Origin of the sequence: Actinomadura sp. 6N118 (assembly GCF_044326415.1) — a bacterium.
In the GTDB taxonomy this organism is placed as follows: Bacteria; Actinomycetota; Actinomycetes; order Streptosporangiales; family Streptosporangiaceae; genus Spirillospora.
In genome coordinates, this window is sequence record NZ_JBIRAZ010000011.1 from 57024 (window position 1) to 114412 (window position 57389).

The window sequence follows — 57389 nt, forward strand, 5'->3', positions numbered from 1 at the left end:
AAGGTGACCTCGGCGAGCACGCCACGGCTCACCGTGATCGCCGAAGGCTCCGGCCGCCTGGCGTACGAGACGGTCGTCGAAGGCCTCCAGAAGAAGGCGCCGACCAAGCTGCACGTCTTCGTGGACGCGAAGACCGGCAAGGTGGCCCAGACCTGGGACGAGGTGGCGGACGTCGCCGACGACGTGAGCAACTACCACGGCACCGTCGACGTCAGCACCGCGGCCACGGAGATGTCGGACCCGACCCGTTCCGGCATCCGCTGCGGCGGCCAGAACGGCGCCACGTTCACCGGTCCCGACAGCGCGTGGGGCAACGGAAGCGGCACCGACCTGGAGACCGCCTGCGTTGACGCCCTCTACGCCGTGCAGAAGGAATGGGACATGCTGAGCGCCTGGCTGGGGCGCAACGGCATCAACGGCACCGGCGGCGGCTTCCCCGCGCGCGTCGGGCTCAACCAGGCGAACGCGTTCTGGAACGGCAGCTACACCAGCTTCGGCCGCAACCAGGCCGGCACCAAGCAGGTCACCCCGACCGACGTCGTCGCGCACGAGTTCGGTCACGCCATCTTCCAGACCACCCCTGGCGGCTCCAGCGGCGGTAACGGGAACGAGAAGGGCGGCATCAACGAGTCGGCCGGCGACATCTTCGGCGCGCTGACCGAGTTCTACATGAACGAGCCCGCCAGCCTCGACCCGCCGGACTACCTGGTCGGCGAGGAGGTCGACCTGGTCGGCAGCGGCGAGATCCGCAACATGTACGACCCGTCCGCCGAGGGCGACCCCAACTGCTACTCCTCCTCGATCCCGAGCACCGAGGTGCACGCGGCCGCCGGTCCGCAGAACCACTGGTTCTACCTCCTGGCCGAGGGCTCGAACCCGGGCGGCGGCAAGCCGAACAGCCCGACCTGCAACGGCTCGACCGTCACCGGCATCGGCGTGCAGAAGGCCGGCGCCATCTTCATGGGCGGCCTGAACCGCAAGGTCACGGCATGGAGCCACGCGCGGGCACGGGTCGAGACGATCAACGCCGCGCTGCAGCTCTACCCGGGTTCCGCGACCGAGTGCAACGCGGTCAAGGCGGCGTGGGCAGCGGTCAGCGTCCCCGCGCAGTCCGGCGAGGCCGCGTGCGGTACGCAGCAGAACGACTTCTCGATCTCGCTGAATCCCACTTCCGGCAGCGCGCAGGCCGGTGGCTCGGCGACCGCGACGGTCAGCACGACCACGACCGCGGGCAGCGGCCAGACCGTGGCGCTGTCGGGCACGAGCAGCCCGGGCGGCCCGGCCGTCTCGTTCTCGCCCGCCTCGGTGACCTCGGGGCAGTCGTCCACGATGACGGTCACCGTGCCCGCCGGCACCGCGAACGGCACGTACACGATCACGGTCCTCGGTGACGGCGCGAGCGCCGACCGTACGGCCACGTACACGCTCACCGTCGGCACGGGCGGACCGGCCACGGTCTACTCGGACGACTTCGAGAGCAGCTCCGGCTGGGCGGCCAACCCGTCCAGCTCGGACACCGCCACCGCCGGCCAGTGGGCGCGCGGCGCCGCGCAGGCCACGACCTACTCGGGCACGAACCTGCAGCTCGCCCCCGCCGGTGGCAGCAACTCCCTGGCCACCGGTCTCCAGGCCGGAACGGCCGCGGGCACCAACGACCTCGACGGCGGCGCCTCCAGCATCCAATCAGGGGCGATCACGCTGCCGACGGGGACGCTGAGCCTGTCGTTCTCGTGGTACCTGGGACACCTCAACAACGCCTCCAGCGCCGACTACGTACGCGTACGGATCGTCGGCTCCAGCGGCTCGACCACCGTCCTCAACACCACGGGCGCGGCATCCAACCGTGCCGCCACGTGGGCGACCGCGACGGCCGACATCTCCGCGTACGCGGGCCAGACCGTCCGCATCCTCGTCGACGCCGCTGACGCCAGCGGTGCAAGCCTCGTCGAGGCGGGTATCGACAACGTGAAGATCACCAAGTCCTGATCGCCCCATGACCGCCGGCTCGTGGCGGGTCGTACGCCCATGGCCCCCCTTCCAGGCGCACCACCTCCCCAGGTGGCTCCGCCACGAGCCGGCACCCTCTCGGACCTCTCGGAGGAACGCATGAGATCGCGCGTACTAGCGACTGCGGGGGCGGTCACGCTGACCCTCGCCACCCTCTTCAGCGGCGGCGCCGCAGCGACCACGTCCGCACCGTCCACTTCGTCCGCTCAGTCGGCGCAAGCCGCATCCGCCAAGGCGGCGGCCGCGCCGGACATCCCGCTCGCGAACGTCAAGGCCCACCTGACCCAGTTCCAGACGATCGCGACCAACAACGGCGGCAACCGAGCCCACGGGCGGCCTGGCTACCGGGCGTCGCTCGACTACGTGAAGGCCAAGCTGGACGCGGCCGGCTACACGACCACCATCCAGTCGTTCACCTCCAGCGGCGCCACCGGCTACAACCTCATCGCCGACTGGCCCGGTGGCGACCCCAACCAGGTGCTGATGTCCGGTTCCCACTTGGACAGCGTGAGCGCCGGCCCTGGCATCAACGACAACGGCTCCGGCTCGGCCGCCGTTCTCGAAGTCGCCCTCGCGGTGGCCCGGGAGAACTTCCAGCCCACCAAGCACCTGCGGTTCGGCTGGTGGGGCGCCGAGGAGCTGGGCCTCATCGGGTCCAACTACTACACCAACAACCTGGGCGCCACGGAGCGCGCGAAGATCAAGGGCTATGTGAACTACGACATGGTCGGGTCGCCCAACCCGGGCTACTTCGCCTACGACGGCGACGGGTCGAGCGGCAGCGGCGGCCCGGCCGGCTCCGCCGAGATCGAGAACACGCTCCGCGCGTACTTCACCTCGATCAACGTGCCGGTACGGGACACCGCGTTCGATGGTCGTTCCGACTACGGCGGCTTCATCCGCTACGGGATCGCGGCCGGCGGCATGTTCACCGGAGCCGAAGGGATCAAGAGCTCGGCGCAGGCCCAGCTGTGGGGCGGCACCGCCGGGCAGGCGTTCGACCGCTGCTACCACCGGTCCTGCGACACCAGCGCGAACATCAACGACACCGCCCTCGACCGCCACGGCGACGCGCTCGCGTACGCGGTGTGGAACCTCGCCGGAACGGGCCAGCCGCCCGGCGAGACCGTCTACACCGATGATCTGGAGACCGACAAGGCCTGGACCGCCAACCCCTCCAGCTCCGACACCGCGACCGCCGGCCGGTTCGAGCGCGGTGCCGCGCAGGCCACCAGCAGCTCCGGCACCAGCCTCCAGTTGGCCGCCGCGGGCGGCAGCAACAGCCTCGTCACCGGCGCCTCAGCCGGTACGGCCGCGGGCACCAACGACCTGGACGGCGGCGCCTCCAGCGTCCAGTCGGGAGCGATCACGCTGCCAACCGGAACACTGAACCTCTCGTTCTCCTGGTACCTGGGACACCTCAACAACGCCTCCAGCGCCGACTACGTACGCGTACGAGTCGTCGGCTCCAGCGGCTCAAGCACCGTGCTCAACACCACGGGCGCGGCGTCCAACCGTTCCGCCTCCTGGCAAACGGCCACCGCCGATATCTCCGCCTACGCAGGCCAGACCGTCCGCATCCTCGTCGACGCCGCCGACGCCAGCGGCGCCAGCCTCGTCGAGGCAGGCATCGACAACATCAAGATCACCAAGTCCTGACGGTCATCGAGCCGAGGACGGCCCGTCTCCCGCGCTGCGCCGGGGACGGGCCGTTCTAGTGGTCATCGCTGGGGACGGGCCGTTCTCGAGAAGCGTCCGGTGCAAGCACAGGCGCGACGTGCGTCAGTGGGACCAGACGGCGCTGACGTCGCGGCGGCCGGTCGCACCGTCGTAGGAGATGTTCGCCCAGATCCGGGCTTTGTCCAGGGATCGTGGACATCTGGATAATTGGACGTCGCCGAACACGCAGATGGATCACCCAGGGGGGACAATGGGTGGCATGTGCCGCAGCATCAAGACGCTTCGCCCGCCGTTCACCGAGGACGTCACCGAGGAGGACATGCGGGCCGCCGCGCTCCAGTACGTCCGCAAGATCTCGGGCTTCCGCGCCCCGGCCGCCCACAACGCCGAGGCGTTCGAACGCGCCGTTCAGGAGATCGCGGAAAGCACCGCCCGCCTCCTGGACACCCTCCAGGTAAGAGGCAGCCGCTCCGCCTGACCGCCCGGCGGGCAGCGCCAGCCGCCAGGTCTCGATGCCGCCGGACGTAACCGGGCGGCGCTCAGCTGGGGATCAGGCGGTGGCGAGTTCGGCGGCGATCAGCTCGGCGATCTGGACGGCGTTGAGGGCCGCGCCCTTGCGCAGGTTGTCGCCGGAGCAGAAGAGCGCCAGGCCGTTATCCACCGTCTCGTCGCGCCGGATGCGGCCCACGAAGGTGGGGTCCTGGCCGGCGGCCTGGAGCGGCGTCGGGATGTCCGACAGGACCACCCCGGGGGCGGTGGAGAGCAGTTCGGTCGCCCGCTCGGGGCTGATCGGCTGGCTGAAGCGCGCGTTGATCTGGAGCGAGTGGCCGCTGAAGACCGGCACGCGGACGCAGGTCCCCGACACCTTGAGGCCGGGAACACCGAGGATCTTGCGGCTCTCGTTGCGGAGCTTCTGCTCCTCATCCGTCTCGTTCAGCCCGTCGTCCACGATCGAGCCCGCCATCGGCAGGACGTTGAACGCGATCGGGCGTACGTACACCTGCGGGTCCGGGAAGTCGACCGCGGCGCCGTCGTGGGTGAGCCGGTCGGCGCCCTCCACGACCTTGCGGGTCTGCTCGTGCAGCTCGGCGACACCGCTCAGGCCGCTGCCGGAGACCGCCTGGTACGAGGCGATGACGAGCGCCTCAAGCCCGGCCTCCTCGTGCAGCGGGCGCAACACCGGCATGGCCGCCATGGTGGTGCAGTTGGGGTTGGCGATGATCCCCTTGGGCCGTACGGCCGCCGCGTGCGGGTTGACCTCCGAGACGACCAGCGGCACGTCGGGGTCCATCCGCCACCCGGACGAGTTGTCGATCACCACGGCACCGGCTGCGGCCACCTTGGGCGCCAGTGCCTTGGAGCTGGTCTTGCCGGCGGAGAAGAGCACGATGTCGAGGCCGGCGTAGTCGGCGGTCGCCGCCTCCTCGACCGTCACCTCGCCGCCCTGCCACGGGATGGTCTTTCCGGCCGAACGTGCGGAGGCGAAAAGCCGCAGCTCGTCCGCCGGGAAGTTGCGCTCGGCCAGAATCCTGAGCATGACGCCACCCACCTGGCCGGTGGCCCCGACGATCCCGATTCTCATGCCGCTCCCTCACTGATTCGCGTGACCTGCGGCAACGAGTCTGCCCAGGCCCGCGCCGGGCGTCCAATCAATACTCCTACGGAGGATACTTAAGGAACGCTTCAGCGTGAGCCGCCCCGCTGCGCCGCCTCCGAAAAGATCTTTGTGCGTACGGCCTGCCAACTCAACGGCACAGAGCCGCGTCCTCTCTTTGTCGATCTTCCTTTCCCTCCCCTTTGGAGCCTTAGTGAAGCGTCTCCTGACCGCCGTCCTCGCCCCGGCCACAGCCGCGGGCCTGGTCCTGGTGGCCCCGACGACCTCCCACGCCGCGGCGGCGCCCACCATCACGGCGATCAACGTCAAGCCGGCGCTCGCTGTCCAGACCGGCCTCAACCGGCAGAAGATCACTGTGCAGATCCACACCGACGCCGCCGACGTCGACGCGCTGGCGATCCCCACCCGCGGCGGCGGCGGAATCGTCTTCAGCCCCAAGAAGATCCGTGATGGCCTCTGGGAGGCGTCCAACTACCTCTACAACTGGGAGTCGGCGGGCGCCTGGACGGTGGATGTCACCGCCTGGGACGCCGATTTCAACGACACGAAGAAGAGCAAGACCTTCCAGGTCCGGCGGGCCACGTACTTCGCCGGCTTTAACGCCTCCCCCTCCAAGGTGCGCCGCGGCAAGGCGATCAGCGTGGCCGGCCAGCTCCGCGGCCTCAACAACTACGGCGAGTACGTTCCGTTCAAGGGCCAGAAGGTCACGATCTTCTTCAAGAAGAAGGGCACCCAGAAGTGGGTGCGCTACGCAGTGGTCACCACCGCCAAGAACGGCAAGTTCGCCAAGCGCTTCAGTGCCAAGGCCAGCGGCTGGTGGATCGCCGACTACGCGGGCAGCGCCAGCTGGTACAAGTCGTTCTCCAAGAACGACGGCGTAGTCGTCCGCTGACAACCCTGGCCTCTGTCCTGCCGCACCCTCCGGCAGGACAGGGGCGACCTCAGGGTCGAATCAGGGCGAATCCCGATGTGGCAAAGTCCCAGCATCGGGAAACATCGAAGCATGGACATGGAGAAGAGCACTAACTCGAAGCAGCTACGCCGCACCGGTCAGGGCCGGATGATCGCCGGAGTCTGCTCCGGCACCGCCAGATACCTGGGCGTGGACGCCAACATCATCCGCCTCGGCCTGGTCGCCTTCAGCATCTTCGGCGGCGCCGGCGTCCTGATCTACGCGGTCGCGTGGGTCTTGATCCCCGAAGAGGGCGCCCCTTCCTCGATCGCGGAGGACCTGGTCCAGAAGGGCAAGGAAAACCCCAAGGTCCAGGAGGTCTTCCAGGACGTCACCCAGAAGACCAAGAACGCGATGAACAAGACCCGCACGCCGAAGTAACCGAGCCCACGGGCCCACGCCTCATAATCCAGCAGCGAGGGCCCGTAAAGACACAGCACCAAACAACACAGGCGTTCAGGGCAACCCAAGGCCCGCGCCGCCTACCGCCACGCCAGCCCACTCCCGAACCCGGCCCGTAGAGGCGCAAGCCACGTGAGGGCCGCCCAGAACGCACCCCACCTCGTCGCCCTCGTCCGGCCCGGAGCCCGCTTCGAACGCGGCCAGCTCGTCGAGCGGTCTGAGGCCCTCGCCGCCTGACCGTGCTCGACTGCTCCACCTGCCGGTGATCCAGCAGTGGCCGCGGCCGTTCCCGGTCTCCATGAACGATCACGTTGTGGAAAATGAGTTCCGCTGTCTGATCGGCATGCCTACGCTCACTGGCCATTGGACAGACTTGAGATGAAAGCTGGGGTGGGCGTGAACGGCAGTCGTGGGTTTCCGTCTCCCGACCTTCCAGCCGGCTTTGGCTTCCGGCCGTATCACGGCGGCGAAGACCACGCTGCCATGGCCGCAGTGCGGCTGGGCTGTGCAGAGCATGACCAGGTCGATGCCCACTCGGTGGTGGAAGGACTCCCGACAGCGGCCGAGATCACCGAAGCCTCCGCAAAGTTGGAGGACCCCTCCAAGAACCAGATCCTGGTGGTGCACGACGGGGACGTCGCCGGCTACGCGACGATCCGCTGGTGGCAGGAGCGCGACGATACGTGGCTGTACCTGCACCGCGGCTACCTCCTGCCAGAGCATCGCGGCCAGGGCATCGGCTCAGCCATGCTGAGCTGGGCCGAAGAACGGGTCCGCCAGCTCGTCAGGCAGCATGGAACGGCGCGAACGGCAATAATCGGCGCCAACGCCATGGCCTCCGAACGGGACGCCACGGCACTTCTGCAAGAAGCCGGCTATCGACAGGTCTTCAGTTTGGTCGAGCTGGAGCTGGGCAATCTGCGGCAGCTTCCCGAGCGAAGCAGCGAGTTGCCGACCGGGATACGGACGGGGCCTGTTCGCACAAGCCATTACCGTGCAGCCTGGCGAACGGTCGTTGATTCGTACGCGAGCACCAGCTTGACCCCGAAGTGGACCTTCCGGGACTTCTGCGACACGGCCGACCCGGCATGCTGGAGGGCCGCGTGGGACGGGGAGAACATGGTCGGCGTCGCCCTCTGCTCCATCCGCCGCGACCGCACCATGGGCGAGGTCGAAGAGCTGAGCGTCCGCGCGGACCGCAGGCGTCTCGGAATCGGCCGGGCCCTGCTGCTGGAGGCGCTGCGCAGCCTCCGAAAGGAGGGCGCAACGACCGCCCGACTGCACACGGGCACGGCAAATCCGCATCGGTCTTACGATCTTTACGAGAGCGTGGGGTTCCGGCGGCAGAACGAGTACGTCCGTTACCGCAAACCACTTGCTTGATCGACGGCCCGGCCAGTCCACAGGATTCGACAATGCCTCCTTGGCCCGCCCCGCCTGACTCACGAATTTGATCAAGCCGGATGTGTGGACGGTCGTGATCTTCTAGATTCACCCGGGTTCATGACCGTTCAACCGAAGGATTCACCCCATATGAAGACCCGTCTCATCACCGCCGCCGCGTTCGCGGTGGCCGGCGGTGCGCTGGCAGTCATCCCGGCGACCGCCAACGCCGACACCGGCGCGGGCGCCGCACAGATCACCGTCGAGCAGGCCTCGGCGAGCGCCGCCAAGGTCAGGCGGTTCGATTTCCGCCGGGGTTGGGGAGTCGCCTGGGGCACCTCGTCCAACAAGGTGGTCAAGGGCCGCATGTCGGACCAGAGGAACGACGGCACGTGCATCCAGGCCCGCGTTGCGTGGGCCGTCAAGAGAGGCAACAAGGTCCGAATCTTCGACCGTGACACCAAGACCGTGTGCGGCGCACTGGTCGTGGAGTTCAAGGCCACGCCGGGCGACCGGGGCCGGACGCGCAAAGCCGACCGGGTGCACGTCGCGTTCGCTCCCGTCAAGGGCAACCTCGGCTGACTCAGAGCAGCACCGATGACAGGCGGGTCCCAGATTCCGGGACCCGCCTTCTCGTCGCTGCGGCCAGTACGTGCGGGCGGGATGTGTCAGCCCCAGGCGCGTCGCTCCAGTCCACGACCTTCTACGCGAAGATCACCCCGACCACGCCGAACAAGGCCTCCGACGACGCCGGCTACTTCGTCCGCACCATTGAGGTCCTCCTCGACCGGGACGCCGTCGCCTCCGGCCAGGCAGCAGCCGGCCAGCCGTGGCAGCACTACGACCTCGGTCACGGCCTGTGCTCCTACACCTTCTTCGAGCAGTGCCAGCACCGGATGGCCTGCGCCAAGTGCGACTTCTATACTCCTAAGGACTCGACGAAGGCCCAGCTGCTTGAGGCCAAGGACAACCTGCAGCGCATGCTGGTGAGCATCCCGCTCACCGACGACGAACGCGCCGCCGTGGACGACGGCCTAACCGCCCTCGACCAGCTCCTCGAACGCCTCGCAGACATCGCCCCCCCGCCGGCCCGACTCCCCGCGAGCTCCGCGCCGAACCCGGCAGACCACTGCCGCTCCTCATCGAGTCGCCCACCGGCCGACCCGAACGAGAGTGCTGCTGACATGCGCCCCACCCTCTACACCCTCGACCAGCCTGGCCCGGGATGGTTGAGCACCATGGCCAAACCCCGCGGCGGAGACTGGCTGCACGACGAGATGACCGCCCTGAAAGCCGAAGGCGTCGACGTTCTGGTCTGCGCGCTCACCCCGCCCGAACTCAACGAAACCGGCCTCGAAGCCGAGGCCCAGGAAGCCCTCAATGCGGGTCTGCGCTTCGTCGCGATTCCCATCCCGGACCGCCACGTCCCCGACCTGGCCACGGTCCTACCCACTCTCCGGCAGCTCGCCGAGCAACTGCATGGCGGCGCGCACATCGTCACGCACTGCCGCTTCGGCATCGGACGCGCATCCCTACTCGCCGCAGCCCTTCTGATCCTCAACGGTAACGACCCGGACGCGGTCTGGAACCAGCTCGAGCAGGTCAGAGGGCTCACCGTCCCCGACACCACCGAGCAACGCGAGTGGACCAACATACTGGTCAAGCACCGCCAGGCTTGACAGATCAGATTCCACACAATGATGCGGTTGACGCGACCTTCGACGGTGGGCACGCATGGCCCTACGGACATGCTTGTCACCGGGATTCCCCGTTGAAGCCATCAATCCTGTGGCGATCAGCTCGCCTCTGTGAGGTACCAGACGCGGTCGTCATCGAGTTGCATCCAGAGTCGATGGTCACGTCCCGTGACTCGATGAAGGCGTGTCGGCCTCGACTCGTCAGGGAGGATCAGGACTCGCCTCTCGGTGATGTCGACGACGCCCTCGGACCGGTGACAGCCGACGAGTGTGACGCCATCGAAATCCCTGTCCTGGTAGGGATTGATGAAGATGACTCTGTCGTCTGAGACTGCGAGCCCCAGCGCTCCTTGAACCGGGTTGCGGTTGACGGTCCTGATGCCGGCGTCATCGATGGTGACCAGTGGAAAGCTCGTGTAGGGGCAGGCCCAGGCCCGGTCGGTTCCGACGTTCAGCGCATAGCAATCCATCCAGCTCAGCCTGACCGGGTCGTCGTCGGCGCTCCAGGCGGGCGTTCCGTCTACCGACCAGCGGATCAGGCCGGGGAGTGAAACCAGGGCCCTCTTTCCTTGGAGTTGCGGTTGATGTCGTACGCGGTCCGGGGCCGGCGTCCAGACGGAGGCCTCATCGAAGTAGCTGATCCAGATGCCTCCCCTTCGATCCGTCTGGAGGGCCTCGATGGCGTCGCCGACGTGGAAAGCCGAGGTCGGCGACCCGTTAGCGTCGAAGACGGTTGCGTTCAATGGCAGGAGAAGGTCTGTGTCGTCGAGCCACGCGGTCTCCCAGGGCTTGAGACCCTTGGGTCTGCTCGGGAGCGTGCACCGGCTGTTCACGACGATCAGGCCGTCGCCGAAGCCGTCGATCTTGGGCCACCGGTAGTCGAGGTTCTTGAGCTCGATCACCTGATGACCGTGGTCTTCGACGATGACGGCGAACGCGTCGAAGGGCAGGCGCACCTTCGCCGTCCGATCTCGCCTGGCCTGGCCGAATCCGTATTCCGGCGACGCAAGCAGGGCGATCATCCTGCCGTGCGCGTCGATGGTCGTGGTGACGACGTCGAGACGGTCATAACGCTCCGGCAGCGCCTTCCATCGACGGACCTGCGTCTCGCGCGAGATCGGCTCCGGCGTTGGTCTCATCGGCTCCATAGCAGGCGGTGCCACCAGGGCATGTCCGGGGCGGCGAACGGATCGTTCAGCGTTCTGGACCGGATGAGGTCGTCCACCGGACGGATCTTCGCCTGAAGGTGACGGCGGGCCGTCGGCGACATGGCGCGCAAGGCTTGTTCAAGGGTGTCGCGTGCGTCGAACGGGCCGCAGCAAGGACAGCAGGGGATCTGCGAGAACGCGGGCCAAGGCGACTGGTGGGCGAGGGACGCCCATGTCCTGAACGCGGAGGAGACTGCCCCGGGCCAAAGATGAGTGCGTTCCACACGAACGATCTCGTGGACGACCTTCAGCGGTACGCCGTCGATAACAGAAGTCTTCCCGCGGCGGCGGTCAGTCGTCGCCCGGAGGGCGGAGGGGCGCTTACGCGGCATTGCCCTTTCGGCTGATCAACATGAGCCGATCCTGGGCGCATCGGGACAAGACTGTCAACCAAGAAACCCAACGCGGGCTCCCGGAACGCGGTGCGCGGGAACACAGGAGCCCGGAACGCGAGTGCGCGGGAACGCGGGAACGCGAATGTGTGCTGGCGGGGCATTCGGGCGTAGGTAAGCGGGCTTACGGGTGGTCGCCGGAGTGAGGGTGGGTGGTTCAGGGGGCGGGGGCTGAAGGGCGGAGGCCGGTGGGGTGGCCGTTCGTTCCGTTCAGGGAATGACCGTTGAGGTGTGACCGGCTCGGCTCCTCGGTCGGCTCGCGGGGGGCGACGACGAGGTCGGGTGAGGCGCCTTCGGCGATGGCGAGAGTCTCGGGCTCGGGGGCTCGCATGTCGGGGCGGTCGCGCATGTCGGCGATCACGCCGGCGCGTACCTTGTTCCAGAGCAGGGTCAGCGTGGCGGCGGCCGACAGGCCCAGGGCGCCGGCGAGGGCGACCACGGCCTCGACGCCGAGTAGTTGCACGGCCGCGCCGGCGATCAGGATGCCGAGGCCCTGTCCGGCGAGGATCCCGGATTGCGCGAGGCCGAACGCCTGGCCTCGGCCTGAGGGCGGCACCGCGGCCACGAACGCCGCGTTCGCCGCGAGCTGGTAGGCGCTGCCGACGCCTGACAATGCCCACAGCGCCATCACGCCCCAGAGTGGCGGGTGTGTCGCGGCACCGATGAGCGGCGCGCAGGCGAGCATCGACATCCAGCCCATGGCGCGGATGCGGTTGGTGGGCCGGACGAAGCGGCTGAACAGGAACGCGCCGATCACCATGCCCGTCGGCATGGCCGACATCAGCAGCCCCACGGTCAGCGCCCCGCCTCCGAAGGTGGCCGCATAAGGCGCGGCCAGCCCCTCAGGGATCACGTAGAACCCGCACAGCCAGGCGAACGAGACCAGCGAGCGCAGCGTCGGGTCGCCGAAAACCAGGCGGGCGCCATCCCGCGTCCCGCGCCAGAGGCCCAGCGCGTCCTTCTCCCGTTCCTTGGTCGCGGGACGCCGCCGCAGCCCCACCACCAGCACCAGCGCGGAGGCCCCGAAGGTCAACGAGTTGATCGCCAACGCCTCGTATGTTCCGACGACGGCCACGACCGCGCCGCCCGCCAGGAAGCCGAACATCTGCGTCGCCTGGTGGGTGATGTTGTTGATCGCCGTGCCCGCCACGTACTTGTCACCGTCGAGTACGTCCGGCAACAGCGCCGCACGCGCCGCCGTGAACGGCGCACCGAGCAGCACAGTCAGGAAGACCGCCGCGCACAACCCCCAGAACGGCATCGCGTGGAGCGCAATGAGGCCCATCAGCCCCATGCGCAAAACGTCACAGACCACCATGACCGTGCGCCGGGGAAAGAGATCCGCCAGCCCGGACAGCACAGGCCCGCCCACGATCGGCGGAATGTAGGTCAGCGCGTACGTCAGCGCCGTCAGCATCGCCGAGTCGGTCGCCCGGTAGACCAGGACCGCCAAGGCGACCTGGGCCAGCTGGTCCCCCACGTACGAGAGAGCCTGCGCAAGCCACAGGGCACGGAACTCACCTACCGCGAAGACCTCGCGGTAGGTGGCCTGTGCCTCCGGGGGACGCCGATGCCGGCCCATCTGCCTCGCGCTCCGTTCGTCCACCCGCCTCCGGGTGGTCTCCCTATTAACTCACGCTGCGTGGCAGTTATGTAACCTACCGTGCCCAATTGATGAAACCCTTTGCCCCCGTAGCCCCACCTAACCCTTGAGTCAGTAACCGTGCTTGTGGAGCCAGTCGTCGTCGATCCCGAAATGGTGAGCGATCTCGTGGACGACTGTGATCCTCACCTCATCCACCACATCCGCATCGGTCTCGCAGATTGCGAGGATCTCGTGGCGGTAGATCGAAATGTGATCGGGCAGGACGCCGCCGTACCAGTCGCCGCGCTCAGTGAGGGGTATCCCCTGGTAAAGGCCGAGCAGACCGGGCTCGGGGGACTCGTCCTCGACGACGATGACGATGTTCCGCATCGCCCGGGCCAGCTCGGGCGGGACGGTGTCGAGGGCCTCGGCGACCAGGTCCTCGAAGCGCTCACGCGACATCTCGATCACGAAATCATTCTGCTCGACGGAAGGAGGCACCGTGACCCGCATCCGGGCCACGGTCCGTCGCTTGTCGACGTTCCCCGCCAAGATCGGCCCCAAGCTCAACCGTCTCAAGGCCCGCCGTACGACCCAAGTCCTCCTGGTCACCTCCGTAGGCCTCCTGGGAGGCCTCCTAGGTCTGACCCTGGGTGGTCACGTAGTCACCCCCGTCGGCCCGACCGATGTCTCCCTGGCCCTGCGACCGTCCTGGACCGGCGGCACCACGATCCAGATTCCGCCCCTGGGGGCTCTGCAGCTCGACACTCACTGGGGCCCGATCGCCCTAGAGGCAAGCGTCACCAACCTTCGCCCCGAAGAAGCCCGCAAGCTGATCGAGTCCAACAACGAAGTAGACCAACTCACTAACCAAGTAGGCGCAGAACTCCGTCACGGCGTAGTAGTCATGCTGCTCCGTGCTCTAGCCCTCACCCTGGCCTTCGCCTTCCTGGCATCCCTGATCGTCTTCCGCTCCCTCCGCAAGGCCCTCGCATCCCTAGCCGTCAATCTCACAGCCCTCGTAGCCCTAACACTCCTCACCTGGGCCACGTTCAACCCCCAAGCCCTAGCCGAGCCCCGCTACACCGGCCTCCTGGCCAACGCGCCCCAGGTGGTAGGCGATGCCCGCAGCATCGTCGAACGCTTCTCCGCCTACCGCGCCCAGCTGGCTCGCCTAGTGGGGAACGTCTCTCGCCTGTATGCAGCCACCTCAACCCTCCCCACCTACGAACCAGACCCCTCCACCCTCCGCGTCCTCCACGTGTCCGACATCCACCTCAACCCCGCTGCCTGGTCGGTCATCCGCTCGGTCAGCGTCCAGTTCCAGGTCGACCTGATCATCGACAGCGGCGACCTGACCGACCACGGCAGCAAGCCCGAGGACCGCTTCGCCGCTGACATCGCGGGCCTCAAGGTCCCCTACGTCTTCGTACGCGGCAACCACGACTCCAAATCAACCCAGAACGCCGTAGCCGCCCAAAAGAACGCAGTCGTCCTGGACGACAAGCTTCAAGAGGTAGAGGGCCTCCGCATCTACGGCGTAGGCGATCCCCGCTTCACGCCGGACAAGTCGACCCGAGACGACAACGTAGGCGCCGACCAACTCCGCGCCCTCGGCACCGCCCAAGCTCAGAAGCTCCGCGCCACCGGCACAACCCCCGACATAGCCGTCATCCACGACCCCAATCAGGCCGAAGGCTTCTCAGGCCTGACGCCCCTAGCCCTCTCCGGTCACGCTCACGAACGCACCACCAAACTCCTCCCCACCGGCACCCGCCTCTTCATCCAAGGCTCCACGGGCGGCGCCGGCCTCCGCGGCCTAGAACACGAAGAGCCCACCCCCATCGAGCTCTCCGTCCTCTACTTCAGCCGCGCCACCCACCGTCTCCAAGGCTGGGACGACCTGCGCCTAGGCGGCCTTGGCCTAACGTCCGCCCAGATAGAACGCCACCTAGAACCCAAGCCTGACCGCGCAATAACCCCACCCACGACACCGCCAACGCCTCCCCCAACCAGCCCGACCTTCCCCTCCCAATGGCCGAGCTCAACACCCCCGCGATCCCCCTCCCCCTGACAACCCGATAACCGCTTATGCGTCCGGCCTGGTTGTCCCCTATGCTGGGCATGGTCAAGTGGCAGCACGCCTGCCACGCCAGGCCCCCTTCGTCTAGCGGCCTAGGACGCCGCCCTTTCAAGGCGGTAGCGCCGGTTCGAATCCGGTAGGGGGTACACAAAACATGGGAACAAGTCCCACGCGGCGAATGGCCGTTGGATGCTCTCCCCGGCACTCCCGGCACTCCCGGCACTCCCGGCACTTCTGGCACTCCCATACTCGCGGTCTGCAGGGTCATCACCGCTGAGCTGGTGATCTTCGAGCCGGGCGAGCAGAGCGTTCAACCAGCGAAAACAGCCGCCCGGCGCAGACTGCCCCGGGACAGCCACGGGCTAGGCCCGGACGGCCACGGGTTGGCCCGGGCGAGCGCGGACTGCCCGGGCGGGCAGGCATTCACGCGGGATCTGGCAACCAGGGCCGGGATGAAGTGTCGGCCATGACGCACGAGCGGCGCGTGGCGATCAGCCGGAGCAGGCGCCCGTTTCCGCCGAGGCGCGCGGGCGATCAGCCGGAGCAGGCGCCGTTTCCGCCGAGGCGGAGCATGGCGCGGTAGAGCTGGTCTGGGGTGAGGGGCGGCACGGGCAGCGGGTGGGCGTGTTCGGCGCGGAAGCCGTCGAGCATCAGGTGAAGGTGGCGGCGCCACGCATCGGGAGCGATGCCGTGGGTGGCCTCAGTGATGCGGCTGTGCGCCCAGATCACAAAGGCCAGGTCCTCTGGGGTGAGGTCGGCGCGGAGACTGCCCTGTTCGTGCGCGCGTTCAACGACGCGTACGCCGAGCTGGTGGATGCGGGTTTGGGCGCCGGCCAGGCAGGCGGTCTCCGGAAGCCGCATGGAAGCCAGGTCGTTGAATCCTCGGTCGGAGGCCTGGAGTTCGCACATCGTCTCCAGGAACAGGCACAGCCCTTCCCAGGCGTCGGGCATGGTCACGGCCTTCTCGGCAGCCCGCAGCCAGGCGGCCAGTTTCTCGGCGAAGATCGCCTGGACCAGGTCCAGGCGGGTCGGGAAGTGCCGGTAGAGCGTTCCGATCGCCACCCCGGCGCGCTTGGCCACCTGTTCGAGCGGAGCCTCCAGGCCGTGCTCGGCGAAGCAGTCACGGGCCGCGGCGAGCAGAGCATCGCGGTTGCGCTGCGCGTCGCGCCGCAGCGGGCGGGCGGGGGCCGCTTGCCCGGCGTTCGGCTGATCGGTGGCCATGGCCTTCAGACTACCAACCGGAGGCATGCCTCATATTTACTGCTATCCTCGATGAATATGAGGCACCCCTCCGGTTTGCTGTGGGGTGTGCTGCCGCCTGAACGAACGGGAGTCTGCGATGAATGTGTCGCTGTGGGTGCTGCAGGTCCTCCTGGCGGCGATGTTCGCCATGGCGGGGGTGATGAAGTCGACCCAGCCCATCCCGAAACTGGCAGGGTCCCTGCCGTATGTGAAGGATCTGCCTGTGGGCACGGTGCGGCTCATCGGCGTGGCCGAGTTGGCCGCCGCGCTGGGGCTGATCCTGCCCGCCGCCACCGGCATCGCGACCATCCTCACCCCACTGGCCGCCACCGGACTGGTGGTGACGATGGTCCTGGCCGCCGGATTCCACGCCCGCCGAGGCGAGTACAGCGCCATCGCCTTCAACGCCGTGCTGCTGCTCCTGGCTGCCGTGGTGGCCTGGGGCCGGTTCGGTCCCCACTCCCTGTGACGCCTGCTCGAAATCCGCTGCCCGCCATCAGTACGACCTCATCCGTGCGGCAGGAGCGAATCCGATGACCGAGAGCAAGTGGACAGCCAACCGGACCCAGATCTGACCGTTTTCTCGAAAGGACGTTTCATGCCCACCATCGCCATTGTCGGTGCCGGCCCCGGGATGGGCCTGTCGATCGCCAAGGTCTTCGGCCGCAACGGTTTCTCCGTGGCGCTCGTGGCGCGGACCCAGGAGAAGCTGGACGGTCTCGCCACGGAACTGGCCGAGTCAGGGATCGACGCCGCCGGTTTCGCCGCCGACGTCACCGACCGGCCGTCCCTGGCCGCAGCGTTCACCCGCATCAAGGAGCGGTTCGGCCGCATCGACGTGCTCGAATACTCGCCCGCGCCGAAGCTGTCCACCGAGAACATGATCGCTCCGTTGGAGGCAACGGTGGCCAACATCCAGCCAGAGCTGGACTACTACCTTTACGGCGGTCTCACCGCGGCACAGCAGGTGCTCCCCGACATGATCGAACGCGACGCCGGCACACTGCTGTTCACCACCGGCGGGTCCTCTTTGGACCCGCTGGCCGGGCCGCCGGAATTCGGCAACATCGCCATCGCCACGGCCGCCCTGCGGGCCTGGGTGCTCAAACTCAACCAGGTGCTCACTGGCACGGGCGTGTACGCGGCGCACGTGCCGATCTTCGCCTGGATCGGCTCCGGTGGCCCGGAAACCCAGGCCGACACCATCGCCGAACGCTACTGGGACATCTACACCAAGCGCGACGGCGCCGAGCACCCCTACGACGTCCGGTGACAGTCGCAGTGCGGAATGTGTCCGGCGGATCGAGGAGTCGACGCTGAGGAATCCGCGCAGGTCGACATCGCCCTCGAGTCCAGGTGCAGGCTCTTGAGTTCGATGCCCTGCGCGGCCGCCAGGCCGCTCACCACTAGACCCGCACCTAGCTCTACATTTCGTCAGAAGCCCTGTGGCGTAGGCTTTTTCGCATTTTGGACGACTGCGCGAAGCTACGATGCGGAGGGAGATCTCCCTGAGTGTTGAGGTGCACATGGACGAGTCGTCCCCGCAAATCCCCACCGGCGTTCCGACCGCAGCACGCGTCTATGACGTGATGCTCGGCGGCAAGGACAACTACGCGGTGGACCGGGCCGTGGCCGAGGCCAGCCTCGGAATCATGCCGGAACTGCGGGATATCGCCCTGCACAACCGCGCGATTCTGCACCGCGTCGTCCGCTATCTCGCCGCAGAGGAGGGGATCACCCAGTTCCTCGACCTGGGATCGGGATTGCCGACCGTCCGCAACACGCACGAGGTCGCCCAGGAGATCAACCCACAGGCTCACGTGGTGTACGTCGACATCGACCCGATCGTGCTGGCACACGGCCGCGCGATCCTGGCCGACAACGCCAACACCACCGTGGTGACCGCCGACATCCGCGAGCCCGGCGACCTCCTCGGCCGTCCGGAGGTCCGCGCGCTCATCGACTTCGACCAGCCGGTCTGCGTGATGCTCGTCGGCATCCTGCACCACCTCGCCGACGACGAGAAACCCGGCCAGATCGTCCAGGTGCTGCGAGACGCGATGCCCAGCGGCTCTTTCTTCTTCATCACCAACTTCACCCGCCTGGGCGACGCCCCCGAGTCCATCGCGTTGGAGAGGCAGCTCCTGGAGCAGCTCGGCACCGGCCGCGTCCGCACCCCTGCCGAGCTGGCCACCTTCTTCGACGGCCTCGAGATCCTGCCGCCCGGCCTGGTCCCGCTCCCGCTGTGGCGCCCCGACGAGCCCGTCCTGGACGCCAGCACCATCGACGTCCGCTTCATGACAGGCGGCGTCGGCCGCAAGCCCTGATTCCCTTCGTGGTGATGCCTGCGGACGAGCCCGGGGCAAGCGAGCACGAGGGCACGAAGGCTCGGAGGCGCTGCTAGGCCCTAGGGCCTGCCTTCGGTGCTGCGAGCGTCCCGGAGATCGGACCAACCGTGCGGGCGCCCCATGTCCCACGCGCGAGAGGCCCTCGATGACAACCTCGGCGAACGTGTTCGGGCGCCAGACCTTGCTGGACGCCTACCTGGATGTCCAACGGGATCAGCTCACGCGGAGATTCACTTCTGAGCGACCCGAGACCGAACACCAGGTCGCTCGCCGCGCGTTCCTCACCGGGCTGGAGCACCTGTTCGGCATCACGTTGAACCCGCAAGACCCGGACGGGCAGGTGGTGATCGGAGAGGGGAGGGAGCATCTCGAACGGCGAGTGCTGATGATGTTCTTCCGAAGTACGGCCAACTCCTACCTCTCGATACGTACGCCCTGGTCCAACTACCTTGAGGCCAGCCTGTTGTACAAGGTGATGGACGAGGCAGGCCTCTGGGATACCGTTCGTGAGACAAGTGACGACATCCGCAAGTCCAGTGAGGAGCTGAAAAAGCAACATCGGGTGCTCCTCAACCTCATCCTCAGCCGCCTTCTAGGCGACCGTGCGGCGAACACCTTCACAGAAGCGGATCTCGCCGCAATCGGTGTGAGCGTCCCCGGCTCAGACCTTGAGGACGACTGGCAGTAGCTGCGACAGCGAGAGTAGAAGAGTGTCCAGAGTCACTCTGTTCGTGCGCTTCATACGCGTTAGACCGGAGGAGGATGAGCGGGCTCTGTACCCCCCATTTCGGACAGGTGATCCCGGCATGAGTGACTTCAATCGGCGTGAGTTGCTGCTGAAGGGAATGGGAGTAGCAGCAGCGGCGGCCGCTACGTACGGGCTGCGTGAACCGGCGGGGACGCTGCTGCACGACAGCGCGCATGCGGCGACGACGCCGCCGCCGTGGAATCACGATCCCAGCGCATTGATCGGGCCATCGCGCTGGACCGGGATCGACCCTGGATTCAGTACATGCGGGACGGGCGTGCATCAATCGCCGGTCAACATCGAGACCGCGCAGGTCGGCGTTTTTCGCGGTCCTGCGCTGCAGCTCAAATACGACGCGTCCGAGCTGGCCATCGGGAACACCGGCCACGTGATCGAGGTGAAAGTCCCACCCGGCGCCGAGGACGTCATGCAGATCGGCGGGGACACCTACCGGCTGACCCAGTACCACTTTCACACCCCCTCAGAGCACACCATCAACGGGCGGCACGCGGACGTGGAGGGGCATTTCGTCCACACCAACGCGGCGGGTGAGACGGCCGTCGTCGGAGTGCGCTATCGCATCGGCCCCAGGCCGAACCGGCTACTGGAGACGATCCTCCGCATGGCCCCGGAGACTTCAGGCGCGGAGGGACGCCCCATCGGCGAAGCCAACCCGGCGGACCTGTTCAGAGGTCTGGACGGGACGCGCGCCAAGCGCGGGCAGGTTCAGGTCAACAGGTTCTACACCTACGACGGTTCCCTCACTACCCCCGGCTGCACCGAGAACGTCCATTGGTACATGACCTATGGCAGCGGGCACGTCTCTCGCGCAGCCGTGAAACATTTCCACGCCGTCGTCGCGAAGTTCGCCAACTACAGGGGCTACGCGAACGACAATCGCCCTGTGCAGCCGCTCAACGGACGCGTCGTCCAGCTCCGCGTCGGCCCGAAACGCCATAGCTGAGCGTTGGCCGGGCCCCAGCGCGCCGTGCGCAGCATGGGGAGTCGGCGGGCTCCCTTGGCTCGACATGTCCAGCGGGGAGCGAGGCGTAACCGTCCATGTAGAAGGAGGCTGCCTCGCTTTAGGTTCGGTTCTCCGCCCGCCCTGTTTCTGGGTCGACGCGAGGAGCGATCAGCTCGCGGCTATTTCCCGGTTGGCTAGTCTCCAGCCCAGTAGGGTCGGACGAATGCGTGCGCGTTCAACGACCATTCCGCCGGTCAGGATCCCCAAGGGGCCCAAGCTTCCCAAGACACTGACCTCGGCGACCGACGCCGACACCGAGCTGACGCACGACGGCAAGTACCTGTCGTTGGAGTACGGGCAGGTGGCGGTAACCGGCGACGAGGCTGAGGACGTCGAGTTTGAACGCTGCCTGTTCGACCAGACCCGCTTCTCCGGAGTGACCGCTCATCGAGCAGGCTTCGGTGACGTCGTCTTCCAGGGCTGTGACCTGGCGAACGCGCGCCTGTTCAATTCAAGGATCGTCAACGCGACCGTCACCAACTGCCGCATGACCGGCCTACACATGCCTGAGGGCGGCATGCGGGACGTGGTCTTCGATGGCTGCCGGATAGACCTGGCCAACTTCCGGTTCACCCACCTGAGGGATGTCGTCTTCCAGGACTGCAACCTGGCGGAGACCAACTTCCAACAGGCCGAGCTACACAACGTCCGGTTCGAGCGCTGCAAGCTCGTCGCCACGCAGTTCAGCAACGTCTCGATGAGCGGCGTACGATTCGCCGGCTGCGACCTGAACGGCGTGCAAGGCATCACCAGCTTCAGCGGCGCCATTGTGTCCAGCGCCGACGCCATGAGCCTGCTGGATGCTCTGGCATCGGCGCTGGGCATCACGATCGAGGACTAGAAAGCGCGCCCCTCACAGCCCCTCTTGAAGACGGATGCAGCGAACGGGAAATCCTGCACCGCATAGCGAACGACGCCGTGGGCACGTCCTCCGTGGAAGCAGTCCAGGGATCCTCCCGCCAGGCACCCTCGCGCCGCAGCGGCACGCCGCTACGCTCTTGGACGGGGAGATGGACGAATCAGAGGCGAACGACGACGTGACCAGGCGTAGAGCCTTCGATCCCGGAGGGGTTCCGGAGGCGTTTTGGCGTCGCCACGACGTTCAACAAGCCCTCGAACGCCGCGACATCGGGCTCGTAATCCGTCTATTCCTGAACGAATTCGACGACTGCACCCAAATCGACCTGGCATTGCTCACCAAGCACGATCGCTCCGACATCTCCAACTGGGTGAGCGGCGCCCGCCCAGGCCAAGTTTCAGACATCGAAGAACTCAGCCGCATTGCCGACGGCTTGCAGGTCCCCGACCAGGCCCGACTGCTGCTCGGCCTGATCCCCGCCGGCCCTGTGGACATCGACGTCGATCTCGCAGGCCCTTGGCCAGACCCAGCGGAATAAGACGACACCAACGCCGCCTCTACCGTCACGTCCAAACTGGTACACGGCGCCATCTCCGGCAGCCGTAACCAGCACGAGCGCGCCAAATGCCCGTCCGGCGCCCCAACTGGCCCATCAAGAGCAAGCCATACATGCCAGCCATGGCCTGATCGCCCTAGGAATCAAGGGACGCCTTAAACCCCCAATTAATAGTGCCCCGCCTGGCCGGTGGTCGTCAGCGCCTACGGGCGAGGGTCAGCCCGTCGCCGATCGGGAGGATCACCTGCTCGACCCGTTCATCCGAAGCGACGTGATCGTTGAACGCGCGGATCGTGCGCACCACGTCGTCCTGCCGGCCCGGGTCTGCGACCGCGCCCGACCACAAGGTGTTGTCGACCAGCAGGACCCCGCCGGGACGGATCCTCGGCACGAGTTCCTCCCAGTAGGCCACGTACGACTGCTTGTCGGCGTCGATGAACGCCAGATCGAACACCACGTCCGGCGAAAGCTCGCGCAACGTGTCCAGCGCCGGCGCCAACCGCAGCTCGATGCGGCCGCTCACTCCGGCCTTATCCCAGTAGCGCCGCGCGACCGACGTCCACTCCTCGCTGACGTCACAGCACAACAGCCGACCGTCCTTGCCGAGCCCGCGGGCGAGGCAGAGCGATGAGTACCCCGTGAAGGTCCCCACCTCCACGGCGCTCCGCGCGCCGATCACCTGTGGGAGCAGGGTCATGAACGTTCCTTGCTCCGGCGCGATCTGCATGGTCGCGGAGCCAGGGAACCGTTCGAGCGTCTCCGCCGCCAGTTCCTCCAACAGCGTGTCCGGGCCAGTGCTGTGTGCGATGACGTAGTCATGGAGTTCGGGGCTCAACTGTCCGCTGCTCAGTGCCATGCACCCAGCCTTCCCAAGATCGCCCCGAATGCCAAGGACCTGGCGTAGCGCATCAAGCTCCCGGAGCGACACAGCAAGGAGCAATGCTCAAGACCTGTGGATCGGCCTTGGGTTGGACGCGAAGGGCGTACCTTCCCGAGTGATCGACCTTTGGTCATCGAGTAGGCCGACGTTGCACCGTCGGTTGGGAAGGCACGCCCATGCTCAGCGTAGTTAACAACGACGGCTCCACGCCGGACGGCTCCTTGATCGACGAAATCGTGCGGGAGGGTGCGATGCGGATGCTGGCCGCGGCTCTGGAGGCCGAGGTCGACACCTACATAGCCGAGCTCGCCAGCGAGAGGGACAAGCGGGGGCGCCGGCTGGTGGTCCGCAACGGGCACCACCAGCCGCGGAAGGTCACCACCGCCGCGGGGACGGTCGAGGTGACCGCGCCGCGGGTCAACGACCGCCGGGTCGATGCGGCCACTGGCGAGCGCAAGCGGTTCTCTTCGGCGATCCTGCCGCCTTGGGCCCGTAAGTCACCGAAGATCAGCGAGGTGCTGCCGCTGCTCTACCTGCACGGACTGTCGTCCGGGGACTTCGTGCCCGCGCTGGAGCAGTTTCTCGGCTCTTCGGCCGGACTCTCCCCGGCCACCGTCACGAGGCTGACCACGCAATGGCAGGCCGACCACAAAGCCTTCGGCGAGCGCGACCTGTCGAGCACCGACTACGTCTACGTCTGGGCCGACGGCATCCACCTCAAGATCCGCCTCGCCGAGGCGAAGTCCTGCGTGTTGGTCGTGATGGGCGTGCGCGCGGACGGCACCAAGGAACTCGTCGCCATGGCCGACGGCTACCGTGAGTCCACCGAATCGTGGGCCGACCTGCTGCGCGACTGCGCCCGCCGGGGCATGCGCGGCCCTGAGCTGGCCGTCGGCGACGGCGCCCTGGGGTTTTTGGAACGCGCTCGCGGAGGTCTTCCCCGGAACCCGCCCTCAGCGGTGCTGGGTGCACAAGACCGCGAACGTACTGGACAGCATGCCCAAGTCCGCGCAGCCCGGGGCGAAGAAGGCCCTGCAGGATATCTACAACGCCGAGGACCGCGACCACGCCGCAAAGGCGATCACGGTGTTCGCCATGACCTACGGCGCGAAGTTCCCCAAGGCGGTCAAGAAGATCACCGACGACGAGGACGAGCTGCTGGCGTTCTACGACTATCCCGCCGAGCACTGGATTCACCTGCGCACGACCAATCCGATCGAGTCGACCTTCGCGACCGTGCGGCTCCGGACCAAGGTCACTAAGGGTGCGGGCAGTGCAGCTGCCGCCCTCGCGATGGTCTTCAAACTCGTCGAGTCCGCCTAGGACCACTGGCGAGCGGTCAACGCACCCCATCTCGTCGCCCTCGTCAGGGCCGGCGCCCGCTTCGAACGCGGCCAACTCGTCGAGCGCCCCGAGCGCAGCGCAGCGTGAGCCACCGGTCAGGCAGGCCGAGTGCTGTCCGGGGTCAACAGCGTCTCGTAGTGGGCGGCCCGCTGGTCGAACCGGGCCAGGACGGCCCTTGCTTCGGCCGGCACGTGAGCTACTTCGTAGTCCGGGCCGGCGAGTTCCCGGATGGGATCGATCGAGTCGAACAGCATGACCGTGGAGAACTCGACCTCGCCGTCGGCGAGGGGGCGGCGAAGCAGGTAGGCACCGTGGTACCCGTCAAGCCTGAGGTCAGCGATGGCCGGCAAGACCCGCGTGCTGACGATCGACTGGTATGTGTCGGCGTTCTCGGGCGTCGTCCAGCCCCGCCATATACGGACGATCATCCGTGCACTCTACTGGTCCTGGTCAGGCAGCGGGAGGTCACCGCTGCACGGGCCACGACATCTACATCATCCACAGGTATTGACAATTACTCCACAGCAAGTCGTCGGCTTGATTCCGACATCCCTTGGTGAAGCAGAACCCTGAAGCTCGGTGAGATCGGCTGCGCTGGAGCCCTCCTCATGTCCACACCACGCCGGAGCGGATCGGCGCACCAGCAGCCCCGCCACAACACTGGCTGCCCCGTAGACGAGCACGCAGATGCGCTGGCGTCTGAGTTGACGCTGTGGCCATGGGAATGAAAGGAGCAAGTTGCAGTCGGCCTTGACCCGAGGGAGTCACATGGCAGACGGATTCAACCCTTCAGATGTCTGGGCACCGAACGGGAGAGCGTTCTCGCAGGGTGTCATCCAGGGCACCGGAGAGGTTGTCCACATCACCGGACAGGTCGCCTGGGACAAGCACGGCGAGGTGGTCGGCGCGGGTGATATCGAGGCGCAGATGGAAAAGAGCATCGACAACGTTCGCCTGATCCTCGCCGCCGTAGGCGGTCGGCTGGACGACATTGTCTCGATGACGATCTACTTCTTGCACCGCGAGGATCTGCCCACGATCCAGCGGGTTCGATCCCGGCATTTCTCACCCGATTCCGCCCCGGCCAGCGTGTTGATCCAGGTGCCCGGGCTGGTCCTGCCGGAGTTCCTGGTGGAGGTCGTACCGATCGCCGTGGTACCACCGGAGCGGTTCGTCCGCCCGGTCTCGTAGGGCTGCGACCGGAAGAGATCCTGGGCTGGGAATGGTCAGGCGTAGGCGTATCGTCGGGACGTTTATTGGTAAGCGGGCTTGAGAGCCTTGAGGCGCACCCAGCCTTTGCCGTCTCGCGTCTCAGCAGACTGCACCATCACACATTAGAGTTCGGGGCTCAGCCGTCCGCTGCTCGGTGCCATGCACCCAGCCTTCCCAAGATCGCCCAAAGCCAAGAACCCAGCTCCGTGGACAAGATCTGGCACCGCCCGGTGATGCGAACACGCATGTTCGCGAACGTCTGCGACAAGGTCACCGGCCGGTACATGCCCCAACTCCCGATCATGGACACCGACATCCAGAGCGGAATGGCCACCGAACGCGGCCTCATGGCGATGCTCAACACCGGTTACCGGGTGGACCTGGAATGGTGGACGGACGCCCGCTCCTGCTGCCCGGAGAACTGCGGCACCATCGGCGACTAGCACCTTCCAAAGGAAGATCCATGCGCATCGACTGGACCGAACTGCCCGCAGAAATCCGGGTCGCCATCGAGGATCACACAGGCACGATCACCGATGTCCGCCCGGCTTCCGAGGGCAATCACGCGAACATCGCCTCCACCGTGAGCGGGCCTCACGGAAGTGTGTTCGTCAAGGCCGCCCGCAAGGTCGCCACCGACCAGAACGGCCCGGAAGTCCGGTCGCTGCGCTGGGAGAGCGCAATCAACCCCCACGTCAGCGAGTTCACCCCCCAGCTTGTCGGGACGGCCGAAGCCGGGGGGTGGCTTGCTCTCATCTTCGAGCAGGTCGACGGCCGCCACGCTGATTTCTCCCCGGAGTCTCCCGACCTGGCGGTGCTGACCGAAGTCGTGAACGCGCTCCAACGCACACCCGCCCCCGATGCCCTGAAGAAGTACGTCGAACGGCGCTGGGAGTCTGTGGTCCAGGACGTCTCACCCATCGCCGGAGACTGCCTGATTCACGCCGACCTCAACCCGGCGAACTTCCTCATCACCCCCGGCCGCGTCTACCTGGTGGACTGGGCGTTCGTAGCGCGCGGCACCGCCTGGGTCGAGCCCGCCCTGCTAATGCCCTGGCTGCTGCGGGCCGGGCACGAGCCCGCCGAGGCCGAGAAGTGGCTACTGCGCTTCGCGTCATGGGCCGACGCCGAACCCGACCACCTCGACCTGTTCGCCGGAGCCTTCGCTGCCAAATGGAAGATCAACCTGAAGACCAGCTCAGAGCCCTGGGCCGTGCAGCATGCTCGGGCAGCACAGACCTGGGCCGACTACCGATTGGGATGAACCCGTGGCGGCTTGGACCCAGGTCCGCCCCACCGTCGACGCGCCATCACCATCCGGGAATCCCGTCGCCCTCGACGTCGAGATCGCACCCCTAATCCAACAACTCTGGAGACTCGGCTACCAGACGCGGGCGAGTTGCCAAGACATGGAAGAAGCGATCCGCACTGGCGGCTTTGTCTGCCTGAGCCCCGCGACCGCGAGTGGCAGGCGGGACTGGCCCCTCGGACGAGCAGCGTCCAGCCGACACCAAATCGTCAACTGCCTGCGAGCCCCTGGCGCTTCGGTTCCCTTCCGGCCACCGGCAGGTTGCGACATTGTCAACGCTCCAGCACAGGTCGGCCGGGAGCCGCACCGCCGACTCGCAGCGGCAGACTCAGCGGTGCTCGTGAACGCGGTTCTCCGAGGGTTAGCAGCCCTCCGGGCCGCACGCTTCCGCGCCCTCTGTGCCCTCGACGGTGATCAGGGAACGGCGGGGGCGGTCCGACCAGGCTTGGTCGAGCGCCTGAGAGAAGACCTCGGTCGGCTGGGCGCCGGAGATCCCGTACTTACGGTCGAGCACGAAGAACGGCACGCCGCGCGCCCCAAGCTGGGCCGCCTCCCGTTCGTCGGCCCGCACCTCGGCGGCGTAAGCGGTCGGGTCGTCGAGCACCTTGCGGACCTCCGCCGGCTCGAGCCCGACCTCCGTAGCGGCCTCCACGACGAACTCGCGGTCGGCGAAGACCGACCGTTCCTCGGCGAAGTTAGCCTTGTAGAGCCGATTGAACAGCTCGCGCTGCTTGCCCTGCTCCTTGGCGTAATGGGTGAGCCGGTGCAGGTCGAAGCTGTTGCCGCTGTCCCGGCCGCGGGTGCGGTAATCCAGGCCCAGCTCGCCGGCCATCGCCCCGATCCGGTCCTCGTTGGCCTCGATCTGCTCAACCGTCGTCCCGTACTTCTCGGCGACGACCTCGACCACTGGCCGAGTAACGTCCTTGGGCGCCTCGGGGTTCAGCTCGAACGACCGGTAGACGACCTCAACCTCGTCGCGGTTCGGGAACGCCTCCAGCGCCTGCTCCAGCCGCCCTTCACCCACGTAGCAGAAGGGGCAGTTGATGTCGGTCCATACCTCGACGGTCAGCTTGTCACTCATTCAAACACCCTTCAATTTTCAACCTTCCCCCGCCACAACATCCCAGACACCGGAACGATTCCGCCCCGGCGCGTCGCGTACAGACCTTGGCAATGCGAGGCCGCGGGGCGACGAGCGCGAGGGTTCCCTTGTCTATCTGGGGCGCGTCTGTATGCCGTGGTCAGCGCCGTGAGACCGGTGGAGTTCGGCCATGCGGCAGTGGGCGGTTTCGGTGGCGGCGAAGGCGCCGTGCTCGAAAGCCAGTTCCGACGTGGCCGCCTCGGCATGAGTACTTGACAGGGCTTCGAGGTCGGGCGTGAAGGTGTCTCCGACACCCATGAAGGCGCAATCTCATGAAAAGCTCCGACGCTGGCAGCGCCCTGATCGCCACGTTTCTGCATGGACCCAGGCTCGAACGACGACCCTGACTGCCCGGCCTTTTTAGAGGTCCTAACGCAATCAGCCGTTCCGGCCCCCGGTCGTCCATGTCGGCTCCGCGCGGCCCGCCTTTGACCGTCGGGCAACCTAGCCCTTCAAGTCGGGCTTCCAGTCCTGGACGAGGAGCCCGAGCAGCACCTCGTCCAGAAACTTGCCCATCACCCAGGCCGAGGAGCGCAACACGCCCTCGCGGACGAAGCCGTTACGCTCGGCGGAGCGCAGCATCGCGGCGTTGTCCGACAGCGTCTCGATCTGCAGCCGCTGCAGGCCACGCACGACAAAACCGTAATGGCACAGCACCGCGACCACGTCGGTGCCGTAACCCTTGCCGCGGGAGGACGGCAGCAGCCCCAGCCCGATGTGCGCGGACCGGTTGTGGTTATCGATGCCCCATAGCGTCGCAGTGCCGACCAGCGCGCCGCCGTCCAGCTCCACCACCGAGAACGGGACGTGCCCCTGCTCCTTGTCGTCCACCACGAACTGTGAGTCTTTCGAGCCGGGCATGATCGGCCGCCACGGCCGGTCGTTGGACCGCGAGTAGTTGACCACGTCGTCGTAGAGCTCGGCCTGCAGGATCGGAATGTCGTCCTCACGCCGGGCCCTGAGCCCGACCTTGCTGCCCGTTAGCATCCAGGCTTCCTATCCAACCGGGCTGACTGGCGGCAAACCAATAAGAACTCCCCATCTGCTGGCGACGCCTCCAACGTTCATTGCGTTAGGACCTCTTACTCCACCAACCGCGGCCGTTGGCTCGTCCAGGGCAAGCGTCGAGGCACCGAGGTCGCTGCACAGCTCCGTGATCTGGGTGACGACGAAACGTTCGTCGAGATCCCCGGGCCGCTGGTCGAGCTCTTCGTCCGCAAATACCTTGAGGAGAGGGATCGATGGAGCTGATCTCGGTTGAGAGGCGCAACGCGCTGCACACCCAGGCACGACGCTTCCTCAAGGTCGAACTGCGGGATCACTACGCCGTGGATGACAAGACGCTCACCGCTTGGCGTGCGGGCGGGTTCGAGGCGATCCGGGCATCCGCGGAGGCATACCGCGACAGGACACTGGCGCGAGGGCTGGAGGAGTACCGGCGCATCAAGGTCGTCTCCGAGCCATTCAGACGATCGCGTCCGGCTGGGACTTCTACTCCTTTCCCGGCCGAGCCCCGATGGACGTTCACTGGCCTGGACGTGCTGGAACGCACCACAAATGCCGTGGGACGGGACTTTCCTTTTCCTCGCTGAGCTGCACCGGGACGGCACCCTCGGCGAGCCGCGTCACATCGCCGGCGGGACCAATGAATCGATCTTCCAGCCCGATTGGAGCCCGGACGGAGTCTTGCATTTCATCTCCGACCGCAGCGGATGGTGGAACCTGCACCGCTGGACCGGCAACGCCGCCAGGCCAGTCCGTCCAGCAGAAGAAGAGCACGCCGTCGCCCAGTGGGAGTTCGGCTACAGCACTTACTCTCAACTCGCCACCGACACGATCACGCTTCTCGCCCAGAACGGCGGCCGGACTGTGGTGCGTCTCCTGCACCGAGGCGAGCTCCAGCCGCTGCCCGATCTCCCTTTCACGTCGATCAAGCCGTACCTCACCGGGCAAGACGGACAGCTAGCGATCATCGGCTCTAGCCCCGATACGCTTCCCGGCATCCAGCTGGTCAACCTGACGGATGGCTCTCACACCACGCTCGCCGCCGCCGGGCCAAAGCAGGAAGCGGCCACCCGCCGCAGCAGATCGCAGTGAGGGCACCGGACAAATCCCCGATCCACGCCCTTCTCCACATCCCGGCTGATGCCGAAGGCCGGCTGCCGGTCATCGTCAAGGCCCACCCCGGCCCGACCAGCCACTTCCCGTTCCGCCTCGACCTGCACACTCAGTTCTTCGTCAGCCGCGGATATGCGGTCGCCGAGGTCGACTACCGGGGCAGTATTGGCTACGGCCGCGCCTACCGTCAGGCCCTCCACGCCCGTTGGGGACACTCGACCCGAACGACTGCGCCGACCTCGCCCGCCACCTCATCGAAACCGGAATCGCGGACCCGTCCACGGTCGTGATCTGGGGGGCGAGCGCGGGAGGGTACACCGCCCTACGAGCCCTGCAACTGACCGACCTCTTCACCGCCGGCATCGCCCGCAGCCCCATCATCAATCCGAACACCTGGAAGGACGCCGCCCCCAAGTTCCAGGCCCACCACGCCGCCCTCCTGCCCGGGGACCAGCCTGGCCAGGTGAACCCGCAGCAAATCAACACACCGGTCCTGCTTCTCCACGGTGACGCCGACGTCATCACCCCGGCTGAGGAGACCATCCGCCTCGCTGCCGAGCTCAAAACCGTTCATCGCCTGGTCGTCTTCCCTGGTGAAGGCCACAACCTGAGCAAGAAGGACACGATCCTGCGGTCCCTCGGGGAAGAACTGGCATTCCTACAAGACCTCACCACCACCGGACACCCAGCAACGGGCTGAGATCCTGAAGCACAGCGGGCACTGTCGCTGCTGCTCGGCCGGGGTCACCATCGGTCCTCCTCATAGGGAGCGGCCTCAGGGATCCGATAGCCCAGCTCCGTGAGCCGGTTCAGATCCATCGGCTCCTGATCGTGCGCCCAATACCAGTTGAATGTGCAATGGCAATTCTGGCTTTGCCCTGTGACGTCCTTCTCGTAGTGGTAAGGGTCATCACACGTGAACGGCTCACCGGTATGGCATCGGAATTCCGGGCAGTCGATGACCACGACATCGTCGTTATGAGCGGCGGCCAGTAGATCCAGGTCAGGGCGCTCCAGAATGGTTCCGTCCGCGGCTACCTGGCCGCACTCCGACACGATGTTCCACACGAACCACAGCCACGCGGCGCGTTTGGCCTGCGTCATGGAGTCAGCGTCCACGACCACCGTGTACGGCTTTTCCCCATCGTACCGCTCAGAGCCGGATACATTGATTGTGAACGGTGTCATTGTCGTTCTTTCCTTTCGGGCTCCCTCCTGATCGCACCGTTCAACCGCCTGCGGTGGCATTGGATGCGAGCGCCCTCAGGGGTTTCCTCGCATTGGCTGCCCATGGCGCTGCTGGGTTAGCGTCGACCTTGGCCAACCTAAAGCGGCCCCGGGAGCTCCCACACAGCGAAGTCACCAGCATCTCTCCCGCGAGAGTCACCCCCGACCTGGGTTCCTAACCAGTTGCGTTGAAGTCGCTGGCCTTCGCTGCTGCGATGAATGCGGCCCATTCTGAGCTGTTGAAGGTGAGCACTGGACCGCTGGGGTCCTTCGAGTCTCGGACCAGGATGTTGGCCGCCCGAGCGTTGGCCACCTCAACGCAATCGCCGCTTCCGGCTTGACTGTGACTGGACTTGCGCCAGACGGCGAGCCGCTGGACTGCGGGGATCGGCTTCACGTGGGAACCTTCTCTACTTGAGCCGGTCAGCCATCTCTGCCAAGTACGCGATCGTCGCGTCCGGGCTGAGCGCGGATGCGCTCAGATGCTGGAATATCACGCTATAGCGCCTGATCTCCTCGCGCTCCTCCAGGTAGAGGCTGTTGTGCTGGGTCTCGGCGTACACCAGGCTCGGGTCGTCATCGGGAAAGTCGAGGATGACGAAGGAACCGGCCATGGCTGGATGCGGTCCGACCTCAAGCGGCAACACCTGGACCGTGACGTGCCCGCGCGGCCCTGTGTCGATCAGACGCCGTAGCTGTTCGCGCCGATCAGCCTGCGTGCCGAACGGCCGGAGGAGCACGGCCTCGTCGATGACTGCCCAGAAATGGGGAGGATCCTCATGTTCGAGAAGTTCCTGTCGCTCCATGCGTAGCTGGACCAGGCGCTCGATTTCCGCCGGGTCGCGAATGAGACCGCCCCGGTTGATGGCCGCCGCGTACGCGGGCGTTTGGAGCAGGCCGGGAATCGTCGTGAGCTGGAAGGTCTGGATCTTCTCCGCGCCGGCCTCGAACTCGACGAACGAGTCGTCGAGTACGTCCTTGTATGAACTCCACCAACCTCGCTGACGAGCTTGCCTGGTAAGAGTGAGCAGTGCCTCGTAGCGAGGGTCATCCTTTGCGACGCCGTAGAGGTCAAGAAGCAGACGAGTGTCGACGACCATCGGCTTGACCGCCTGAGCCTTCTCCAAGCGGGTGACCTTGCCAGGTGACCACTCGAGCTCCTTGGTCACCTCCTGGGCGGTCTTGCCGGCCATTTCGCGCAATTTCCGCAATTCGATGCCAAGCCGACGCCGACGGACCGTGGAACTGCGCCTCGGGTCGGCCACCTGTTCCTCCTCGCTGGTCTCGTACTTCGAGACGATCGTAGGGGAGATCAAAGAATCGGACATCCAAACACCAATTGGTCGAGTTTGAATTTCTGCATTGCGAATTCCAATCTAGCGCGCGACGATTGAGGCGGTCCTGAGGTCAACCTCCTCGTGGGTCGCGGTGATGCGACCCGACGATCCCCCCGCCGGAGGCGAGTCATGATGAGTGGCGATCCCACAGCTATCCCCAACGGAGGAGCCTGCGCGTGGCTGCTGCCCGCGGACGCCCGCTGCGCATCGCAGGCTCGCTCGGCGCTCCGTTCCGTGCTGGGCTTCCTTGGATTCACTCGCCCAGTGATCGACGACGGCGTACTGGCCGTCAGTGAACTGGCAACCAACGCCCATCAGCACGCGAGGGGTGACCTGGCCTCTGGTCCACACATCGCGCCCGAGCTGTGGCTATGGGCTCGAACGCATCCTCATCCATGCTTGGCTGTCACGGTCTTCGACGGTCGTCGCGGTTCGGCGCCAGAAGAAACGCAAGCTGATCTGTTGGACGAACGCGGCAAGGGCATCGCCCTCATGGCTGCAGTATCCGCCTCCTGGGGTAGTCACCCTTCGCGCTCACGCCTTGCCGGCTGGCCCGCGCGGGGGAAGGCGGTTTGGTTCACCCTGCCTATGCCTCACCCAATGCCGGGACCAGGCCAAGGCGCGAACCCCGCCTACATCGCCGAACAACTGCACTCCTTGCTCACCCACCGCGGTATCGACGGCGTCATTCGCAAGAGCGAGCGAGGTGTCTCTCTTGTCTCCGTGCCCTGCGGCCTCAACATCCGCGTCGAACCCCACGCGCTCGCACTGAACGACTTCGATGGCACGTCGATGCGGCGCCAACCGCTCGACCTTCACGACTTGGCGGAGTTCGTGGTCCAGCGAACGGAGGAGGCCTTCTCCAGAGAGCACGCCTATCTCCCGGGCACTCGCGAGCTGAAGCCGAACGGAAGCCGCCGATCAGTCGGCTGAGAACGCGGGAGTCCGGTCCGTAACCCCCGACTGCCGCCACAGGCCGTTCCGACCAGTACGGCACTACCGGCTGCCTGGCATGCGGAACACTCCAAACGAGCTTTGCCGGACGGTTGACCGCGTCGCGGACGTGCTCGCCCTCTACAGGACCAACCGCTGCGCAACCATCGATTCCGCGGAGACATGGGCTGGCGAGTGCCCGAAGCCGGTTGGCAGCGGAAACGCTCCGGATCTGGATCAGGGTTCGAGTCTGTTCGGGCCGCGGAAGAGGAAGGTCGCTTCGCGGATCGTGGACAGGCCGAGCATGACCATGATGAGGCGGGTGAGGCCGAGTCCGAGGCCGCCGTGGGGTGGGCATCCGTAGCGGAAGCAGTTGAGGTAGCCGGCGAGCGGTTCCAGGTCCATGCCCTTTTCGCGGGCCTGGGCTGTTAGTACGTCGTATCGGTGTTCGCGCTGAGCTCCGGTGGTGATTTCGATGCCGTTCCAGAGCAGGTCGAAGCTTTCGGTCACGGTCGGGTCGTCGGAAGGTCTCAGGTGGTAGAAGGGCCGGACTGAGGCGGGGAACCGCGTGACGAAGACGAACTCGTGCCCGGTCTCCTCGGCGATCAGGGCAGAGAGCGCGCGTTCTCCTTCGGGGTCGAGGTCCTCCTTGGTCCCGTCGGAGTCCCAGCCGGTCGCGCGGAGCTCGGCCAGGGCGTCAGCCATGGTGATGCGTGGGAAAGGCAGCCCGGGGACGGCCACTTCGGTGTCGAAGTGCTCGCTGATAGCGGCGCCGTGTGCCTCGGCTACGTCGGCCAGCACGCGGTGCAGCATCCGTTCCTCGAATGCCATGACGTCTTCAACCGAGTCGATCCAGGCCAGCTCGGCGTCGACGCCGGTGAACTCGGTGGCGTGTCGGCTGGTGAAGGAGGGTTCCGCACGGAAGACAGGGCCGATTTCGAAGACGCGGTCGATGCCGCCGGCGATGGCCATTTGCTTGTAGAACTGGGGTGACTGGGCCAGGTATGCGGTGCGGTCGAAGTATTCGACCTTGAAGACTTCTGCTCCTGACTCTGAGGCTGTGCCCATGAGCTTGGGTGTGTGCAGCTCGGTGAAGCCTTCTTTGGCGGCGACATCTCTCATGGCCTGTTCGACGGTGGTCTGCACGTCGAAGACCAGGTGTTGCGATGGTCTGCGCAGGTCCAGAAATCGCCAGTCCAGGCGTTGGTCGAGGTTGGTGTGTTCGTCGATCGGCAGCGGCGTCTCGGCCTGGGAGACGATCTCCACTCGTTCGGGAACGATTTCCAGGGAGCCGAGCTTGACCTGGGCGTTGTCGACCACCTTGCCGGTGACCTTGACGGCGGACTCAGCACTGACCCGTTCGAAGCTGTCCTCAACGACATCGCCTTCACCGCCGCGGCGGTGGGTGACCTGGACAGTGCCGGTGTGATCGCGGACCAGAACGAACTGGATGCGGCGCTGCAGCCTCAGAGTGTTGATCCACCCGTAAATGGTGACGGTCTCGTCGATGTGTCGGCGGAGGTCACGTACGAGGGTGCGCGTCATGACGGCAACTCCCTTGGTTGCGGGCGCGTTGTTCGCGCCGGGTGACAGAGCGGTAGACGGCCGCCTGTGGGGACACCTCAGGCTAGCCGAGCCATGGTGCCGGGTCGCATGGTTTTCCAGGCGCGGGCGTGTTCGCCGTCGTCACCGCAGAATGTGCAGGAGCGCTCTCTCGAAGAGAACCAGAACCGCGAGGCTCACAATTGACCCGCCCTGGCTGCTTCCACTCAACGCGCGCGGCGCAGTTCCTTGATCGCATCGTCAAAAGCGACTCTCGGGGAATGTGATCCCAATCTGACGGCCCGTTGCTACGCGGACGCAGGCGAGCACACGACCGCCGCTACGGTGGGAGCCTGTGGCGCCTTCACCCGCAACACGGCTCACCCCCCTGCGGTGTGGGTGGGTTGGTCATAGAGTGCCCGCATGGATGAGCTGGCTCCTGGGGTCTATGAGTCGCTGGTGACTGCTGCGCTTGAGGAGCGGTTGCGGAATATCGAGCCTGATCTCGTTCAGCGGGATGGGCTTGCGGCGGTAGATGCCGAGGAGATGCTCGTCCGGCATGCAGCGGCGCTTGTTAAGCGGGCCCTGAAGATTGCCGGCGGCGGCAAGGGTGGGCTGAAGGACCAGGTCAAGGTGGTCAATCAGATTGGGGAGGCCATCGCTGCTGTGGTCCCCGAGTCTGTCTTGGCTGAGGACTTGCTTACGGATGGCGTGCTGCTCGGGATTGCGGCAGGGCGGTCGCCTGATGGGGGTGTCACGTTTCCCGTGCGGCCTGACATCCCGTTGTCCTCGAGCGCGTTGCTGGTCAACGGGCGGGAGCAGCCGCAGATCGGCCGGGAGGTGGCCAAGGAACTGGCCACCGCGGATCGGGTCGACTTGCTGATTGCGTTTGTGAAGTGGCATGGGTTGCGGCTCATCGAGGATGAGTTGCAAGCCTTTGTTGAGCGTGGTGGGCGGCTTCGGGTGATCACCACTACCTATATGGGGGCGACCGAGGCTCGGGCTGTCGAACGGCTCGTGGAGCTCGGCGCGAAGGTGGCCATTTCATTTGATACGCGCCGAACGCGGTTGCATGCCAAGGCCTGGCTATTTCGACGAAAGTCGGGATTGGACACGGCGTACATCGGGTCATCCAATCTGTCACGAGCGGCGCTGCTGGATGGTGTCGAGTGGAACGTTCGGTTGGCTCAGGCAGAGCAAGGGCACCTGATCGACACGTTCGCGGCGACGTTTGAGGAGTACTGGAACGAGCCCTCGTTCGAGAAGTACGAGCCGGAACGGGATCGCGAGCGGCTGAACGCGGCGCTACGAGCGGAGAAGGGGTCTGCCGAGCTACCGCTGCAGATCGCCAACATCGATGTTCAGCCGTACCCGTACCAGCAGGAGATCCTGGAGGAGCTCGACGCCGTACGCGAAGTGCACGGGCACTATCGCAATCTTGTGGTCATGGCTACGGGCACGGGGAAGACGATCGTTGCCGCGCTCGACTATGAGCGACTGCGTCGGCTGGGCAAGGTCGACTCACTTCTATTTGTGGCGCACCGGAAGGAAATCCTTCAGCAGAGCCTGTCTACGTTCCGGACAGTGTTGAAGGACGGAGCCTTTGGCGAATTGCTCGTTGACGGCAACCGTCCGGGTGATTGGAAGCACGTCTTCGCCTCGATCCAGTCATTGCAGCGGTTGCCTGAGCTAGGCCCCGACTCGTTCAGCATGGTCATTGTGGACGAGTTCCACCACGCGGCTGCCGACAGCTATGGCGCGTTGCTCGATCGGGTCACACCGACGGTGCTACTTGGGTTGACCGCGACGCCTGAGCGGACCGACGGCGAGGACATCCTGCACTGGTTTGACGGGCGCAAGCCAGATGTCGAGCTGCGGTTGTGGGAAGCGCTCGAACGTGGGCTGCTGGTGCCGTTCCACTACTTTGGCATCCACGACGACACCGACCTGAGCCGGGTGAAGTGGCGGCGTGGGCGCGGCTACGACGTGGCAGAACTGACCGAGTTCTACACCAACGCGCGTACTCGCGTGGACATGATCGTACAGGCGCTGGTCGAGAAGCTTGGCAGCGTCACGGCGATGAAGGCCGTGGGCTTCTGCGTGAGCATTCAGCACGCGCAGTTCATGGCCGATCAGTTCGACTATCGCGGAATCCCTGCACGAGCTGTCACCTCGGCGATGTCCAGTGAGGAACGTGCTACAGCGTTGAGGGAGTTGCGCGAGGGGTCGGTCAAAGCGGTGTTCACCGTGGACTTGTTCAACGAGGGTGTGGACGTCCCCGACATCGACACGGTGCTCTTTCTACGGCCAACAGACAGCGCGACGGTCTTCCTTCAGCAGCTTGGGCGTGGACTGCGACTCACGCCGGACAAGCCAGTGCTCACCGTCCTGGACTTCGTTGGCCACCAGCACAAGGACTTCCGGTTTGACCGGCGGTTTACGGCGTTGACGGGTATCCCGCGCGGACGTCTTCCGCGTGAAGTCGAGGCTGGGTTCCCGACGCTGCCGGCCGGATGCGCGATTGACCTCGACCGTGAGGTCAGTCAGATCGTTCTGGCGAACATCAAGCATGCGCTTCAGTTCAGTGTGCGGGATGCGGCTGCTGAGCTGCGCGAGCTCGACGACCCGCCGCTCAGGGAGTTTCTCGCTGAGACGGGCCGAGAGTTGGAAGACCTCTACCGTGGCAGCCGGGGTGGATGGGCCCGATTGCGCCGCACCGCGGGTTATGACACTCGTACTGTCGTGGACGCGGAGGTTGATCTCGCGCTAGGCAAGACCATCGGGCGCATGCTGCATATGGACGATCCTGAGCGGCTGGAATTTCTGCGTGAGGCGCTTGCAGCTCCGCAGCCGCCTGCATCGGAGTCGCTCAGCCAACGGCAGCAGCGGCTGCTCGCCATGCTGCATGTGTCGCTGGATGGCAAGCGGCCGATCAGCGGGATGGCTGAAAATCTGCGGCGCCTCTGGGAGAACGAGGCACGTCGCGAGGAACTGGGTGCTGTCATCGATGTGCTCTGGGACGGCATCCATCGAGTGACGCCGGTGGTCGAGGAGATCGCTCACCTGCCGGTACGGCTGCATGCGCGCTACAGCCGGGATGAATTGCTGGCGGCGTTCGGCATGGACCGCCCTGGCTACTGGGTGTCCGGGGTCCGCTGGTTTGAGCAGGAACGCTCCGACGTCTTCATGGTCAACATCAACAAGAGCGAGAAAGACTTCTCTCCCACCACGATGTACGAGGATCGAGCGATCACCCCGACCCTGTTCCAGTGGGAGTCACAAAGCACCACGCCGGTGGCATCCGACACCGGACAGCGCTACATCCACCATGCCGAACGCGGTTCGACAGTTCATCTGTTCCTCCGAGAGACCCGAGTCGGCTCTCCTCCGTACCTCTACGCCGGGCCGATGACGTACGTGAGCCACGAGGGTGAGCGTCCCATGCGGATTTTGTGGGAGCTGACCCACCCACTGCCTGCCGATGTCTTCCACTACGCCAAGGTCAACACCGGCTGAGCACAACAGTCAACCCTGGGTCAGCACAACTCGATCGCCGGACGTTCCTGTATGGGACCATCCCTCCGCCTGCAACTCCCCCTCCAAGCAAGTATTTCGACGTGTGCTGCCACTGAACCGATCACTGTGCAAATATCCTGGTTCCTAGCGAATTGGGGGATCTGATGGTGATTCTGCTGCGGGTGGATGGCACGCCGGACGACCAAGAGCTGTACTCCCTGCATGACTGGCTTCGGGCGGAGCGCCAGTTGCGAGGTAGGACCACCGTCAACCTGCAGTCGGCTCCGCCGCGTCCCGGCGAGATGGGCGCCGGTATTGAGGCAGTCGAGGTGGCCATCACCGCCGCCGGGTCCATCGCAACGGTCGGAGAGCTGATCGCACTCAGTGTGCGGAGCTGGCGGCGTTCTCGCCCGAACGAGCCCCGCGTAACGATCGAATACCAGGGGAGGACGATCACGGGAACCCCCACGGAGATCGCCGAAACTCTCAAGGCCTTGGACGACGATCAGGCGTGAAACCACCCGTCCCGCAAAAATCCAGAGCCATCCTCATCGGCTCCGCCGATTATGCAGAGCTCGAACCGCTTCCGGGCGTGGCTCGCAACCTCATGGCCCTCCAAGAACAGTTGATGCGGTCCGAGGTGTGGGGCCTGTCGCCGCAACACTGCGTGGTGGTCGAGGATCCCGCCGACCAAGACGCGATGATCGAGCCCGTGCATGCACTGGGCGATGAAGCAACCGAAGCCCTCGTGGTCTACTACGCGGGGCACGGCTTGTTGAACGGCCGTGGAGAGCTCACTCTGGCCAGGCCAAGCACCCCACGCGACCGGGGGCGGGGCTACTTCAAAACCGTCGCGTACGACGTACTACGTCAGGCAGTTCTACACAGCCCAGCTCGGCATAAGGTCGTGATTCTCGACTGCTGTTTCAGCGGCAGCGCCGTCGACACCATGGGTTCTGGCGACGTTGCCAGCCAGACTCACATCGAAGGCACCTTTGTGCTCGCCTCCGCCCCGCCGACCCATACTGCACTAGCCCCGAGGGAGGAGGATTTTACAGCCTTTACCGGTGAACTTCTTGGAGTGATGCAGGATGGCATTCCTGATGAAGCGCGTGTACTCACTCTCGATGTCATCTTTGCTCACATAAGGCGGAACCTTATAAGCCGAGGACTCCCCGAGCCATGGGCACAGCGTCGGAATGATGGCGGGACGTTGCCGTTCATCATGAATGTGGCCGCCGTGCAAGCCAAGCCACCACCCGGATACGGCGGAGTGCCTGGCGTTGACGAAAGAGAGCCCTTCAATAGCCGCCAAGACGCAAGGGAGGCGGGTGTCCATCGTCCACTGCGAGCTGGCATTTGTGGCACGAAGGACGCCGGAGGAGCCGAGTCAATAGTCGTCTCGGGGGGATATGAAGACGATGAAGATCGCGGCAACGTCATCATTTACACCGGGCACGGCGGCCAGAAAAACGGCATCCAGATAGCCGACCAGCGCGCGACCGCAAGTGGCAACGCCGCCCTCATCGCAAGCATCACTTCTCGTTATCCGGTCCGGGTGGTGCGGGGCTCCGGCAGCAAGTCTTCGTTCGCTCCCGACTCTGGCTTCAGATACGACGGGCTCTACACGGTAGAGAACTACTGGACCAAAGTGCGGCCCGATGGCTTCCGGGTGCTCCAGTTCAGGCTTGAGAAATTGCAGGACAGTAGGCCCCCTCTTGTGCCAACTGGGACACCCACGGATCGAGCTGGAGTCGATCTCTCTCGATGGGAGCCAGTGGCCCTAGGCGTGTATCGAGACCGCCGTATAAGTGCGAAGGTGAGCAAAGCCCATAACTATGCCTGCCAGATCTGCGGCGTGGTTATCGAGAGCCCGGCGGGCTTCCAAATCACCCCGACTACACACTTGAAGCCACTCACCGTTCCACATAAAGGGCCGGACATACCGGAGAATGTATTGTGCCTATGCCCTAACCATCGGGTCGAACTCGATCTCGGAGTAATCACCATCGAGGACGATCTCCAGGTGATCAACGAGATACATGTCGTGCCAGTGGGGGTCGTCGATGTGAACTCAAAACACAAGGTAGGCCTGGAGTATATCCGTTACCATCGCGAACTGTTTCGGCGTCGCCGCGGGGCATAGCGCAGCGCCACAGCTAAAAACCGCGCTGTTGCGAGGACGTACGCTTCGGATGGCCTCCCCGCCCGCCTGAGCTTCTGAGGCGGGCGGCAATGTTACTGAGGAAGTTGCGGGTTCCTTCGGGGTGTAGGGCTAGGACGCTTAGGCTGTCAATTTCTCTTCTATAGATCACTATGTCATCCGGCCTGTCCAGAAAGACCGAGCTCGTTAGTTGCTCTATGTGAACTAGGTCGGGGAGGGACGGGTCGGCAAATCGGAGGAAGGTGAACGAGCCGACCTGTTTGGGGTGAGGGGCACTAAAGGGTACTACCTGGAGGTGGACGTTCGAGAGCTGACTCAGTTCGATCAGGTGCTCTAGCTGGGCCTGCATGGTTCTTTTGCCACCGAGCGGTCGCCGGACGACTGCCTCGTCCAGCACGAACCACAGAGTTGGGCCGCCCTTCTCTCTTAGCAACTCCTGGCGTCTCAACTTGAGGGACACCTGGCGTTCGATGTCGTTAGGTTCAGCGGCTGGATCTCTGGAAGCCTCGACCGCGCGGGCGTAGTCGGGGGTCTGAAGGAGGTCCGGGATGTGGCTTGCCTCGAACCTGCGGATGAGGGAGGCGGCCTCTTCCAGGCCGATGTAGGAAACGAGCCAGGGGGGCAGGATGTCGGTGTATTGCTGCCACCAGCCAGGTTTGTTGGATTCGCGGGCGACGGCGAGCAGAGACTCCCGTTCCGCCTGGTCGGTGACTCCATAGAGGGTGAGAAGGTCGGCCACATCGCGTTCCTTGAAGCTGAGGCGGCCTAGCTCCATGCGACTGATCTTGGACTGGCTGCTGCGGATCTCATAGCCGGCTTCCTCGGCGTTGATGCCCCGGGCCTCGCGGAGGCGGCGGAGTCGAGAACCGAGCAGGATTCGCTGCACGGTCGGCCCACCTCGGGGAGGTGACACCGCTTCCACCGGCAACTGATCCACGGACTCTCCTGTCGTCGACCCAAGTCTCTCGCAGGCGGACTCGCCCAGCTCAGCAGTCATCTTACGATCCGGAGACAGGTGTCGATGCATGTGCATTGTACCGAGCACTTGCATATGCATGACGATAAGACCATCATGGTTGGCCTGCCACATAGGGCCCATCTGATCGAAAGGCCGAGCTCATCATGAGCGAACGACGCGAGGAACCGGAGTCCGCGCCAGAGTCACGGCCGCTGCTCAGCACGCGTGCCCTGGTCATCATCATGGCCGCAGTGTTGATTGGGGGCGTGGTGGCGATCAAGCCAGGACTTGCGATTCCCCTTGGCGTCAGTGTGGCTGCGGTGACGCTGTTGGTGAAGATTGTGGGTGACTGAGCGCGGGCCGGGCCGATGGGCCCGCCAGCATTGGGGTTGTCGGCTAGGCCCTGGTGGCGAGGGTGTCCAGGTAGTGCTGGTTGTACATGATGCCCAGGACGTTGCCGAACGGGTCGATTACGGAGGCGGTGACGAAGCCCGGGCCGTGCTCGGTGATGGGCTGGTATTCGGTGGCGCCCATGGAGAGCAGTTTGGCGAGGGTGGCTTCGAGGTCGTCCACGTGCCAGTGCATGACGCTGCCACCGGGGCCCTTGGCGTCGGGCGGCCCGAAGCGGCTGTCGATCAGGCCTAGCTCGGCCTGGTAGTCGCCGATGCGGAACTCGATGTAGGCAGGCTTGCCGTCGGGGCCCGAGCGGTTGAAGTAGGGCTTGATTCCGAGAAGCTCGGCGTACCAGTCGGCCGCGGCCTCGACGTCTTCGACCCAGAAGTTGATGGTGGCGAATCCTCGCAACATTTCTTGCTCCCCTCGTTCCTGCTGGTACTCCGTACGTTACGGAGCCTTGTGGAACGTGCGATTCCTCAAGGAGAGAAGTCTTGGGTTAGCTGCGTCGGCTGGACTGCGCAGTATTAGAGGCCTTGGACGCGGGGGTGTTAGTGACCTTGAGGGGGGACGTGACCGCGGTCGTGGTCTGGCCGACTCTGATGGCTGAGGTGCTGTTGGCGCCAAGGCGGAAGGGGAAGAGCTTGAACTGGACGCCGCGGGTTGCCTGGTAAGGCTGAGCTTGGCCGCCGATGGTCGCCTTGAGGGTCGTTGGTGATGTGAGGAAGGACAGGACTTCTACGCGGTCGCGAGGGGTACTGGTGCCGGAGCGGGGGCGCCATGAATTTGGTTGGGTCGGCGGCGGTGGGCTTGGCACTTGCCAGTTGGGTGCGGTGGATCAGGTAGAGGGTTGTCCCTGGCGATAGTCGGCCACTTACCGGTCTTGAGGCGGGTCAGGTAGTAGGAGCTCAGGTCCAGGAAGACGCTGCTGTTGTGGCTGGGCGGGGCGATCTGGGTGTCTTCGGAGAAGTCGTTCCAGGTCGTGAACTGGATCCAGTTCGCATTGGCCTAGATGGCGTTCTGCCAGGTGGTGCGGAGGTTCTCGGCGTTGTTCGCCTCGTCGTAGATGCACTGGTTGGGGCGCTCGTCCTGCGGCGCTACGGGCCATCCAGATTTTGTTGAGCGTGTGGGATTTGGTGCCGTTGCCAGCGATGCCGCTCTGTTGGCTGCGGTTGCCCCAGGTCGAGAAGCCGTGGCTGATCGAGGCGTACGACTTGCAGTTGGCGCCAGGTTTAGGAAGACCGGGACCAGGGCCGTGTTGCGGCAGTTCTGGTTGAGGACGAGTACAGGAGTCGTCGCGATTTTCGACCTGAAACATGGAGACGACCAGCGGTTGCCGCTGAGCCTGTAGATGGAGGGTGAAGCGGCTAGTGCGGTGTCCACCAACCTTCACCGGGTCGTCCATCTCCGTCGACACTCCCGGAGCCGGTGAACGTATGTCACCCACTGGCGTTCCGGGGCGGATTGACGAAGATCACCGTCCTCTCGCTCGGAGGTGGCGTCACGTCCAGTCCATGGGATCTCAGCACTTCGATGATCTCGTTGAGGTGGCCAGGGCTGTGCCACCCGATCGCCAGCGGACGCAGGAGGCTGTGCCAGCGATGGGTGCGTTCCTGCCGCAAGGCCGCAGATGCGCGGGCGTGGTTGTCGCCGATCTTCTCCCACTGGTCCAACAGGGCGCGGTACTCGTCGTGCAGGTCCTCGGCGTCATAGTCACCGCGTTCCACCCCGGCGACGGTCTCCGCGTGGTGATCGGGATCGATTCCCGCGGCTGCCAGCAGTTGTGGCTTCATCGCCTCGATCTCGTCCTTGACCCAGTCGAGCATCGGCTGCTCGGCCACCCCCCACCCTTCCTCGGCGAAGAACGCATCGGCGTAAGCCTGTGCATAGCTGTAGAGGAAGCCCTTCGGACCGCGCGGCGTCTCGGCGGCGGCGTCCTGCTTGGTAAAGGCGCGCCAGGAGAGGTCGAAATCGGCTCCAAAGCCCCGTTCGCTCAGTTCGGCGAACGCAGCCCGCAACCGCTCAAGGTCTGTGTTATCTGGCATGCGCGCGAGTATCGCACCGGCCGTGCCACATGCCCGCACTTCGAGACGATCAAGCGGGTTGACCGAGCGGGGCGGATCACCGGTCGGCATCTCACCAGACCCGGTGAACATATGTGGTCACCGCACTAGTTGGGCCAGGGCAGTCGCAAGGGCGGCGGGGGTGAGGGACTTGATCTGCGTCGCCATCATGTCGGGCATCAGCGATCTTGAAGCTGGGCCGACGCGCTGGGCGGCCTCGATGAGGAGGCTGACGCGATTTCGGTGAGGGCTGGACGGAGCGAGGTTGAGGAGATCGACGGTGGAGCCGTCGAGGACTGCGGCAATGGCCGTACACGTACCTCGGTCTCCATGTCCTTAGGCTTCCAGTCGCCGTCAGAGGCGCGCAGGGGTAAGGACGGTCGCAGAGGAGACCGCCGTAGGCCTTGTGTTTGCCGGCTTCGCCGTTCGGGTTCAGGTAGTTGCGCCTGCAGTAGTCGCTGGCCGCCGACTTAATGTCGCGCGAGACCGGATACGGCTTGAGGTAGTGCGTGAAGACCGTCCGGGACGAGCTGCGCAGAGTTGCGGTCTCGGGGAGGTTGAACGGGAGTGGATTCGCGGCGGCGGCCGCGGCTGCGGGCGAGGACGTGCTGCATGTGCCCTTGGCCGATACTTCGTTCGACGGTTGTACGAGGACCGCAACGGGCCCCTGCCGCGAGTGGCAGTGTCGTTAGGAGGGCGATCGTCTTCCCAGAACATAGCCCGCACGAGCCGTTCCTGAAGTTGATCTTTGCGCGGGCCCTGACCGGTCAGGGTGGGACGTTCGGAAGCGGGTTGGTGCTCGGGGCCTACGCCCTGGAGTTAAACGGTCCTATCTGGTTGGGGCGTGGCCGCAGAATGTCTGGCAGGCGGTCCCAGAGTGGGCGCTGGGCATTGGCGCGGAGGCCTGCCGTTCGGCTCCATGGTCACGTCCTTCCCCTCCGACCACCGAGTGGGGATGTGGTTGGGGCTTGCCGATCGAGACTCTGAGCAGTTTGGCGTTCGACGTGACCGAGCGTTGGGGGCGGTCGGTAGCTTCGAGCGGCCTCGAGCGGGGCGGTGTTGGCGACAGTTGTTCGGCCGCCCGGACGAGCGGCTGCGGGCTTGGGCGCGGCCGATCCCCCGTGGTGCCGATTGCGATGAGTTTGCGAATGGCCTCGTCCGGGCGGCAAACGCGTGGACATTGCTGACGGAGGGCGTTGGCGTCTCTGCACTTGCAGGTGCCCTCGGCTGTCCCGGCCACATGGACGGTGGTGTCCGGGTCTGTCCGGGCCGGGTGGCCGGCTTTCGGGCCGGGGGCTGGGCTGGCTGCACTGGTCGCTGACGGGCCGTCGTGCTGATGCGCGACGGCGAATCCCCCGGAAGGGAGTCTCGATGAGGCCTGTAGTGAAGGCGCTGGTTCCGCTGGCGGTGGCCGGCGTCACGCTGGTGTCAGGCACGGCGGCATCTGCTTCGATCTCGGCGGCCGATGCGCGTGGATCGGCACCGGATCGGCTGGTGGAGGTCGGGCTGGTCGAGGTCGACTCGATCGAGGTGGCCGAGTCCGATGCGGTGACCCCGATGAACGTCGTCCGCGGCAACTGCGGGAAGGCGTGGCTGTGGCTCAGTGATGTGGGCCGGCGCAAGTACAAGGTCAGGACCGGCTTCGAACTGGCCGGGTCGCGCAGGGCCGTCTCGTACAGCTGGCGAGTCCAGGTCAACGGCCCCCGGCGCTGGAGCAAGCGGCACTCGTGGGACAGCGGCCTGTGGTTCCGTAAGAAGTGGGAGGGCTCGCGGGAAAGCAACGTTCCCCGCAGAGGTATCTACAGCGGCACCGTGGTGGCCGGAGCGGTCGCGCTGTCCAACGGACGCGCCTGCGCGGCGCTGCCCGCATCCGACCCGGGTCGCATCACCTAACCCGCCAACCGGGTAGACCCCCACGGCAGGCCGCGCGGCCGTATCGCTTACCGCGCGGCCTGCCGCCAGGCGCTGATCGGCTGCGGCGATTGGCCGCCGTGCGCGCGGTGCCCGACCACGGGAAACTGACGGGACGCTCAGTCCCACCACATCCACCAGGTTGGGGCGTCGATCAGGCTGGTTGCGTACTCGTCGAAGTCCTCGTATTCCTGCCTCAGGTCGCTGCAGAAGGCGTAGTGCTCCATCGCCACCTGACGGGCGTGCTCCTCCGTACGCGGGGGCCACGCGACCGTCACGACGAAGGCGGAGAAGCCCACGGCGGATACGCGGACGCCGAAGCGTTGTTGCCAGCTGCGCACCATCGCCGTCACGTCTTCGCACGGCGTCTCTGACAGCCAGCCGCATGCGCTTATCGCGTCTGCGCCATCGGCGGCAGTGACCAGCCCCAGGAAGGGGCCCCAACCTGTGCGGGCGAACAGCCTCGAGTCCTTGTTGGGGGTTGTGGCCAACGCGATGACCCGTTCGTCGGGGTCGGCGGTCGGTTCGCCTGCGGGTGCCAGTCCGGGCCAGTCCCGGTCAAACGGAGCCACGACGTCAAGTTCGAATTCCGCGATGTCTTCCTGCTCAGCCTCCCAGGCGCTGGCCAGCATCTCCTGGACGTCTATCCCGTTGGCCAGTTCGGGAGACGAAGGTGCGAACTCACCGTTCTTCCACGGGCGCAAGGAGGCGCCGTCTTCCATGCCCCCGAGCAACAACGGCCAGAGGCTGGTGCTGGGATGGCGGGCGAGCGACTCTGCCCAGCGCGCGCCCGCCTCGCCCGGGTCCAACGGCTCGTCCGAGATCCACAGGACCGGCTCGTTTCCCGACGCGGGAGTGAACAACCGCCCCGGCGGCAGCCCGTCCGGGATCTGTTCCCGGGCAATCGACATGAGGGGATCGTAGGACGTGCCGCGAAGTGAGCCGAGTAGCGGCGCGGGCGGGCCGTTCGGGGCTACTTCGCGGTGTGGGCGGACTATCGCCGGTCTCGCTTCCACAGCCAGGGCACGGGTCCGCACCTATCCGGTGCAAGGTGATCGTTTTTGCGGCGCGTTGTCGGACTGGGCTCCTAGGCTGAGGGCCCATGATCAATCGCTCCCCGCTGCTCCCCGACGAAGACACGCTGGTCATCCCGAATGGCTGGCGGCGGCGCATCCATCCGCGTCGCGGCGGTTCCCCCGGCCCGAAGATCACGCCTGATGCGGTGGCGGAGCAGACCGTCGCCGGGTTCCTCAAGTCTGCCGAGGAGAACTTCGAGCGCGTGCTCGGCGCCGCGGGCACCGCCCCGGAGCTGGCCGCCGCTGCGCGCGCCCAGCTCGCCGGTGAGCCCGATCCGCGCGGCGCCGCCGTCCTGGCGATGTTCGTGCTGGACGGGCCCAGGTACTACGCGCACCAGGACGACCTCGTGGACGCGTGGGTCTCCGCGCACGGCGTGGTGTTCGCGGCGTGCGCCCTCGCCGAGCTGTGCGGACTGCAGGAGCTGTACGAAGCGGGGCGCGGCGGGAGGCGGATCGGGAGCGTCCGTCCGGTCGAGCCGGGCGAGCGCGGCGGCCGACTGCTGCCCGACGGCGCGTTGCGCGTGCGCACGCTGCTGGCCGCCGCGGGCGACGAGGAGTACGCCGAAGCGGTCGAGCGCCTCGCCGAGCGCCGCGCGGTGTTCATGCAGCGCGTCCTGACCGCCTACCTGGTGCCGACGCGGCAGGACTGGGTGGACGAGCTCTGCGAGGACCACGACGGAATCATGCGCGGGCTGATGCTCAGCTCCCTCGGCTCGGCGCGCCAGCTCGACACGCTCGGGGCCGCGGCGCAGCTGACGGTTTCCGACTGCTATGACCCGGGGGTCCTGCGCTCGATGGCGGAGGGCGTCGGCGCGGCGGTCGCGCCGCTGATGGCCAACGCGCTGGACCGGTGGATGAAATCTGCGCCCCGCCGCAAGGGGCTGCTGGAGGTGCTGGGCGTACTGCCGTCGGACGAGGCGTTCCGGGCGCTGGTCGAGCGCCGCGCAAACAAGCACGTCAGCGTTGAGCTGACCAAGGCGATGAAGCGGTTCCCGGTCCGCGCGATGCGGGAGCTGGCCGTCGCCGGGGCGACCGATCTGCTGGAGGAACACGTCATCGGCAACCGCGAGCTGGCCGAGGCCGCACTGCCGACGCTGCCCGCTCCCGTCCGGGAAGCGGTCGAAGCCATAATCGGCGGCTCTGCGTCAATGGCGGAGGCGGCTCCCGGCGACCTTCCTGACCTTCTCGTCGAGCCGCCATGGGCCCGGCCCAAGAAGACGACCACCCAGACCGTCATCAAGGGCCTGACCGTTCCTGACAAGAGGTCCGTCCGGTGGGGCGAGGACGAGCAGCACGGATGGGCGAACGGCAGGCTGTCGTATCCGACCGCATTGATCCATGGAGGCGAGGACAACAGCGATACCTGGGGGTTCCCTCCGGTGTGTGAGAGCGGCCCGCGCTGGGAGAAGAACGTCGAGGACTTCAAGGCCGGGCGGCTGACCGGAAGGCTCGAACTCGGCGTGCTGATGCTGGGTCCGGACGAGCTGACCCGTCCCCTCCTCTCCGGCTGGACGCTGGACGACCCGTACAGGCACAGCACCAGTGACATCGACAACTGGGGCAAGCTCCTGGCGGCCCGGTACGAGCTTGACGCGCTGCCAATCTTGTTCCCCTACGCGAAGAGCGATCCGCAGGCGTGCGGGGGCCTGCTCCTTCCGTTCCTGACCGCCGAGGTGGCGGCGCTGATGGCCGACTGGCTCATACGGCTCAAGAAAGCCCGAATCCACCCGGAGGCCTGGTTCGCCCGGCACGGGAACGACGCGGTCCCGTTCCTGGTCCCGGACGCCCTCGGCAAGGCGGGGCCGAAGCGGCGCGCCGCGGAAGGCGCCCTGCGCCACCTGGCCAGGGTGAACGGCCGTTCCACCGTCGTCGAAGCGGCCCGGAGCCACGGGAACGAGGCCGCGCAAGCGATCGACACCTTGCTCGCCGCCGAGCCTGAGGACGTCCCCAAGCCTCCGCAGCTCCCGACCTGGGCTGACCCGGCGGTGCTGCCGCGACTCCTCGTGGACGGCGGGCGCAAGGCACTTCCGGTCTCGTCCGTACGGCACGTACTGGACATCCTGGCGCTGTCCACGCCCGACGAGCCGCACGCCGGTGTGGCCGTCATCAAGGAGACCTGCGACACCGCGTCGCTGGCCGCCTTCGCGTGGAACATGTTCGAGCGCTGGCGCCAGCACGGCGAACGCACCGCCGACAAGTGGGCGGTCACCGCCGTCGGGCTGCTCGGCGACGACGCAGCCGCCCGGGGCCTGACCCCGCTCGTCCACGCCTGGCCAGGCCAGAACGGTCATACGAAAGCGGTCGCGGGCGTGGACGCGCTCGCCCTCATCGGCTCCGAGACAGCGCTGATGCTGCTCGACTCCATCGCGCGGAAGGCGAAGTTCGGCGCGATCAAGGAGTACGCGCAGTGGAAGATGGAGGCGGTCGCCGACCGGCTCGGCCTCAGCGGCGAGCAGCTCGCCGACCGGCTCGTGCCCTCCTTCGGCCTCGACGCTGACGGTGGCATGACGCTCGACTACGGGCCGCGCCGGTTCCGGGTGGGCTTCGACGAGGCGCTGCGGCCGTACGTGACCGACGAGGACGGCGCGTGGCGCAAGGACCTCCCCAAGCCGGGCGTGAAGGACGACGCGGCGCTCGCCCCCGCCGCGCACCGCGCCTTCGGCGAGCTGAAAAAGAGCGTGCGCACCGTCGCGGCCGACCAGATCAAGCGCCTCGAACAGGCGATGGTCGCGGGCCGCACCTGGACGCAGGACGAGTTCGGCGAGCTGTTCGTCCGGCACCCGCTGGTCTGGCACATCGCCCGGCGGCTGGTGTGGACGTGCGGCGGCGTGCCGTTCCGCCTGGCCGAGGACCGCACGTTCGCCGACGTCGAGGATCGGACGCTCGCTGATGTCGAGGACCGGACGCTCGCCGGCGTCGAGGGCCGGACGCCTGCGCCCGCAGCCGAGGCCTTGATCGGGCTGGCGCATCCGGTCACCCTGGGTCCGGCGCTGGACGCCTGGGTGGAGATCTTCGCTGACTACGAGCTCACCCAGCCGTTCCCGCAGCTCGCCCGGCCCGTGTACGAGCTGACGGCCGAGGAGCGCAAGGCCGTGCGGCTGTCCCGCTTCGAGGGCGTGAGCGTGCCGTTCGGCAAGGTGCTCGGGCTGACCCGGCGCGGCTGGCAGCGCGGGGACGTCATCAGCGACGGCGTCGAAGAGTGGATCTCCCGTCCGCTGCCGAACGGTCGCCACCTGGTCGTCAACCTGCATCCGGGCTTCTACAAGGGCAGCATCGACTACAACCCCGAACAGCGTCTGGAGGCGGTGTGGCTGGCCGGGGCGCCCGGCAACTTCCGCGACCGCGACGCGGGCACGTTCGGCGACCTGAATCCGGTGATCGCCTCCGAGATCCTCGCCGACCTCGCCACCGTCACCGAGGACGTCTCTTAGACAGATTCCCCCGCCTGCCGGGCCCAGGCCCAGCGCAGCGAGCTCCGGGCCCGCGGGCCTGGGGCCCCGGCTCAGCGAGGCCCCAGGCCTAGCGGGGACCCCAGGCTCAGCGAGGCCCCAGGCTCAGCGGCGCCGGGCAGCTGGCTGGCGGGTTGGGCTGCGTCGGTTAGCGGTGGGTTAGGGAGCGGCGCGTAACTGGGAAGTCGAAGTAGGTGTTGGGGAAGAGTTCCGGCTTGTGCGTGAAGTGCCACCACTCTTCGGGGAGGTTGACGTAGCCCAGGCTTTCGAGGGTGTTCTTCAGGAGAAGGCGGTTGGCGCGCTGCCGGCCCTTGATTCGGGGATCCAGGGTGTGCGAGAGGGTGTCGAAGCAGTCGAAGCCGGTGCCCATGTCGGCTGAGTTGTCCGGGAAGCGTTTGTCCTTCGGGAGGTAGCACGGGACCAGGCGCTCACCCGGGCGGTACGGGCGGGTGTGGCGAGCCGGGAGCTTCACGATGGTCAGGTCGACGGTGCTGCCTCGGCTGTGGCCGGACTTCTCGGCGATGTAGCCGTCGATGAAGAGCCGCGACTTGTCGACCCGGGGGTAGAACTCCCGCTTCATGGCTTGGTCGTTCAGGTCCTTGGCCCAACGCACGAAGTGGTCCACGGCGCGCTGCGGGCGGTAGCAGTCGTACACCTTGAGCGTGTAGCCCTTGCGCAGGAGCTGGCGCTGGGCTTTGCGCAGGGCCAGGGCAGCGGGCTTGGTGAGGATGCAGATGGGCTGGCGGTAGCCGTCGATGCGCTTGCCGATGAAGTTGTGCCGGGTCGTGTAGCGCATCTCCTGGACGATCGTCGGGTCGATGTCTCGCAGGGCGACGAATTCCTTGGGCGCTTTCGGCTCGGGCTTCGCGGCGGAAGCCGAGGCGGTCGGGGCTGCGGTGCCCAGGGCTAGCACTGCCACTACGGACGCGGTGAGACCACGGAGCTTCGGCATGGCATCTGGATCTATCACGGGGTCGTGCCGGGTGACCAGGCCCATTGCGTTCTCGATCTTGAAACTTGATCATTTGTCTGGTCTGCTGGCGCCTGGGCGCGATCTTGGCTTACCTCCCGGGAGCATTGATGAGCCGACCTGTCCTCCGCCGAGTCGCCGTGTTGGTCGCGGTATTGAGCCTGACGTTGCCGATCGCGCCCGCCGTTCAGGCAGCTGATCCATCGGCCGCGCGTGGGGTTGTTGGGGCGCAGCATCCCGGTGCCACCGTGGCGCCTGATGTGAAGGAACGGCCGGTCTCTGCCGAGCGTGGGGGCGCTCATCGGCGCGCGACCAGCGGAACTCCCGCGACCAGCGGAACTAAGGCGGCTGCCGCCGATCCCACGTACGGGGACGATCAGCTGCTCACGTCACAGACCGGCTGGTGGACGCTGAACGGCGTCACGGCTGCCCAGATCCAGTCGTTCATGGACAGCAATGGCGCCCGGCCCACCGACATCGTGGCGGAGGGCGTCAACTCTGGTGGGGCGCCTACGTTCACGGTGACCATGGTCGCCAACAGCGGCGACTACAGGACGTCGAGCTGGGCCTGGTACTACGGCCTGACGATGGACGGCGTCCATCAACGTCTGCAGGAGTGGAACGCACGGCCTGTGTCGGTGCACCGCTACTGGACTACGGAGGGCTGGCGCTTCGTGGTCGCCATGGTCGACAACTCCGGTGCCCAGGCGCGGGCTTGGTGGTGGTGGGCTGGCGACGCCTCGTTCATCCAGTCGAAGGTCGCCAGTACGGGCGCACGGATCACGCGCATCCGGGGATGGCAGAGCGACACTGGGCCGCAGTACGACGTGCTGATGACGCCCGGCAACGTCGGCTGGTGGTACTGGATCGGTGGCAGTCCGGCGCAGATCAACGACCTTGCCAACAGGAACGCCGCACGGCTCATCGACGTCGATCGCAACGCGGACGGCTCGTTCAATGCCGTCATGGTCGCCGACTCTGGTGGACGTACGCCCGGATGGTGGTACGGCTTCAGCCACGCAGAGCTCACCAACAAGGCGCTCCGTACGGGCGGACGGTTGCTTGGCGCGCAGCGCTACAACGACTCTGGCACTTATCGCTTTGTGGGCGTCATCAACCGCAACGTCAACAGCGCGGACTTGCCTGGCGAGGTCGTCCGCAACACGCTCTCCCAGACGGTGACTGCCCGCGGCAATGGTGGCGTGGCGGAGTTCAGGGATTCCAGCAAGGGTACGTTCACGGCCACTGCAGGCAACTCCCCTGGCACGAACGCGCGCTTCCGTACGGCCAGCATTTCCAAGACGTTCGTCGCGACTGAGCTACTCAAGCAAGTCGCGGCTGGCAGGGTGAGCTTGGACGCGACGGTCGCGCAATACCTGCCGGGCGCGGTGAACGGCGGCGACAAGGTCACGATCCGGATGTTGCTGCACCACACCAGCGGTCTCTACAACTTCACCAGCGACCAGGGCGACTTCGCGTCGACGATGACCAAAGCCTGGACGCCGCAGGAACTGCTGGCCATCGTCAACCGGCACGATCCCGTCTTCGCGCCTGGGGCCAAGTACGGCTACTCCAACACCAACTTTCTGCTTGCCGCGATGGTGATCGAGAAGGTCACCGGGCTGTCGTACGGCGAGGCCATCCGGCGGGACATCATCGAGCCGCTGGGCCTTGGTGGCACCTCCGTACCGACCACCACGACCATGCCGGCACCGGCACTGCGCGGGTTCTGGACCAATCCTTCCGGCGGCTCGCTGATCGAGACCACCGGCCAGAACCCGACCAGGTGGTTCGGCGCGGGCCAGCTCGTGTCGACGGCAGCGGACGAGAACACCTTCTTCCGCTCGCTGCTGCAGGGCAAGGTGCTGCCGGCAGCTCAGTTGAACGAGCTCAAGGGCGGCCTCGTTCACACGGGCAACGGCACGTTGTACGCGGGCAAGGGCATCTTCCGGACGACGCTGTCGTGCGGGGTCAATGTGTGGTGGCATGACGGCCGCATCCCCGGCTACCGGAGCTTCTCCGCCCACACCGAGAACGGCAGCCGCAGCATGACCTGGGCCTACTCCGAACGGGACTACAACTACAACCCTCTGGACAACGAGCTGTTCAACACCGCGTTCTGCTACATCTAACGCCCCACGAGAGACGATGCAGTGGAACGCCTGGGCCTTCCCAGCGGCGGAAGGCCCAGGCGTTCGCACGCGGCGGAGGGCGCGGGCGTTCGCACGCGGCGGAGGGCGCGGGCGTTCCCGATGCCGGACATCCTCGCGGCCGCGGCCGGGTCGGAACAGATGCCGGAGGTCTGATGCCCGAGCACTACTCGCCGGTGGCGATGACGTGATCATCGCGTCGTCTGCGTGGCTTTGGGCTGGTCGATGACCGAAAAATGACGTGCGCGAACTGCAACAACAGCTCGATACTCGTGGCCGAGTACGGCCGGTCGTCGCAAACCCCATCGAGCAGAGAAAGGACCGAGCCTTATGGCCACCACGATTCGTCTGGATCTGGCCAAGGTCCGCAACATCGGGATCATGGCCCACATCGACGCGGGCAAGACGACGACCACCGAGCGGATCCTGTACTACACCGGTGTCTCGTACAAGATCGGCGAAGTCCACGACGGCACGACGACGATGGACTACACCGATCAGGAGCGAGAACGCGGCATCACGATCACGTCCGCCGCGACCACCTGTCACTGGACGCTCGGCGGCGCCGAGCACACCGTCAACATCATCGACACCCCGGGACACGTGGACTTCACCGTCGAGGTGGAGCGCTGCCTGCGGGTGCTCGACGGAGCCGTGACGGTGTTCGACGGTGTCGCGGGTGTCGAGCCGCAGTCCGAGACGGTCTGGCGGCAGGCCGACAGATACGGCGTGCCGCGGATCTGCTTCGTCAACAAGCTCGACCGGACGGGCGCCGACTTCGAGCGCTGCGTCGACATGATCGTCGAACGGCTCGGTGCGGTACCGCTCGTCGTGCAGTTGCCGATCGGGTCCGAGTCCGGCTTCACCGGCGTCGTCGACCTGGTCGGCATGCGGGCGTACGTGTGGTCTGCCGAGGCGGCGCTCGGCGAGGCCTACGACGTCGTGGCCATTCCGGATACGCACGTCGCCGCCGCCGACAAGTGGCGCGGCAGGCTACTGGAAGCGGTCGCGGAGCATGACGAGGAGATCATGCGACTGTACGCGGACGGCGTGGACCCGTCCGAGGAGCAGCTGCATGCGGCGATCCGCCGGCTCACGATCGTGTCCGGCAGAACGTCGCGCGGCACCACGATCACGCCGGTGCTCTGCGGCACCGCGTTCAAGAACAAAGGTGTCCAGCCGCTCCTCGATGCGGTCGTGCGCTACCTGCCGTCGCCACTTGACATCGACGCCATCGAAGGGCAATCACCCGTCGGCGCGGCGGCTGGCGGTTCGGCCGCTACCGGCGGGTCAGCGACCGGCGGTGCGGCGACTGCCAGCGCAGCGCTCGACGGTGCAGCGCTCGACGGTGCAGCGCTCGACGGTGCAGCGCTCGACGGTGCAGCGCTCGACGGTGCAGCGGCTGGCGGTGCGGTGCTCGACGGGGCGGCGGGGATTGTCCGGCGGAGGCCGTCGGACGACGAGCCGCTGGCCGCGCTGGCGTTCAAGATCGTGACCGATCCGCACCTGGGCAAGCTCACGTTCGTCCGGATCTACTCCGGGCGGCTGGAGTCGGGCGCCACGGTGCTCAACTCCATCAAGGGCAGGAAGGAACGCATCGGCAAGATCTACCGGATGCATGCGAGCAAGCGGCAGGAGCTGGAGTCGGCGGGCGCCGGTGACATCGTCGTCGTCATGGGGCTGAAACAGACCACGACCGGCGAGACGCTGTGCGACGGCCGCGAGCCGGTGATCCTGGAGTCCATGGACTTCCCGGCACCGGTTATCGAGGTCGCCATCGAGGCCAGGTCGCAGTCGGACGAGGAACGGCTGCGTCTGGCGATCCAGCGGGTCGCCGACGAGGATCCCTCGTTCCAGGTGCACACCGACAAGGAGTCCGGCCAGACCGTCATCGGCGGGATGGGCGAACTCCACCTGTCGATCCTTGTCGACCGGATGAAACGCGACTTCGGTGTTGCGGCCAACGTCGGCCGTCCTCGGGTCTCGTACCGGGAGACCATCCGCCGGCCGGTCGAGAAGGTCGGCTACACGCACAAGAAGCAGACGGGAGGAAAAGGGCAGTTCGCCAAGGTGCAGATCTCGGTCGAACCGATCTCGGAAGGCTACGAGTTCGTGAACAAGGTCACCGGCGGCCGCGTGCCGAAGGAGTTCATCCCTTCGGTGGACGCCGGCTGCCAGGACGCAATGCAGGTCGGCATCCTCGCGGGCCACGAGATGACGGGCGTACGCGTCACGCTTCTCGATGGCGGCTTCCACGAGGAGGACTCGTCCGAGCTCGCGTTCCGGCTGGCAGGTTTCCACGCGTTCAAGGAAGCCGCTCGCCAGGCCGCGCCGGTCCTCCTGGAACCGGTGATGGCGGTCGAGGTCACTACACCCGACGACTACCTGGGTGAGGTCATCGGAGACCTCAACGCGCGCCGTGGCCACGTTCACGCCATGGACGAACGGTCCGGCGCACGCGTCGTCAAGGGGCTGGTGCCGCTGTCGGAGATGTTCGGCTATGTCGGCGATCTTCGCAGCCAGACCTCGGGTCGAGGCAGCTACTCGATGCAGTTCGACTCGTACGCCGAGGTCCCACGCATCCTGGCCGAGGCGATCATCGCCGCCGCCTGATCGCGCGGGCTCGGCACTGGGAGAGCGCTCGTGTGATCGCGCACGGCTCGTTGGGTGATCACGGACAGCGTGCCGCCTGATCTCGAACGGCTCGCTGCCTGATCACGGAGGGCTCGGTGCGTGATCGCGGACGGCTCGTTGGCTGACCTCGGACGGCGCGCCGCCTGATGGCGGCAGATGTTCCGCTGCCTCAGCTGGCACCGGCCGTCGTTTCCGCCGGTCCGTCGCTCGCCGCTGGTTCCATTACGGCGGCGAGCGGCGGGCTGCCCGGCGGGCTTAATGCTCGCTGGAGGCGGCCCAGATGTTGATGCCTGAGTCGACTGCGTCCTTGTCGATGGCTTGGAGTTCCTCGTCGCTGAAGGCGAGGTTGTCGACGCTGGCCAGGCTGTCTTCGAGCTGAGCAACGCTGCTGGCACCGATGAGGACCGATGTGACCCGCTGGTCGCGGAGGGCCCAGGCCAAGGCCATCTGCGCCAACGACTGCCCGCGCGAGGCGGCCAGGCCGTTCAGCCTGCGGATGTGCCCGAGCACCTCGTCGCTGAGCATGTCGCCGCTCAGCGACCTGTCGAGGCTGGCCCGTGATCCGGCGGGGATGCCGTTCAGATACTTGTCGGTGAGCATGCCCTGGGCCAGCGGCGAGAACGCGATGCAGCCGACGCCCTCGTCCTCCAGCGTGTCCAGGAGATCGTCCTCTATCCAGCGGTTGAGCATGGAGTACGACGGCTGGTGGATGAGCAGTGGCGTGCCCATGTCGCGCAGGATGCCCGCCGCCTCGGCCGTGCGTTCTGGCGAGTACGAGGAGATGCCCGCGTACAGCGCCTTGCCCGAACGGACGGCCTGGTCCAGCGCGCCCATCGTCTCTTCGAGCGGCGTCTCGGGGTCGAAACGATGGCTGTAGAAGATGTCGACGTAATCCAGGCCCATCCGCTTGAGCGACTGGTCAAGGCTGCTCAGCATGTACTTGCGCGAGCCCCATTCGCCGTACGGGCCAGGCCACATGTCGTAGCCCGCCTTTGTGGAGATCACGAGCTCGTCGCGGTACGAGGCGAAGTCCTCGCGGAAGATGTGGCCGAAGTTGAGCTCGGCGGAGCCGTACGGCGGACCGTAGTTGTTGGCCAGGTCGAAGTGCGTGACGCCCAGGTCGAACGCCCGGCGCAGGATGGCCCGTTGGGTGTCGAGCGGCCGGTCGTCGCCGAAGTTATGCCACAGCCCTAGCGACACAGCCGGGAGTTTGAGCCCGCTGCGTCCGGTGCGGCGGTACGGGATCCGGTCGTAACGGTCCTCTGCGGCGGCGTAAGTCAT

General features: G+C 66.2%; 48 protein-coding genes, 1 tRNA gene and 4 pseudogenes (1 of these 53 only partly in view). 34 read left to right on the forward strand and 19 right to left on the reverse strand.

Annotated features, from left to right (window positions below):
* The 3 genes from ACH34W_RS27475 to ACH34W_RS27485 all read left to right on the forward strand — a co-directional run.
* On the forward strand, window positions 1–1986 hold the 3' portion of the coding sequence (locus ACH34W_RS27475) for a M4 family metallopeptidase (RefSeq protein ID WP_395963978.1). It extends 432 nt beyond the left edge of the window; 1986 of the gene's 2418 nt are visible here — the last part of the coding sequence; its start codon lies beyond the left edge, outside the window; its stop codon occupies window positions 1984–1986.
* Between the two features lie 120 nt (window positions 1987–2106).
* Entirely contained in the window at window positions 2107–3666 is a 1560-nt protein-coding gene (locus ACH34W_RS27480) for a M28 family peptidase (RefSeq protein WP_395963979.1), read from the forward strand.
* Between the two features lie 280 nt (window positions 3667–3946).
* Entirely contained in the window at window positions 3947–4165 is a 219-nt protein-coding gene (locus ACH34W_RS27485; RefSeq protein WP_395963980.1) for a DUF2277 domain-containing protein, read from the forward strand.
* 72 nt (window positions 4166–4237) lie between these two features.
* On the opposite strand, the gene ACH34W_RS27490 is transcribed toward ACH34W_RS27485, so the two are convergent.
* Window positions 4238–5269: an aspartate-semialdehyde dehydrogenase gene (locus ACH34W_RS27490; protein WP_395963981.1), complete on the reverse strand. Its 1032-nt coding sequence runs from the start codon at window positions 5267–5269 to the stop codon at window positions 4238–4240.
* Between the two features lie 226 nt (window positions 5270–5495).
* Here ACH34W_RS27490 and ACH34W_RS27495 point away from each other — a divergent pair, with 226 nt between their 5' ends.
* From ACH34W_RS27495 to ACH34W_RS27515, 5 genes are all read left to right on the forward strand, one after another.
* The gene (locus ACH34W_RS27495) at window positions 5496–6194 is read left to right on the forward strand and encodes a hypothetical protein (protein WP_395963982.1); all 699 of its coding nucleotides are present in this window, start codon (window positions 5496–5498) and stop codon (window positions 6192–6194) included.
* Between the two features lie 111 nt (window positions 6195–6305).
* Window positions 6306–6635, forward strand: a complete 330-nt coding sequence (locus ACH34W_RS27500) for a PspC domain-containing protein (RefSeq protein WP_395963983.1) — start codon at window positions 6306–6308, stop codon at window positions 6633–6635.
* A 399-nt stretch (window positions 6636–7034) separates the two neighbouring features.
* The gene (locus tag ACH34W_RS27505) at window positions 7035–8039 is read left to right on the forward strand and encodes a GNAT family N-acetyltransferase (protein ID WP_395963984.1); all 1005 of its coding nucleotides are present in this window, start codon (window positions 7035–7037) and stop codon (window positions 8037–8039) included.
* Between the two features lie 150 nt (window positions 8040–8189).
* On the forward strand, window positions 8190–8621 hold the full coding sequence (locus tag ACH34W_RS27510; protein ID WP_395963985.1) for a hypothetical protein: 432 nt from the start codon (window positions 8190–8192) through the stop codon (window positions 8619–8621).
* Between the two features lie 83 nt (window positions 8622–8704).
* Window positions 8705–9718, forward strand: a complete 1014-nt coding sequence (locus ACH34W_RS27515; RefSeq protein WP_395963986.1) for a hypothetical protein — start codon at window positions 8705–8707, stop codon at window positions 9716–9718.
* A 116-nt stretch (window positions 9719–9834) separates the two neighbouring features.
* On the opposite strand, the gene ACH34W_RS27520 is transcribed toward ACH34W_RS27515, so the two are convergent.
* The 3 genes from ACH34W_RS27520 to ACH34W_RS27530 all read right to left on the reverse strand — a co-directional run bounded on the left by ACH34W_RS27520 (window position 9835) and on the right by ACH34W_RS27530 (window position 13392).
* Complete coding sequence (locus ACH34W_RS27520) at window positions 9835–10692, reverse strand: hypothetical protein (RefSeq protein WP_395963987.1); 858 nt, start codon at window positions 10690–10692, stop codon at window positions 9835–9837.
* Window positions 10693–11493: 801 nt separating this feature from the next.
* Complete coding sequence (locus ACH34W_RS27525) at window positions 11494–12918, reverse strand: MFS transporter (RefSeq protein ID WP_395963988.1); 1425 nt, start codon at window positions 12916–12918, stop codon at window positions 11494–11496.
* Window positions 12919–13050: 132 nt separating this feature from the next.
* Window positions 13051–13392: a metallopeptidase family protein gene (locus ACH34W_RS27530; RefSeq protein ID WP_395963989.1), complete on the reverse strand. Its 342-nt coding sequence runs from the start codon at window positions 13390–13392 to the stop codon at window positions 13051–13053.
* Between the two features lie 40 nt (window positions 13393–13432).
* Here ACH34W_RS27530 and ACH34W_RS27535 point away from each other — a divergent pair, with 40 nt between their 5' ends.
* Together ACH34W_RS27535 and ACH34W_RS27540 are read left to right on the forward strand one after the other, a co-directional pair.
* Entirely contained in the window at window positions 13433–14995 is a 1563-nt protein-coding gene (locus tag ACH34W_RS27535) for a metallophosphoesterase (protein WP_395964250.1), read from the forward strand.
* A gap of 82 nt (window positions 14996–15077) precedes the next feature.
* Window positions 15078–15150 (forward strand) — tRNA-Glu (locus ACH34W_RS27540).
* Between the two features lie 388 nt (window positions 15151–15538).
* Here the strand turns inward: ACH34W_RS27540 and ACH34W_RS27545 are convergent.
* Window positions 15539–16225 (reverse strand): TetR/AcrR family transcriptional regulator, encoded by a 687-nt coding sequence (locus ACH34W_RS27545; protein ID WP_395963990.1) that lies wholly within the window; start codon window positions 16223–16225, stop codon window positions 15539–15541.
* A gap of 118 nt (window positions 16226–16343) precedes the next feature.
* Between ACH34W_RS27545 and ACH34W_RS27550 the strand changes: the two genes are divergently transcribed.
* The 7 genes from ACH34W_RS27550 (at window position 16344) to ACH34W_RS27580 (ending at window position 21763) form a co-directional block, all read left to right on the forward strand.
* Window positions 16344–16715 carry a DoxX family protein gene (locus ACH34W_RS27550; protein WP_395963991.1) on the forward strand — a complete coding sequence of 124 codons (372 nt, stop codon included), beginning with the start codon at window positions 16344–16346 and terminating at the stop codon, window positions 16713–16715.
* A 129-nt stretch (window positions 16716–16844) separates the two neighbouring features.
* The gene (locus tag ACH34W_RS27555; RefSeq protein WP_395963992.1) at window positions 16845–17519 is read left to right on the forward strand and encodes an SDR family NAD(P)-dependent oxidoreductase; all 675 of its coding nucleotides are present in this window, start codon (window positions 16845–16847) and stop codon (window positions 17517–17519) included.
* A gap of 253 nt (window positions 17520–17772) precedes the next feature.
* Complete coding sequence (locus tag ACH34W_RS27560; protein ID WP_395963993.1) at window positions 17773–18573, forward strand: SAM-dependent methyltransferase; 801 nt, start codon at window positions 17773–17775, stop codon at window positions 18571–18573.
* A 166-nt stretch (window positions 18574–18739) separates the two neighbouring features.
* Window positions 18740–19282, forward strand: coding sequence for a hypothetical protein (locus ACH34W_RS27565; protein WP_395963994.1), 543 nt, complete (start codon window positions 18740–18742; stop codon window positions 19280–19282).
* Between the two features lie 118 nt (window positions 19283–19400).
* Entirely contained in the window at window positions 19401–20306 is a 906-nt protein-coding gene (locus ACH34W_RS27570; RefSeq protein ID WP_395963995.1) for a carbonic anhydrase family protein, read from the forward strand.
* 223 nt (window positions 20307–20529) lie between these two features.
* A complete protein-coding gene (locus tag ACH34W_RS27575; RefSeq protein WP_395963996.1) occupies window positions 20530–21207 on the forward strand; it encodes a pentapeptide repeat-containing protein in 678 nt (225 codons plus the stop codon).
* Between the two features lie 169 nt (window positions 21208–21376).
* On the forward strand, window positions 21377–21763 hold the full coding sequence (locus ACH34W_RS27580; protein WP_395963997.1) for a hypothetical protein: 387 nt from the start codon (window positions 21377–21379) through the stop codon (window positions 21761–21763).
* A gap of 214 nt (window positions 21764–21977) precedes the next feature.
* On the opposite strand, the gene ACH34W_RS27585 is transcribed toward ACH34W_RS27580, so the two are convergent.
* Complete coding sequence (locus tag ACH34W_RS27585; RefSeq protein WP_395963998.1) at window positions 21978–22637, reverse strand: O-methyltransferase; 660 nt, start codon at window positions 22635–22637, stop codon at window positions 21978–21980.
* A gap of 200 nt (window positions 22638–22837) precedes the next feature.
* Between ACH34W_RS27585 and ACH34W_RS27590 the strand changes: the two are divergent.
* Window positions 22838–24092: pseudogene (locus ACH34W_RS27590) on the forward strand (IS256 family transposase).
* 8 nt (window positions 24093–24100) lie between these two features.
* On the opposite strand, the gene ACH34W_RS27595 reads toward ACH34W_RS27590, so the two are convergent.
* Window positions 24101–24433 carry an antibiotic biosynthesis monooxygenase gene (locus ACH34W_RS27595; RefSeq protein WP_395963999.1) on the reverse strand — a complete coding sequence of 111 codons (333 nt, stop codon included), beginning with the start codon at window positions 24431–24433 and terminating at the stop codon, window positions 24101–24103.
* A gap of 340 nt (window positions 24434–24773) precedes the next feature.
* Here ACH34W_RS27595 and ACH34W_RS27600 point away from each other — a divergent pair, with 340 nt between their 5' ends.
* From ACH34W_RS27600 to ACH34W_RS27610, 3 genes are all read left to right on the forward strand, one after another.
* On the forward strand, window positions 24774–25196 hold the full coding sequence (locus ACH34W_RS27600; protein ID WP_395964000.1) for a RidA family protein: 423 nt from the start codon (window positions 24774–24776) through the stop codon (window positions 25194–25196).
* A gap of 227 nt (window positions 25197–25423) precedes the next feature.
* Window positions 25424–25660, forward strand: coding sequence for a hypothetical protein (locus ACH34W_RS27605; protein WP_395964001.1), 237 nt, complete (start codon window positions 25424–25426; stop codon window positions 25658–25660).
* A 20-nt stretch (window positions 25661–25680) separates the two neighbouring features.
* The gene (locus ACH34W_RS27610) at window positions 25681–26481 is read left to right on the forward strand and encodes a phosphotransferase (RefSeq protein WP_395964002.1); all 801 of its coding nucleotides are present in this window, start codon (window positions 25681–25683) and stop codon (window positions 26479–26481) included.
* A 406-nt stretch (window positions 26482–26887) separates the two neighbouring features.
* On the opposite strand, the gene ACH34W_RS27615 is transcribed toward ACH34W_RS27610, so the two are convergent.
* Both ACH34W_RS27615 and ACH34W_RS27620 read right to left on the reverse strand, forming a co-directional pair.
* Complete coding sequence (locus ACH34W_RS27615) at window positions 26888–27607, reverse strand: DsbA family oxidoreductase (RefSeq protein WP_395964003.1); 720 nt, start codon at window positions 27605–27607, stop codon at window positions 26888–26890.
* A gap of 504 nt (window positions 27608–28111) precedes the next feature.
* Window positions 28112–28654, reverse strand: coding sequence for a GNAT family N-acetyltransferase (locus ACH34W_RS27620; protein ID WP_395964004.1), 543 nt, complete (start codon window positions 28652–28654; stop codon window positions 28112–28114).
* Window positions 28655–28908: 254 nt separating this feature from the next.
* On the opposite strand from ACH34W_RS27620, the gene ACH34W_RS27625 reads away from it, so the two are divergent.
* From ACH34W_RS27625 to ACH34W_RS27635, 3 genes and pseudogenes are all read left to right on the forward strand, one after another.
* Window positions 28909–29259 carry a DUF6879 family protein gene (locus ACH34W_RS27625; RefSeq protein ID WP_395964005.1) on the forward strand — a complete coding sequence of 117 codons (351 nt, stop codon included), beginning with the start codon at window positions 28909–28911 and terminating at the stop codon, window positions 29257–29259.
* Complete coding sequence (locus tag ACH34W_RS27630) at window positions 29225–29764, forward strand: hypothetical protein (protein WP_395964006.1); 540 nt, start codon at window positions 29225–29227, stop codon at window positions 29762–29764. Before ACH34W_RS27625 ends, ACH34W_RS27630 begins: the two co-directional genes overlap by 35 nt.
* Window positions 29761–30485: pseudogene (locus ACH34W_RS27635) on the forward strand (alpha/beta hydrolase family protein). Before ACH34W_RS27630 ends, ACH34W_RS27635 begins: the two are co-directional and overlap by 4 nt.
* 44 nt (window positions 30486–30529) lie before the next feature.
* On the opposite strand, the gene ACH34W_RS27640 reads toward ACH34W_RS27635, so the two are convergent.
* From ACH34W_RS27640 to ACH34W_RS27650, 3 genes are all read right to left on the reverse strand, one after another.
* A complete protein-coding gene (locus ACH34W_RS27640) occupies window positions 30530–30973 on the reverse strand; it encodes a hypothetical protein (protein ID WP_395964007.1) in 444 nt (147 codons plus the stop codon).
* A 214-nt stretch (window positions 30974–31187) separates the two neighbouring features.
* Window positions 31188–31409 (reverse strand): DUF397 domain-containing protein, encoded by a 222-nt coding sequence (locus ACH34W_RS27645; protein WP_395964008.1) that lies wholly within the window; start codon window positions 31407–31409, stop codon window positions 31188–31190.
* 13 nt (window positions 31410–31422) lie between these two features.
* On the reverse strand, window positions 31423–32277 hold the full coding sequence (locus ACH34W_RS27650) for a helix-turn-helix domain-containing protein (RefSeq protein WP_395964009.1): 855 nt from the start codon (window positions 32275–32277) through the stop codon (window positions 31423–31425).
* A 204-nt stretch (window positions 32278–32481) separates the two neighbouring features.
* Between ACH34W_RS27650 and ACH34W_RS27655 the strand changes: the two genes are divergently transcribed.
* Window positions 32482–33282: an ATP-binding protein gene (locus ACH34W_RS27655; RefSeq protein WP_395964251.1), complete on the forward strand. Its 801-nt coding sequence runs from the start codon at window positions 32482–32484 to the stop codon at window positions 33280–33282.
* 237 nt (window positions 33283–33519) lie between these two features.
* Here ACH34W_RS27655 and aspS read toward each other — a convergent pair whose 3' ends face one another.
* Entirely contained in the window at window positions 33520–34827 is a 1308-nt protein-coding gene (gene aspS, locus ACH34W_RS27660) for an aspartate--tRNA(Asn) ligase (protein ID WP_395964010.1), read from the reverse strand.
* Window positions 34828–35247: 420 nt separating this feature from the next.
* On the opposite strand from aspS, the gene ACH34W_RS27665 reads away from it, so the two are divergent.
* The 3 genes from ACH34W_RS27665 (at window position 35248) to ACH34W_RS27675 (ending at window position 40486) form a co-directional block, all read left to right on the forward strand.
* Window positions 35248–38340 (forward strand): DUF3427 domain-containing protein, encoded by a 3093-nt coding sequence (locus ACH34W_RS27665; RefSeq protein ID WP_395964011.1) that lies wholly within the window; start codon window positions 35248–35250, stop codon window positions 38338–38340.
* 164 nt (window positions 38341–38504) lie between these two features.
* A complete protein-coding gene (locus ACH34W_RS27670) occupies window positions 38505–38855 on the forward strand; it encodes a hypothetical protein (protein WP_395964012.1) in 351 nt (116 codons plus the stop codon).
* Window positions 38852–40486 carry a YDG/SRA domain-containing protein gene (locus tag ACH34W_RS27675; protein ID WP_395964013.1) on the forward strand — a complete coding sequence of 545 codons (1635 nt, stop codon included), beginning with the start codon at window positions 38852–38854 and terminating at the stop codon, window positions 40484–40486. The genes ACH34W_RS27670 and ACH34W_RS27675 overlap by 4 nt, the downstream gene beginning before the upstream one ends.
* A gap of 13 nt (window positions 40487–40499) precedes the next feature.
* Here ACH34W_RS27675 and ACH34W_RS27680 read toward each other — a convergent pair whose 3' ends face one another.
* The gene (locus ACH34W_RS27680) at window positions 40500–41501 is read right to left on the reverse strand and encodes a helix-turn-helix domain-containing protein (RefSeq protein ID WP_395964014.1); all 1002 of its coding nucleotides are present in this window, start codon (window positions 41499–41501) and stop codon (window positions 40500–40502) included.
* Window positions 41502–41626: 125 nt separating this feature from the next.
* Between ACH34W_RS27680 and ACH34W_RS27685 the strand changes: the two genes are divergently transcribed.
* Complete coding sequence (locus tag ACH34W_RS27685) at window positions 41627–41815, forward strand: hypothetical protein (RefSeq protein ID WP_395964015.1); 189 nt, start codon at window positions 41627–41629, stop codon at window positions 41813–41815.
* Window positions 41816–41858: 43 nt separating this feature from the next.
* On the opposite strand, the gene ACH34W_RS27690 is transcribed toward ACH34W_RS27685, so the two are convergent.
* Both ACH34W_RS27690 and ACH34W_RS27695 read right to left on the reverse strand, forming a co-directional pair.
* Entirely contained in the window at window positions 41859–42269 is a 411-nt protein-coding gene (locus tag ACH34W_RS27690; protein WP_395964016.1) for a VOC family protein, read from the reverse strand.
* Between the two features lie 1025 nt (window positions 42270–43294).
* Entirely contained in the window at window positions 43295–43900 is a 606-nt protein-coding gene (locus ACH34W_RS27695; protein WP_395964017.1) for a hypothetical protein, read from the reverse strand.
* A gap of 1389 nt (window positions 43901–45289) precedes the next feature.
* Between ACH34W_RS27695 and ACH34W_RS27700 the strand changes: the two genes are divergently transcribed.
* Window positions 45290–45811, forward strand: a complete 522-nt coding sequence (locus ACH34W_RS27700) for a hypothetical protein (RefSeq protein WP_395964018.1) — start codon at window positions 45290–45292, stop codon at window positions 45809–45811.
* Between the two features lie 137 nt (window positions 45812–45948).
* Here the strand turns inward: ACH34W_RS27700 and ACH34W_RS27705 are convergent, their stop codons facing one another.
* On the reverse strand, window positions 45949–46740 hold the full coding sequence (locus ACH34W_RS27705) for a DUF4253 domain-containing protein (protein WP_395964019.1): 792 nt from the start codon (window positions 46738–46740) through the stop codon (window positions 45949–45951).
* Between the two features lie 191 nt (window positions 46741–46931).
* Here ACH34W_RS27705 and ACH34W_RS27710 point away from each other — a divergent pair, with 191 nt between their 5' ends.
* On the forward strand, window positions 46932–50336 hold the full coding sequence (locus tag ACH34W_RS27710; RefSeq protein ID WP_395964020.1) for a DUF4132 domain-containing protein: 3405 nt from the start codon (window positions 46932–46934) through the stop codon (window positions 50334–50336).
* Between the two features lie 166 nt (window positions 50337–50502).
* On the opposite strand, the gene ACH34W_RS27715 is transcribed toward ACH34W_RS27710, so the two are convergent.
* Entirely contained in the window at window positions 50503–51306 is an 804-nt protein-coding gene (locus ACH34W_RS27715) for a M15 family metallopeptidase (RefSeq protein ID WP_395964021.1), read from the reverse strand.
* 266 nt (window positions 51307–51572) lie between these two features.
* Between ACH34W_RS27715 and ACH34W_RS27720 the strand changes: the two genes are divergently transcribed.
* The 3 genes and pseudogenes from ACH34W_RS27720 to ACH34W_RS27730 form a co-directional block, all read left to right on the forward strand.
* Window positions 51573–53456 (forward strand): serine hydrolase domain-containing protein, encoded by a 1884-nt coding sequence (locus ACH34W_RS27720; protein ID WP_395964022.1) that lies wholly within the window; start codon window positions 51573–51575, stop codon window positions 53454–53456.
* Window positions 53457–53804: 348 nt separating this feature from the next.
* Window positions 53805–54731, forward strand: a pseudogene (locus ACH34W_RS27725) (GTP-binding protein); the annotation flags it as partial.
* A 162-nt stretch (window positions 54732–54893) separates the two neighbouring features.
* Window positions 54894–56087: pseudogene (locus tag ACH34W_RS27730) on the forward strand (elongation factor G); the annotation flags it as partial.
* A gap of 276 nt (window positions 56088–56363) precedes the next feature.
* On the opposite strand, the gene mgrA reads toward ACH34W_RS27730, so the two are convergent.
* Window positions 56364–57389, reverse strand: coding sequence for an L-glyceraldehyde 3-phosphate reductase (gene mgrA, locus ACH34W_RS27735; protein WP_395964023.1), 1026 nt, complete (start codon window positions 57387–57389; stop codon window positions 56364–56366).

Excerpts from the sequence above, each read along its gene's own strand:
- ACH34W_RS27525 (WP_395963988.1), bottom strand. The coding sequence starts at position 12,918 with ATGGGCCGGCATCGGCGTCCCCCGGAGGCACAGGCCACCTACCGCGAG.
- aspS (WP_395964010.1), bottom strand. The coding sequence starts at position 34,827 with ATGACGCGCACCCTCGTACGTGACCTCCGCCGACACATCGACGAGACC.
- ACH34W_RS27695 (WP_395964017.1), bottom strand. The coding sequence starts at position 43,900 with ATGCCAGATAACACAGACCTTGAGCGGTTGCGGGCTGCGTTCGCCGAA.
- ACH34W_RS27615 (WP_395964003.1), bottom strand. The coding sequence starts at position 27,607 with ATGAGTGACAAGCTGACCGTCGAGGTATGGACCGACATCAACTGCCCC.
- ACH34W_RS27710 (WP_395964020.1), top strand. The coding sequence starts at position 46,932 with ATGATCAATCGCTCCCCGCTGCTCCCCGACGAAGACACGCTGGTCATC.
- ACH34W_RS27575 (WP_395963996.1), top strand. The coding sequence starts at position 20,530 with ATGCGTGCGCGTTCAACGACCATTCCGCCGGTCAGGATCCCCAAGGGG.
- ACH34W_RS27565 (WP_395963994.1), top strand. The coding sequence starts at position 18,740 with ATGACAACCTCGGCGAACGTGTTCGGGCGCCAGACCTTGCTGGACGCC.
- ACH34W_RS27620 (WP_395964004.1), bottom strand. The coding sequence starts at position 28,654 with ATGCTAACGGGCAGCAAGGTCGGGCTCAGGGCCCGGCGTGAGGACGAC.
- ACH34W_RS27655 (WP_395964251.1), top strand. The coding sequence starts at position 32,482 with ATGAGTGGCGATCCCACAGCTATCCCCAACGGAGGAGCCTGCGCGTGG.
- ACH34W_RS27480 (WP_395963979.1), top strand. The coding sequence starts at position 2,107 with ATGAGATCGCGCGTACTAGCGACTGCGGGGGCGGTCACGCTGACCCTC.
- ACH34W_RS27500 (WP_395963983.1), top strand. The coding sequence starts at position 6,306 with ATGGACATGGAGAAGAGCACTAACTCGAAGCAGCTACGCCGCACCGGT.
- ACH34W_RS27610 (WP_395964002.1), top strand. The coding sequence starts at position 25,681 with ATGCGCATCGACTGGACCGAACTGCCCGCAGAAATCCGGGTCGCCATC.
- mgrA (WP_395964023.1), bottom strand. The coding sequence starts at position 57,389 with ATGACTTACGCCGCCGCAGAGGACCGTTACGACCGGATCCCGTACCGC.
- ACH34W_RS27670 (WP_395964012.1), top strand. The coding sequence starts at position 38,505 with ATGGTGATTCTGCTGCGGGTGGATGGCACGCCGGACGACCAAGAGCTG.
- ACH34W_RS27680 (WP_395964014.1), bottom strand. The coding sequence starts at position 41,501 with ATGACTGCTGAGCTGGGCGAGTCCGCCTGCGAGAGACTTGGGTCGACG.
- ACH34W_RS27505 (WP_395963984.1), top strand. The coding sequence starts at position 7,035 with ATGAAAGCTGGGGTGGGCGTGAACGGCAGTCGTGGGTTTCCGTCTCCC.
- ACH34W_RS27595 (WP_395963999.1), bottom strand. The coding sequence starts at position 24,433 with ATGATCGTCCGTATATGGCGGGGCTGGACGACGCCCGAGAACGCCGAC.
- ACH34W_RS27700 (WP_395964018.1), top strand. The coding sequence starts at position 45,290 with ATGAGGCCTGTAGTGAAGGCGCTGGTTCCGCTGGCGGTGGCCGGCGTC.
- ACH34W_RS27705 (WP_395964019.1), bottom strand. The coding sequence starts at position 46,740 with ATGTCGATTGCCCGGGAACAGATCCCGGACGGGCTGCCGCCGGGGCGG.
- ACH34W_RS27545 (WP_395963990.1), bottom strand. The coding sequence starts at position 16,225 with ATGGCCACCGATCAGCCGAACGCCGGGCAAGCGGCCCCCGCCCGCCCG.
- ACH34W_RS27550 (WP_395963991.1), top strand. The coding sequence starts at position 16,344 with ATGAATGTGTCGCTGTGGGTGCTGCAGGTCCTCCTGGCGGCGATGTTC.
- ACH34W_RS27485 (WP_395963980.1), top strand. The coding sequence starts at position 3,947 with ATGTGCCGCAGCATCAAGACGCTTCGCCCGCCGTTCACCGAGGACGTC.
- ACH34W_RS27600 (WP_395964000.1), top strand. The coding sequence starts at position 24,774 with ATGGCAGACGGATTCAACCCTTCAGATGTCTGGGCACCGAACGGGAGA.
- ACH34W_RS27630 (WP_395964006.1), top strand. The coding sequence starts at position 29,225 with ATGCCGTGGGACGGGACTTTCCTTTTCCTCGCTGAGCTGCACCGGGAC.
- ACH34W_RS27625 (WP_395964005.1), top strand. The coding sequence starts at position 28,909 with ATGGAGCTGATCTCGGTTGAGAGGCGCAACGCGCTGCACACCCAGGCA.
- ACH34W_RS27580 (WP_395963997.1), top strand. The coding sequence starts at position 21,377 with ATGGACGAATCAGAGGCGAACGACGACGTGACCAGGCGTAGAGCCTTC.
- ACH34W_RS27570 (WP_395963995.1), top strand. The coding sequence starts at position 19,401 with ATGAGTGACTTCAATCGGCGTGAGTTGCTGCTGAAGGGAATGGGAGTA.
- ACH34W_RS27690 (WP_395964016.1), bottom strand. The coding sequence starts at position 42,269 with ATGTTGCGAGGATTCGCCACCATCAACTTCTGGGTCGAAGACGTCGAG.
- ACH34W_RS27640 (WP_395964007.1), bottom strand. The coding sequence starts at position 30,973 with ATGACACCGTTCACAATCAATGTATCCGGCTCTGAGCGGTACGATGGG.
- ACH34W_RS27665 (WP_395964011.1), top strand. The coding sequence starts at position 35,248 with ATGGATGAGCTGGCTCCTGGGGTCTATGAGTCGCTGGTGACTGCTGCG.
- ACH34W_RS27555 (WP_395963992.1), top strand. The coding sequence starts at position 16,845 with ATGCCCACCATCGCCATTGTCGGTGCCGGCCCCGGGATGGGCCTGTCG.
- ACH34W_RS27715 (WP_395964021.1), bottom strand. The coding sequence starts at position 51,306 with ATGCCGAAGCTCCGTGGTCTCACCGCGTCCGTAGTGGCAGTGCTAGCC.
- ACH34W_RS27585 (WP_395963998.1), bottom strand. The coding sequence starts at position 22,637 with ATGGCACTGAGCAGCGGACAGTTGAGCCCCGAACTCCATGACTACGTC.
- ACH34W_RS27510 (WP_395963985.1), top strand. The coding sequence starts at position 8,190 with ATGAAGACCCGTCTCATCACCGCCGCCGCGTTCGCGGTGGCCGGCGGT.
- ACH34W_RS27560 (WP_395963993.1), top strand. The coding sequence starts at position 17,773 with ATGGACGAGTCGTCCCCGCAAATCCCCACCGGCGTTCCGACCGCAGCA.
- ACH34W_RS27490 (WP_395963981.1), bottom strand. The coding sequence starts at position 5,269 with ATGAGAATCGGGATCGTCGGGGCCACCGGCCAGGTGGGTGGCGTCATG.
- ACH34W_RS27685 (WP_395964015.1), top strand. The coding sequence starts at position 41,627 with ATGAGCGAACGACGCGAGGAACCGGAGTCCGCGCCAGAGTCACGGCCG.